The organism is Streptomyces mauvecolor, assembly GCF_039532965.1.
Lineage (GTDB): Bacteria > Actinomycetota > Actinomycetes > Streptomycetales > Streptomycetaceae > Streptomyces > Streptomyces violascens.
The window spans coordinates 1-57,069 of the sequence record NZ_BAAASQ010000048.1; the positions used below are offsets into that span (position 1 = coordinate 1).

46 protein-coding genes are annotated in these 57,069 nt (G+C 71.2%); 31 read left to right on the forward strand and 15 right to left on the reverse strand.

The window, feature by feature from the left end; translation table 11 throughout:
* The first annotated feature begins 441 nt into the window (after window positions 1-441).
* From ABD346_RS36100 to ABD346_RS36110, 3 genes are all read left to right on the forward strand, one after another.
* The gene (locus tag ABD346_RS36100) at window positions 442-1,287 is read left to right on the forward strand and encodes a GNAT family N-acetyltransferase (protein ID WP_344380546.1); all 846 of its coding nucleotides are present in this window, start codon (window positions 442-444) and stop codon (window positions 1,285-1,287) included.
* Between the two features lie 29 nt (window positions 1,288-1,316).
* A complete protein-coding gene (locus ABD346_RS36105; RefSeq protein WP_344380547.1) occupies window positions 1,317-1,880 on the forward strand; it encodes a GNAT family N-acetyltransferase in 564 nt (187 codons plus the stop codon).
* Window positions 1,881-1,953: 73 nt separating this feature from the next.
* Window positions 1,954-3,654, forward strand: coding sequence for a proline--tRNA ligase (locus tag ABD346_RS36110; protein ID WP_344380548.1), 1,701 nt, complete (start codon window positions 1,954-1,956; stop codon window positions 3,652-3,654).
* Window positions 3,655-4,135: 481 nt separating this feature from the next.
* On the opposite strand, the gene ABD346_RS36115 is transcribed toward ABD346_RS36110, so the two are convergent.
* From ABD346_RS36115 to ABD346_RS36125, 3 genes are read right to left on the reverse strand one after another with little or no spacing between them, the layout of a single operon-like run.
* On the reverse strand, window positions 4,136-5,035 hold the full coding sequence (locus ABD346_RS36115; RefSeq protein WP_344380549.1) for an aminoglycoside phosphotransferase family protein: 900 nt from the start codon (window positions 5,033-5,035) through the stop codon (window positions 4,136-4,138).
* Window positions 5,036-5,074: 39 nt separating this feature from the next.
* Entirely contained in the window at window positions 5,075-5,521 is a 447-nt protein-coding gene (locus ABD346_RS36120) for a ferritin-like domain-containing protein (protein WP_344380550.1), read from the reverse strand.
* Window positions 5,521-6,018, reverse strand: coding sequence for a hypothetical protein (locus ABD346_RS36125; protein ID WP_344380551.1), 498 nt, complete (start codon window positions 6,016-6,018; stop codon window positions 5,521-5,523). Before ABD346_RS36125 ends, ABD346_RS36120 begins: the two co-directional genes overlap by 1 nt.
* Before the next feature lie 235 nt (window positions 6,019-6,253).
* Here ABD346_RS36125 and rimP point away from each other — a divergent pair, with 235 nt between their 5' ends.
* The 13 genes from rimP to ABD346_RS36190 all read left to right on the forward strand — a co-directional run bounded on the left by rimP (window position 6,254) and on the right by ABD346_RS36190 (window position 20,793).
* Entirely contained in the window at window positions 6,254-6,802 is a 549-nt protein-coding gene (rimP, locus tag ABD346_RS36130; protein WP_344380552.1) for a ribosome maturation factor RimP, read from the forward strand.
* A gap of 2 nt (window positions 6,803-6,804) precedes the next feature.
* Window positions 6,805-7,794: a transcription termination factor NusA gene (gene nusA, locus ABD346_RS36135; protein WP_114041267.1), complete on the forward strand. Its 990-nt coding sequence runs from the start codon at window positions 6,805-6,807 to the stop codon at window positions 7,792-7,794.
* Window positions 7,795-7,919: 125 nt separating this feature from the next.
* Window positions 7,920-8,198, forward strand: coding sequence for a YlxR family protein (locus tag ABD346_RS36140; RefSeq protein WP_344380553.1), 279 nt, complete (start codon window positions 7,920-7,922; stop codon window positions 8,196-8,198).
* Between the two features lie 148 nt (window positions 8,199-8,346).
* Complete coding sequence (gene infB / locus ABD346_RS36145) at window positions 8,347-11,472, forward strand: translation initiation factor IF-2 (RefSeq protein WP_344380554.1); 3,126 nt, start codon at window positions 8,347-8,349, stop codon at window positions 11,470-11,472.
* 179 nt (window positions 11,473-11,651) lie between these two features.
* On the forward strand, window positions 11,652-11,945 hold the full coding sequence (locus tag ABD346_RS36150) for a DUF503 domain-containing protein (protein ID WP_114041264.1): 294 nt from the start codon (window positions 11,652-11,654) through the stop codon (window positions 11,943-11,945).
* Window positions 11,946-11,978: 33 nt separating this feature from the next.
* On the forward strand, window positions 11,979-12,422 hold the full coding sequence (gene rbfA, locus ABD346_RS36155) for a 30S ribosome-binding factor RbfA (RefSeq protein ID WP_344380555.1): 444 nt from the start codon (window positions 11,979-11,981) through the stop codon (window positions 12,420-12,422).
* The gene (gene truB / locus ABD346_RS36160) at window positions 12,419-13,324 is read left to right on the forward strand and encodes a tRNA pseudouridine(55) synthase TruB (protein ID WP_344380556.1); all 906 of its coding nucleotides are present in this window, start codon (window positions 12,419-12,421) and stop codon (window positions 13,322-13,324) included. Before rbfA ends, truB begins: the two co-directional genes overlap by 4 nt.
* A gap of 195 nt (window positions 13,325-13,519) precedes the next feature.
* A complete protein-coding gene (locus ABD346_RS36165) occupies window positions 13,520-17,092 on the forward strand; it encodes a trypsin-like peptidase domain-containing protein (RefSeq protein ID WP_344380557.1) in 3,573 nt (1,190 codons plus the stop codon).
* 44 nt (window positions 17,093-17,136) lie between these two features.
* Window positions 17,137-18,096, forward strand: a complete 960-nt coding sequence (locus tag ABD346_RS36170; RefSeq protein ID WP_344380558.1) for a bifunctional riboflavin kinase/FAD synthetase — start codon at window positions 17,137-17,139, stop codon at window positions 18,094-18,096.
* A 184-nt stretch (window positions 18,097-18,280) separates the two neighbouring features.
* Window positions 18,281-18,676 carry an SAV_915 family protein gene (locus ABD346_RS36175; protein WP_344380559.1) on the forward strand — a complete coding sequence of 132 codons (396 nt, stop codon included), beginning with the start codon at window positions 18,281-18,283 and terminating at the stop codon, window positions 18,674-18,676.
* The gene (locus tag ABD346_RS36180; protein ID WP_344380560.1) at window positions 18,673-18,975 is read left to right on the forward strand and encodes a DUF6317 family protein; all 303 of its coding nucleotides are present in this window, start codon (window positions 18,673-18,675) and stop codon (window positions 18,973-18,975) included. The genes ABD346_RS36175 and ABD346_RS36180 overlap by 4 nt, the downstream gene beginning before the upstream one ends.
* Complete coding sequence (locus ABD346_RS36185) at window positions 18,972-20,300, forward strand: WXG100 family type VII secretion target (RefSeq protein WP_344380561.1); 1,329 nt, start codon at window positions 18,972-18,974, stop codon at window positions 20,298-20,300. The genes ABD346_RS36180 and ABD346_RS36185 overlap by 4 nt, the downstream gene beginning before the upstream one ends.
* Window positions 20,278-20,793: a hypothetical protein gene (locus ABD346_RS36190; RefSeq protein ID WP_344380562.1), complete on the forward strand. Its 516-nt coding sequence runs from the start codon at window positions 20,278-20,280 to the stop codon at window positions 20,791-20,793. Before ABD346_RS36185 ends, ABD346_RS36190 begins: the two co-directional genes overlap by 23 nt.
* Here ABD346_RS36190 and ABD346_RS36195 read toward each other — a convergent pair.
* The 8 genes from ABD346_RS36195 to eccE all read right to left on the reverse strand — a co-directional run bounded on the left by ABD346_RS36195 (window position 20,780) and on the right by eccE (window position 32,501).
* A complete protein-coding gene (locus ABD346_RS36195; protein WP_344380563.1) occupies window positions 20,780-21,772 on the reverse strand; it encodes an oligopeptide/dipeptide ABC transporter ATP-binding protein in 993 nt (330 codons plus the stop codon). The genes ABD346_RS36190 and ABD346_RS36195 overlap by 14 nt on opposite strands.
* Window positions 21,769-22,737 (reverse strand): ABC transporter ATP-binding protein, encoded by a 969-nt coding sequence (locus ABD346_RS36200; protein WP_344380564.1) that lies wholly within the window; start codon window positions 22,735-22,737, stop codon window positions 21,769-21,771. The genes ABD346_RS36195 and ABD346_RS36200 overlap by 4 nt, the downstream gene beginning before the upstream one ends.
* A complete protein-coding gene (locus ABD346_RS36205) occupies window positions 22,734-23,642 on the reverse strand; it encodes an ABC transporter permease (RefSeq protein ID WP_344380565.1) in 909 nt (302 codons plus the stop codon). Before ABD346_RS36205 ends, ABD346_RS36200 begins: the two co-directional genes overlap by 4 nt.
* A gap of 64 nt (window positions 23,643-23,706) precedes the next feature.
* Complete coding sequence (locus tag ABD346_RS36210; RefSeq protein ID WP_344380566.1) at window positions 23,707-24,774, reverse strand: ABC transporter permease; 1,068 nt, start codon at window positions 24,772-24,774, stop codon at window positions 23,707-23,709.
* 3 nt (window positions 24,775-24,777) lie between these two features.
* The gene (locus tag ABD346_RS36215) at window positions 24,778-26,625 is read right to left on the reverse strand and encodes an ABC transporter substrate-binding protein (RefSeq protein ID WP_344380567.1); all 1,848 of its coding nucleotides are present in this window, start codon (window positions 26,623-26,625) and stop codon (window positions 24,778-24,780) included.
* 219 nt (window positions 26,626-26,844) lie between these two features.
* The gene (locus ABD346_RS36220) at window positions 26,845-30,051 is read right to left on the reverse strand and encodes an SCO5717 family growth-regulating ATPase (RefSeq protein ID WP_344380568.1); all 3,207 of its coding nucleotides are present in this window, start codon (window positions 30,049-30,051) and stop codon (window positions 26,845-26,847) included.
* Window positions 30,052-30,411: 360 nt separating this feature from the next.
* On the reverse strand, window positions 30,412-31,140 hold the full coding sequence (locus ABD346_RS36225; RefSeq protein WP_344380569.1) for a hypothetical protein: 729 nt from the start codon (window positions 31,138-31,140) through the stop codon (window positions 30,412-30,414).
* The gene (gene eccE / locus ABD346_RS36230; RefSeq protein WP_344380570.1) at window positions 31,140-32,501 is read right to left on the reverse strand and encodes a type VII secretion protein EccE; all 1,362 of its coding nucleotides are present in this window, start codon (window positions 32,499-32,501) and stop codon (window positions 31,140-31,142) included. The genes ABD346_RS36225 and eccE overlap by 1 nt, the downstream gene beginning before the upstream one ends.
* Before the next feature lie 183 nt (window positions 32,502-32,684).
* Here eccE and eccB point away from each other — a divergent pair, with 183 nt between their 5' ends.
* The 6 genes from eccB (at window position 32,685) to ABD346_RS36260 (ending at window position 40,079) form a co-directional block, all read left to right on the forward strand.
* Window positions 32,685-34,211, forward strand: a complete 1,527-nt coding sequence (gene eccB, locus ABD346_RS36235; RefSeq protein ID WP_344380571.1) for a type VII secretion protein EccB — start codon at window positions 32,685-32,687, stop codon at window positions 34,209-34,211.
* Between the two features lie 14 nt (window positions 34,212-34,225).
* Window positions 34,226-35,467, forward strand: a complete 1,242-nt coding sequence (gene mycP, locus ABD346_RS36240) for a type VII secretion-associated serine protease mycosin (RefSeq protein ID WP_344380572.1) — start codon at window positions 34,226-34,228, stop codon at window positions 35,465-35,467.
* A 321-nt stretch (window positions 35,468-35,788) separates the two neighbouring features.
* Entirely contained in the window at window positions 35,789-36,217 is a 429-nt protein-coding gene (locus ABD346_RS36245) for a hypothetical protein (RefSeq protein WP_344380573.1), read from the forward strand.
* Window positions 36,218-38,000: 1,783 nt separating this feature from the next.
* Window positions 38,001-39,224: a S8 family serine peptidase gene (locus ABD346_RS36250; RefSeq protein WP_344380574.1), complete on the forward strand. Its 1,224-nt coding sequence runs from the start codon at window positions 38,001-38,003 to the stop codon at window positions 39,222-39,224.
* A gap of 114 nt (window positions 39,225-39,338) precedes the next feature.
* Window positions 39,339-39,704 carry a WXG100 family type VII secretion target gene (locus tag ABD346_RS36255; RefSeq protein WP_344380575.1) on the forward strand — a complete coding sequence of 122 codons (366 nt, stop codon included), beginning with the start codon at window positions 39,339-39,341 and terminating at the stop codon, window positions 39,702-39,704.
* A 72-nt stretch (window positions 39,705-39,776) separates the two neighbouring features.
* Window positions 39,777-40,079, forward strand: a complete 303-nt coding sequence (locus ABD346_RS36260; RefSeq protein ID WP_344380576.1) for a WXG100 family type VII secretion target — start codon at window positions 39,777-39,779, stop codon at window positions 40,077-40,079.
* A 75-nt stretch (window positions 40,080-40,154) separates the two neighbouring features.
* Here the strand turns inward: ABD346_RS36260 and ABD346_RS36265 are convergent, their stop codons facing one another.
* Window positions 40,155-40,451, reverse strand: coding sequence for a DUF397 domain-containing protein (locus ABD346_RS36265; RefSeq protein WP_344380577.1), 297 nt, complete (start codon window positions 40,449-40,451; stop codon window positions 40,155-40,157).
* A gap of 183 nt (window positions 40,452-40,634) precedes the next feature.
* Complete coding sequence (eccCa, locus tag ABD346_RS36270) at window positions 40,635-44,600, reverse strand: type VII secretion protein EccCa (RefSeq protein ID WP_344380578.1); 3,966 nt, start codon at window positions 44,598-44,600, stop codon at window positions 40,635-40,637.
* 248 nt (window positions 44,601-44,848) lie between these two features.
* Between eccCa and eccD the strand changes: the two genes are divergently transcribed.
* The 6 genes from eccD (at window position 44,849) to ABD346_RS36300 (ending at window position 51,986) form a co-directional block, all read left to right on the forward strand.
* Entirely contained in the window at window positions 44,849-46,348 is a 1,500-nt protein-coding gene (gene eccD, locus ABD346_RS36275; protein ID WP_344380579.1) for a type VII secretion integral membrane protein EccD, read from the forward strand.
* Between the two features lie 192 nt (window positions 46,349-46,540).
* Entirely contained in the window at window positions 46,541-46,831 is a 291-nt protein-coding gene (gene rpsO / locus ABD346_RS36280) for a 30S ribosomal protein S15 (protein WP_053728973.1), read from the forward strand.
* A gap of 317 nt (window positions 46,832-47,148) precedes the next feature.
* On the forward strand, window positions 47,149-49,368 hold the full coding sequence (locus ABD346_RS36285; protein WP_344380586.1) for a polyribonucleotide nucleotidyltransferase: 2,220 nt from the start codon (window positions 47,149-47,151) through the stop codon (window positions 49,366-49,368).
* A complete protein-coding gene (locus tag ABD346_RS36290) occupies window positions 49,365-50,744 on the forward strand; it encodes a M16 family metallopeptidase (RefSeq protein WP_344380580.1) in 1,380 nt (459 codons plus the stop codon). Before ABD346_RS36285 ends, ABD346_RS36290 begins: the two co-directional genes overlap by 4 nt.
* 19 nt (window positions 50,745-50,763) lie before the next feature.
* A complete protein-coding gene (gene dapB, locus ABD346_RS36295) occupies window positions 50,764-51,516 on the forward strand; it encodes a 4-hydroxy-tetrahydrodipicolinate reductase (protein WP_344380581.1) in 753 nt (250 codons plus the stop codon).
* 17 nt (window positions 51,517-51,533) lie between these two features.
* Window positions 51,534-51,986, forward strand: a complete 453-nt coding sequence (locus ABD346_RS36300) for a tetratricopeptide repeat protein (RefSeq protein ID WP_344380582.1) — start codon at window positions 51,534-51,536, stop codon at window positions 51,984-51,986.
* 34 nt (window positions 51,987-52,020) lie between these two features.
* Here the strand turns inward: ABD346_RS36300 and ABD346_RS36305 are convergent, their stop codons facing one another.
* Window positions 52,021-52,581: a hypothetical protein gene (locus ABD346_RS36305; RefSeq protein ID WP_344380583.1), complete on the reverse strand. Its 561-nt coding sequence runs from the start codon at window positions 52,579-52,581 to the stop codon at window positions 52,021-52,023.
* Between the two features lie 116 nt (window positions 52,582-52,697).
* Window positions 52,698-52,937, reverse strand: a complete 240-nt coding sequence (locus ABD346_RS36310) for a hypothetical protein (RefSeq protein ID WP_053728979.1) — start codon at window positions 52,935-52,937, stop codon at window positions 52,698-52,700.
* A gap of 200 nt (window positions 52,938-53,137) precedes the next feature.
* Here ABD346_RS36310 and thyX point away from each other — a divergent pair, with 200 nt between their 5' ends.
* From thyX to ABD346_RS36325, 3 genes are all read left to right on the forward strand, one after another.
* Window positions 53,138-53,878 (forward strand): FAD-dependent thymidylate synthase, encoded by a 741-nt coding sequence (gene thyX, locus ABD346_RS36315; RefSeq protein WP_189970729.1) that lies wholly within the window; start codon window positions 53,138-53,140, stop codon window positions 53,876-53,878.
* Between the two features lie 212 nt (window positions 53,879-54,090).
* Window positions 54,091-54,990 carry a 4-hydroxy-tetrahydrodipicolinate synthase gene (dapA, locus tag ABD346_RS36320; protein WP_344380584.1) on the forward strand — a complete coding sequence of 300 codons (900 nt, stop codon included), beginning with the start codon at window positions 54,091-54,093 and terminating at the stop codon, window positions 54,988-54,990.
* Between the two features lie 127 nt (window positions 54,991-55,117).
* Window positions 55,118-56,803, forward strand: coding sequence for a ribonuclease J (locus tag ABD346_RS36325; protein ID WP_344380585.1), 1,686 nt, complete (start codon window positions 55,118-55,120; stop codon window positions 56,801-56,803).
* The last annotated feature ends 266 nt before the right edge of the window (window positions 56,804-57,069 follow it).

Consider the following 57,069-nt stretch of genomic DNA (forward strand, 5'->3'; position numbering starts at 1 on the left):
GATCGTGGAGACGCTGATCGACGAGGCGATGAAGATCGCGGAGCAGATGGAGAAGGACGGCATCGCCTCGGGCGAGCCGCAGGTCTCGGTGGCCGGCTGATTTTCCCCACCCCGCCCCTTCCCGAGACCCTCCGGGGGATACGGGGAGGGGCGGTTTTGCCGTTCAGCGCGGGCCGCGGTCGCTCCTCGCGCAGTTCCCCCCGCCCCTGACAGCACCGGGGCCCGGCGGCACCCCATGGTTCTGGCGCATGCCGGCATCCTCAGCCTGTCATGGGGGTCCCCTGGCCTTTGAGGCCTTGGGGCAGTTTGAGGACGAGCGCCCTTCAGGCGCGAACGGGGGTGCAGGGCCCCGGCCCCGGGCGGAACCAGGGTGTACGGGCGCGGGGCGCAGGGTGCCAGGTACAGTGCGGAGATCAGCAGACCGTACCGTGAGGCCCCCTCGTGTTGATGCAGACCACCACCCGGGTCCTCGAACCCGGCGACCTCGGCGCGGCGCTCGCCATCCTGGAGAGCGACCCGGTCGCCAACGCGTTCGTGACCTCACGCGTGCAGATCGCCGGCCTCGACCCCTGGCGCCTCGGCGGCGAGATGTGGGGCTGGTACGCCGACGGCCACCTGCGCTCCCTCTGCTACTCCGGCGCCAACCTCGTACCGATCTGCGCGACGCCCGAGGCGGTACGTTCCTTCGCCGACCGGGCCCGCCGCACCGGCCGCCGCTGCTCCTCGATCGTCGGCCCCGCCGAACCCACCGCCCAGCTCTGGCGCCTCCTCGAACCGCACTGGGGCCCCGCCCGCGACGTACGCCCGCACCAGCCGCTGATGGTCGCCGAGAAGATGCCCGAGGACATCCCCCCGGATCCGTACGTCCGCCGGATCCGCAAGGACGAGATGGACGTGATCATGCCGGCCTGCGTCGCCATGTTCACCGAGGAGGTCGGCGTCTCCCCGCTCGCGGGCGACGGCGGACTGCTCTACCAGGCCCGCGTCGCCGAACTCGTGGGTTCTGGGCGCTCGTTCGCGCGCATCGAGGACGGCAAGGTCGTCTTCAAGGCCGAGATCGGCGCCGCCACCAGCCAGGCCTGCCAGATCCAGGGCGTCTGGGTCGCCCCCGAACACCGGGGCAAGGGCCTGTCGGCCACCGGCATGGCCGCCGTCCTGCGCTACGCGCTCGCGGACGTCGCCCCTGTCGTGAGCCTGTACGTGAACGACTTCAACGCCCCCGCCCGCGCCTGCTACCGCCGGGTCGGCTTCCGTGAGACCGGGGCGTTCATGAGCGTCCTGTTCTGAGAGCCCGGGTCTGAGGTTAGGGTGCGCCCATGCCTGCTGACTCTGACGTACTGGTCGGACCGCTCGACCTCGCGGCCCGCGTGGACGAGGCCCTCGCCGTACAGGCGGTCGCCTTCGGGCTCAGTGCCGAAGAGGTCGGGGTACGCCGCCACATCGTGCTGCGGCACCTGTCCTACCCAGGAGCCAGGGCGCTCGGCGCCACGACCGCCGACGGGCGCCTCGCGGGCTTCGTGTACGGGATGCCCAACGACCGGGCCCACTGGTGGTCGACCGTCGTCGAACCGTATCTGCGCAACAACGGCGCCGAGTGGTGGCTCGACGACTCCTTCGTGATCACCGAGCTGCACGTCCACCCCGCCTTCCAGGGCCGGGGCCTGGGCCGCGCGCTCATCACCACCATCACCGACACCGCCACCGAGCCCCGCTCGATCCTCTCCGCGATCGACACGGAGAGCCCCGCCCGCGCCCTGTACCGAGGGCTCGGTTACGTCGATCTGGCCGGCCAGGTGCACTTCCCGAGCGCGGCCCGGCCGTACGCCGTGATGGGCGCGCCTCTCCCCCTGCTGAGGCACGGCCAAACGGAATTCCGCTAAACGGATTTCCGCGCACTCGGGCCGCCCGGCTAACCTCCAGGCATCACCCCGTGCACGTACAGGAGAGAAATCCATGGCAGCCGCCCAGGTTCAGCGCATGTCCCGTCTGATGGCCAAGACATTGCGCGACGACCCGGCGGACGCCGAGACGCTCAGCCACAAGCTCCTGGTCCGCGCCGGATACGTGCGCCGCAACGCCGCCGGCATCTGGACCTGGCTGCCGCTCGGCAAGAAGGTCCTGGACAACATCACCACCGTCGTACGCGAGGAAATGGACGCCATCGGCGCGCAGGAGGTCCTGCTGCCCGCGCTGCTGCCCAAGGACGCGTACGAGGCGAGCGGCCGCTGGGAGGAGTACGGCGACCTGCTGTTCCGCCTCAAGGACCGCAAGGGCGGCGAGTACCTGCTCGGCCCGACGCACGAAGAGATCTTCACGCAGACGGTCAAGGACCAGTGCACGTCCTACAAGGACCTGCCGGTGATGCTCTACCAGATCCAGACCAAGTACCGCGACGAGGCCCGCCCGCGCTCCGGCGTGCTGCGCGGCCGCGAGTTCCAGATGAAGGACTCGTACTCCTTCGACACCACCGACGAGGGCCTCGCCGAGTCGTACGCGCTGCACCGCGCCGCCTACCAGAAGATCTTCGCGCGCCTGGGCCTGGACTACCGCATCGTGTCCGCCGTCTCCGGCGCCATGGGCGGCTCCGCGTCCGAGGAGTTCCTGGCCCCGGCCGCCGCGGGCGAGGACACCTTCGTGGACTGCCCGGCCTGCGACTACGCGGCCAACACCGAGGCCGTGACGTTCGTGGCAGCCCCGGTCGACGGCTCCGCGCACGGGCCCGTCGAGGAGCTCGACACCCCCGACACCCCCACCATCGAGACCCTCGCCGCACACCTGGGCGTCCCGGCCTCGGCCACCCTGAAGAACCTCCTGGTCAAGGTGGACGGCGAGATCGTCGCCGTCGGCGTGCCCGGCGACCGCGAGGTGGACCTCGGCAAGCTCGGTGAGCACCTGGCGCCCGCCGTGGTGGAACTCGTGACCGCCGAGGACTTCGCGGACCGCCCCGACCTGGTACGCGGCTACGTCGGCCCGCAGGGCCTGGAGAAGGTCCGCTACATCGCCGACCCGCGCGTCGCGCACGGCACCGCCTGGGTCACCGGCGCCAACAAGGCCGACACCCACGCCCGCAACGTGGTCTGCGGCCGTGACTTCGACGTCGACGACTACCTCGACGTCGTCGTGGTCGAGGAGGGCGACCCCTGCCCGTCCTGCGGCGCCGGCCTGAAGCTCGACCGCGCGATCGAGATCGGCCACATCTTCCAGCTCGGCCGCAAGTACGCCGACACCTTCCAGCTCGACGTCCTCGGCAAGGAGGGCAAGCCGGTCCGGGTCACCATGGGCTCGTACGGCATCGGCGTCTCGCGCGCGGTCGCGGCCCTCGCCGAGCAGAGCGCCGACGACAAGGGTCTTTGCTGGCCGGCCGAGATCGCCCCGGCCGACGTGCACGTCGTCGCGGCGGGCAAGGCCGTCCAGACCGAGGCGGCCCTGGACGCGGCCGAGCAGCTGCGTGCCGCCGGGCTGCGGGTTCTGGTCGACGACCGGGCCGGGGTTTCGCCGGGCGTGAAGTTCACGGACGCGGAGCTGATCGGGGTACCGAAGATTCTGGTGGCCGGGCGCCGGGTCGCCGAGGGCGTCTTCGAGCTGAAGGACCGCCGGACGGGGGAGCGCGAGGAACTCCCCCTGGCCGAGGCGATCACCCGCCTGACCGCGTGACGGCCTGACCTTCCCCCACCCGGCCCCTTCCCGCTGTGCCCCTCCGCGGCTCCGCCGCGTGGCCTCCGGGGGGGGGGGGCGGGGTGCGTCTCGGGCGGGGTGCGCTGGGGCTCCGCCCCAGACCCCGTTGGCCCCTCCCCGCCCCTTCCCGAAACCCGCCGGGGGTTGAATGGGGTGGGGCTGGGTTTCCTGGGGCTCCGCCCCAGACCCCCGTTCGCGCCTGAAGGGCGCTCGTCCTCAATCGCCGGACGGGCTGGGGTGGGCTGATGTCCGTGTGTGCCGGGTGGGCTGAGGTGCTTGGGTGCGGGTCGGCGCTGATGCTGCTGGGGGCGCGGGGAACTGCGCGCCCGGCCACCCACGGTCCGCACTTGACCGACGGCACACCCACGCCCCCCTCCCCATCCGCCGGGGGCTTTCGGGAAGGGGTGGGGCGGGGCGCCTCCGGGGTCCGGGGCGGAGCCCCGGGGCAAGGGCGGGGCTGTTACAGCCAGCCCGCGAATTCCAGGAGGAGTTCCGCGTCCCGGTCGCGGCCCGCCGCACGGGCGCGAAGCCCCGATTCCACCGCCCGGAACAGCGTCCAGCCGTGCAGCCGCGCAGGGTCGACGTCCAGCGAGTCGGCGAGCCTGTTGACGCGGCGGCGGGCCGAGGACGCACCGCTCGGCGCCGCGATCAGGTCCTCGACGCGGTCGCGCACCAACCGGGCCAGGTCATAGGCCCGTTCACCCACCAGTGGCTCGGGCCCCACCGTCAGCCACGGCGCCCGCTCGCCCGAAAGCACCTTGCTCTGGCGGAAGTTGCCGTGCAACAACACCAACTCCGGTGCAGATGCGGTCAGTTCGGCGCGGGCGGTCAGGGCGGCCGATACGAGCGGGGCGAGGTCGGCGTCCTGCTGGGCCCGCATCGGGACGCTCTGGCGCTCGGTGCGGTCGGCCACCGTCTCGAAGGCGTGGCCGGCCGGCGGCTCGACCCACAGGCGCCGCACCGTCCCGGCCGCTTCGAGCAGAGCCTTCGCCTCGGGCAGCGAGCGCAGCGACACCTCGGGGTGCAGCCGCTCAACAAGCAGGGCGTCGTCGGAGGCCTCGTCCTCCAGCAACTGGGCCGCGCCCCAGCCGTTCCAGTGCGACAGGGCCGCGCGCTCCAGGTCCGGCCGGGCGAAGGCGGGGGCGACCTTGAGGGCGGCCGGGGAGCCGTCCGGACGGCGTACGAGGGCGACCAGACTGGAGCGGCCTCCCGGTGCCTGCACCCGGTCGACGGTGAGCCCGCGCCGGGCGGCCGAGTCCTCGGCCAGCTCCGGCAACCGGTCGAGCCAGGGCCCGGCCAGCGTGTCCCCGTACGTCTCGCCGAGCGCGCGTACCAGCCGCTCAGGCGGTTCGAAAGCCATGCGTGTATTGCCCCTTGCTCAGGTACTAGCCGGTGGAACTCAGGTACTGGCCGGTGGAACCGGTGCGCTCGGGCGTTCCGCGAGCCCAGGAAAGGCTACGCTGCCGCCCCGCCAGCGAACGGCCCGCACCGCTGCCTCCCGCAGGGCACCGGCCGCCTCCTGGCGCAGCGGGCCCGCTGCTGCCCGGACGAGGTCCGAGTAGACACCGGCGACCCGGTCCTCCAGGTCCGCCGCGAGCCGCAGTGCCGAGGCGGCATCCGGTACGGCGAACGGCAGGGCGTATGCCGCGGCCGCCGCCACCGGCGATCCGCCCAGGTCACGCACCGTACGGGCAAGGGAGTCGCGGCGGGAGCGGTGCGCGGTGTAGGCCTCGTGGGCCTCGGCGGCGCGGGCATCGGAGAGCCGGCCGCCGAGCACCCCGTACCCGTACACCGCCGCGTGTTCGGCGGCCAGCGCGGCCTGCGCCGCCTCCAGGGGCCCGGCCATCACGCACCCCCGCCGAGGAGGAAGGCGTGTCCCGCGTTGGACGCCGCGACCGAGGCGAGCAGCCGGGCGAGCTCGGGCGGCGCGGTCGCGAGGGCCGCCAACTGGGCGTCGGAGGTGCGCCGTTCGGCGTCCGCGAGCTGCTTGACGGCCTCGTCGGCGTCGGTGGCGACCGCCGAGACCCCGGCCGGGGCGGCGGGGGAGGAGGTGGCCGAGGGGCTGGGGGAAGGGGTGGTGGCCGAAGCCGGTGCGAGGGCCGTCGTGTGCTGGGCGGCCTGGTCGCGCAGCGGCGCGAGCCGGGGCCGCAGCGCCGGATGCATCGCGAGGACCTCGTCGTACTCGGTGACGAGCGCCCGGCTCGTGGCGGAGGTGCGGGAGCGCAGCGCCGCCTCCGCGCGGGCGGCCGCCTCGCGCGCCCCGGTCTCGGAAGCGCGCGGACCGGCGCCGGAGCTGTCGCCCGAGCAGCCGGTCAGCAGGCCGGTGGCCGCCGCTCCCGTCACGGCCAGCACACGCCTTCGCGTGGTCCCCGGGTGCCCCACGTGTCTCTCCCCTGCGTGCCGGTTCCGCCGGTGACCGAGTGATCACCGCAGGCGAGCGTACCCGCGGGCCCCGGGCCGTGGACGGCAACACCCTCCAGGACCGGATACCCTTTGATCTGACGGCGGCGGTCCGATGACGGCCGCCGTGCGCGACGACGATCCCCACAACAGCAGACGCGGCCGAGGAGTCACCCGGATGAGCACGACCCAGAGCGACAGGCTGCGCGGTCTCCTTGAACCGCTCGTCAGCGCGAAGGATCTGGACCTCGAAGAGATCGAGGTGTCCCGGGCGGGCCGCCGGCGCGTGCTGCGGATCGTGGTCGACTCCGACGAGGGCGTGGAGCTGGACGCCTGTGCCGAGCTGAGCCGGGCCGTCTCCGAGCTGCTCGACGAGAGCGACGTGATGGGCGAGGAGGAGTACGTCCTCGAAGTGACGTCTCCGGGTGCCGAGCGCCCGCTCACCGAGCTCCGCCACTACCTGCGCGCCACCGGCCGGCTCGCCCGGCTCCAGCTGCACGACGGCGGCGAGCTGGTCGCGCGGATCCTCAAGGCCGACGAAGAAGGCATCGACGCCGAGATCCCGGGCGTGAAGGGGCGCAAGCCCACCGCCCGCCGGATCGCGTTCACCGAGATCGCCAAGGCGCGGGTCGAGATCGAGTTCAGCCGCAAGGACGGAAAGAACGAGATCACCGAAGACAGCAAGAACGACATTCTGAACGACATTCGACACGAAGAGGAGGCGTAGCCGTGGACATCGACATGAGTGCCCTGCGGGGTCTGGTCCGGGAGAAGGAGATCTCCTTCGACCTGCTGGTCGAGGCGATCGAGTCGGCGCTCCTCATCGCCTACCACCGCACCGAGGGCAGCTTCCGGCGTGCGCGCGTGAAGCTCGACCGTGAGAACGGTCATGTCACGGTGTGGGCGAAGGAAGACCCGGCCGATCTCGAAGAGGGCCAGGAGGCCAAGGAGTTCGACGACACCCCGTCGGACTTCGGCCGCATCGCGGCGAGCACCGCCAAGCAGGTCATCCTGCAGCGGCTGCGCGATGCCGAGGACGACATCACCTTCGGCGAGTTCGCCGGCCGTGAGGGCGACGTCATCACCGGCGTCGTCCAGCAGGGCAAGGACCCGAAGAACGTGCTGGTCGACATCGGCAAGATGGAGGCCATGCTGCCGGTGCAGGAGCAGGTGCCGGGCGAGGAGTACACGCACGGACTGCGCCTTCGTACGTACGTCGTACGGGTGGCGAAGGGTGTGCGCGGCCCCTCGGTGACCCTGTCGCGCACGCATCCGAACCTCGTCAAGAAGCTGTTCGCGCTCGAGGTCCCGGAGATCGCCGACGGTTCCGTGGAGATCTCGGCGATCGCCCGTGAGGCCGGTCACCGTACGAAGATCGCGGTGCGCTCGACGCGCAGCGGCCTCAACGCCAAGGGTGCCTGCATCGGCCCGATGGGCGGCCGGGTGCGCAACGTCATGGCCGAGCTGCACGGCGAGAAGATCGACATCGTGGACTGGTCGGACGACCCGGCCGAGATGGTGGCCAACGCGCTGTCCCCGGCCCGGGTCTCCAAGGTCGAGGTCGTGGACCTCGCGGCCCGCTCCGCCCGGGTGACCGTGCCGGACTACCAGCTCTCGCTCGCCATCGGCAAGGAGGGGCAGAACGCCCGCCTTGCCGCCCGCCTCACCGGCTGGCGCATCGACATCCGCCCGGACACCGAGCAGCCGGCCGAGGACTGACCGGCCCGACGGGAATAAGAAGTGGCCCTGCCCCCGTTCTGGGGGGCAGGGTGAGCTTTCTGGACAACAACCGTTCGATTTTTGCCCCAAAGGGGTGAGGTCGGTGCGGGGAGGTAGACTTAAACGTGTCTGGCCGGACGCACGCCCGCGCCTGCCCTGAGCGAACCTGCGTGGGATGCCGGGAGCGAGCGGCCAAGAACGATCTGCTGCGCATCGTGGCGGTCGAGGGTGCTTGCGCCCCTGATCCTCGCGGTACGCTGCCCGGCCGGGGTGCATATGTACACCCCGCCTCGGTCTGTCTCGACCAGGCGGTCCGCCGCCGGGCGTTCTCCAGGGCCTTCAAGGTCAAGGAAGCGCTCGACACCGCGGCACTGCGGGATTACGTCGAGCAGGCAGCAACGTAAGAAGAAGTACGGCACGGAATCCCGTGCGGTCAGGTACCTCGCGAGTTGGAAGTAGGTCGAGATTGCGATGAGCACTCGATGAGTACGCGATGAGTACGCCCATGAAGTAGCGACGGTCCGGCGGTAACCCGGACCTAAAAGGAGCGAAGTGGCTAAGGTCCGGGTATACGAACTCGCCAAGGAGTTCGGGGTTGAGAGCAAGGTCGTCATGGCCAAGCTCCAAGAACTCGGTGAATTCGTCCGTTCGGCGTCCTCGACGATCGAGGCGCCGGTTGTACGCAAGTTGACTGACGCACTGCAGGGGCCCGGCGGCAACGCCGGCAAGTCCGCTGCCAAGCCCGGCGCGCCCCGCAAGGCCGCGCCCGCCAAGCCCGCGGCGCCCTCCCCGGCCGCTGCGGCACGTCCCGCTGCCCCGAAGCCCGGCGCCCCGGCCCCCAAGCCGGCCCCCGCCGCGCCTGCGGCCCCGGTCACCCCGGCCGCCCCGGTGAGCAGCACCCCCTCGCAGGCTCCGGCCGCCTCGGGCCCGCGCCCGGGTCCGAAGCCCGCCCCGGCCAAGCCGGCCCCGGTCACCCCGGTGCCCGCCGCCGAGTTCTCGGCTCCGGCTCCGGCCCAGCCCGCGGCGCCCCAGGCCCCGCGTCCCGCCGGCGCCACCCCCGGGCCCCGTCCCGCCCGTCCGGCCCCGGCCGGTCAGCAGCGTGACGGTGGCCAGCGCGACGGCGGCCAGCGCGGCGGCGACCGCCCGGCCCGCCCCGCGGGTCAGGGTGCCCCCCGTCCGGGCGGTGCCCGTCCGGCCGGTCCGCGCCCCGGCAACAACCCCTTCACCTCGGGTGGCTCCACCGGCATGGCGCGCCCGCAGTCGCCCCGTCCCGGTGGCGGCGCCCCGCGTCCGGGTGGTGCCGGTGCCCCCGGTGGTGCCCCGCGTCCGCAGGGCGGCCCCGGCGGCGCTCCGCGTCCGCAGGGTCAGGGCGGCGCCCGTCCGAGCCCGGGCGGCATGCCCCGTCCGCAGGGCGGCGCCCCGCGTCCGGGTGGTGCTCCGGGCGGCAACCGTCCGAACCCCGGCATGATGCCGCAGCGTCCGGCCGCGTCCCCGCGTCCCGGCGGCGGCCCCGGTGGCCGTGGTCCCGGTGGCCCCGGCGGCCGTCCGGGTGGCGGCGGCGGTGCCGGTCGTCCCGGTGGCGGCGGCGGCTTCGCCGGCCGTCCGGCGGGTCCCGGTGGCGGCGGTCGTCCCGGTGGCGGCGGCGGCTTCGGCGGCCCCCGTCCGGGTGGCGGCGCTCCCGGTGGTGGCGGCGGCTTCGGCGGTCGTCCCGGCTTCCAGGGCCGTCCCGGTGGCCCGGGTGGCCGCGGTGGCACGCAGGGTGCCTTCGGCCGTCCCGGCGGGCCCGCCCGTCGTGGTCGCAAGTCGAAGCGCCAGAGGCGCCAGGAGTACGAGGCCATGCAGGCCCCGTCGGTGGGCGGCGTCATGCTGCCCCGCGGCAACGGACAGTCCGTCCGCCTGTCGCGCGGTGCCTCGCTGACCGACTTCGCGGAGAAGATCAACGCCAACCCGGCGTCGCTCGTCGCCGTGATGATGAACCTCGGCGAGATGGTCACCGCCACGCAGTCGGTCTCCGACGAGACGCTGAAGCTGCTCGCGGACGAGATGAACTACATCCTCGAGATCGTCAGCCCCGAGGAGGAGGACCGCGAGCTGCTCGAGTCCTTCGACATCGAGTTCGGCGAGGACGAGGGTGGCGAGGAGTTCCTCGTCGCGCGTCCGCCGGTCGTGACCGTCATGGGTCACGTCGACCACGGTAAGACCCGCCTTCTGGACGCGATCCGCAAGACGAACGTCGTTGCGGGCGAGGCCGGTGGCATTACGCAGCACATCGGTGCGTACCAGGTCACGACCGAGGTCAACGAGGAAGAGCGCAAGATCACCTTCATCGACACCCCGGGTCACGAGGCGTTCACCGCCATGCGTGCCCGTGGTGCGAAGTCGACCGACATCGCGATCCTCGTGGTGGCGGCGAACGACGGTGTGATGCCCCAGACGATCGAGGCGCTGAACCACGCCAAGGCGGCCGACGTGCCGATCGTGGTCGCGGTCAACAAGATCGACGTCGAGGGTGCCGACCCGACCAAGGTGCGCGGTCAGCTCACCGAGTTCGGTCTGGTGGCCGAGGAGTACGGCGGCGACACGATGTTCGTCGACATCTCCGCCAAGCAGGGCCTCAACATCGAGTCCCTCCTGGAGGCCGTCGTCCTCACCGCCGACGCCTCGCTCGACCTGCGGGCCAACCCGGAGCAGGACGCGCAGGGCATCGCGATCGAGTCGCACCTCGACCGCGGCCGCGGCGCCGTCGCGACCGTCCTGGTCCAGCGAGGCACCCTGCGGGTCGGCGACACGATGGTGGTCGGCGACGCGTACGGCCGAGTCCGCGCGATGCTCGACGACAAGGGCGAGAACGTGGAAGAGGCGGGTCCCTCGACTCCGGTCCTCGTCCTCGGTCTCACCAACGTCCCGGGCGCCGGCGACAACTTCCTGGTCGTCGACGAGGACCGTACGGCCCGTCAGATCGCCGAGAAGCGTGCCGCCCGTGAGCGCAACGTCCGCTTCGCCCGCAAGGGTGTGCGGTTCTCCCTGGAGAACCTGGACGAGGCCCTCAAGGCCGGTCTGGTGCAGGAACTCAACCTCATCATCAAGGGCGACGCGTCCGGTTCGGTGGAGGCCCTCGAGTCCTCGCTGCTCCAGCTCGACGTCGGCGAAGAGGTCGACATCCGCGTCCTGCACCGCGGCGTGGGTGCGGTCACCGAGTCGGACATCGACCTGGCGACCGGCTCCGACGCGATCGTCATCGGCTTCAACGTCCGCGCTGCCGGGCGTGCCCAGCAGATGGCGGAGCGCGAAGGCGTCGACGTCCGGTACTACTCGGTCATCTACCAGGCGATCGAAGAGATCGAAGCGGCCCTCAAGGGCATGCTCAAGCCGGAGTACGAAGAGGTCGAGCTCGGCACGGCGGAGATCCGCGAGATCTTCCGCTCGTCCAAGCTGGGCAACATCGCCGGTGTCCTGGTCCGGTCGGGCGAGGTCAAGCGCAACACCAAGGCGCGCCTGCTGCGCGATGGCAAGGTCATCGCGGAGAACCTCACCATCTCCGGTCTGCGCCGCTTCAAGGACGACGTCACCGAGATCCGCGAAGGCTTCGAGGGCGGTATCAACCTCGGAAACTTCAACGACATCAAGATCGACGACGTCATCGCGACGTACGAGATGCGCGAGAAGCCGCGCGGCTAGTCCGTGCAGCCGATCCGTACCCCCGGAGGCGGAGCCTCCTGAGGAACGCAGTGTCGGGGCCGATCGGCGGGAAGATATTTCCGTCGATCGGCCCCGGCCGTTCCGGTACGGTTCTTGATGTCCCTGCCAAGGCTTTGGCGGGGTCCTCTAACCCGTACCGGCGGGACATCCGGACATACATGTATGTGGGGACGCTGTCCTTCGACCTGCTCCTCGGCGACGTACGGTCGCTGAAGGAGAAACGCTCCGTCGTCCGGCCGATCGTCGCCGAACTCCAGCGCAAGTACGCGGTGAGTGCGGCCGAGGTCGGCGACCAGGATCTGCACCGCAGGGCCGAGATCGGCCTGGCGGTGGTGTCCGGGGACACGGGGCACCTCACAGACGTACTCGACCGGTGCGAGCGGCTCGTCGCCGGCCGGCCCGAGGTGGAGCTGCTCTCGGTGAGACGCAGGCTCCACAGCGACGAAGACTGAACACTGAGCAAGGCTTGAGAAGGAGAAGGACCAGTGGCCGACAACGCGCGGGCGAAGAAGCTGGCGGACCTCATCCGGGAGGTGGTGGCCGAGAAGCTGCTGCGTGGCGTCAAGGACCCGCGCCTCGGAACGCACGTCACCATCACGGACACCCGGGTCACCGGCGACCTGCGGGAGGCCACGGTCTTCTACACGGTGTACGGGGACGACGAGGAGCGGGCCGCCGCCGCGGCGGGCCTGGAGAGCGCCAAGGGCATCCTGCGCTCCGCGGTCGGCTCCGCAGCCGGCACCAAGTTCACGCCCACCCTGACGTTCATCGCGGATGCGCTCCCCGAGAACGCCAAGACCATCGAGGACCTCCTCGACAAGGCACGGGCCTCGGACGCCGCGGTGCGCGAGGTGTCCTCGGGCGCCCAGTTCGCCGGTGACGCCGACCCGTACAAGAAGCCCGGCGACGAGGACGACGCCACCGCATGAGCACCGCAGCAAAGACGCCCGACGGACTTGTCATTGTCGACAAGCCGTCGGGCTTCACTTCGCACGACGTCGTGGCCAAGATGCGCGGCATCGCCAGGACCCGCCGGGTCGGCCACGCCGGCACCCTCGACCCGATGGCGACCGGCGTGCTCGTCCTCGGCGTCGAGCGGGCCACCAAGCTCCTCGGCCACCTCGCCCTGACCGAGAAGGAGTACCTCGGTACCATCCGGCTCGGCCAGGACACCATCACCGACGACGCCGAGGGCGAGATCATCTCGTCGACCGACGCGTCCAAGGTGACCCGCGAGGGCATCGACGCGGGGGTCGCGGAGCTGACCGGCGCCATCATGCAGGTGCCGTCCAAGGTCTCCGCCATCAAGATCGACGGCAAGCGCTCGTACGCGCGGGTGCGCGGCGGCGAGGAGTTCGACATCCCGGCCCGCCCGGTGACCGTCTCCTCGTTCCGCGTCTACGACGTCCGCGAGGCCGTCGCCGAGGACGGCACCCCGGTCATCGACCTGGTCGTCTCCGTCGTCTGCTCGTCGGGCACCTACATCCGGGCGCTCGCCCGTGACCTCGGGGCCGGGCTCGGCGTCGGCGGCCACCTCACCGCGCTCCGCCGCACCCGCGTCGGTCCATACGGCCTGGATGCGGCCCGCACCCTGGACCAGCTCCAGGAGTCGCTCACCGTGATGCCGGTGGCCGAGGCCGCAGCCGCGGCGTTCGCCCGCTGGGACGTCGATGCCCGGCGCGGCTCGCTGCTGCTCAACGGCGTTCGCCTGGACATGCCGGACGAGTACGAGACCGGGAAGGCGGTCGGCGTTTTCGGGCCCGACGGCACGTTCCTCGCGCTGGTCGAGAGCCAGAAGGGCAAGGCCAAGAGCCTCGCCGTGTTCGGCTGAGACACCGGCTCCGGCGCCCACCGTGGAGCGGGCGGGACGGCCCGCTCCACGATCCCCCTCGCAAGGGGTCTATCCGTCGCGCCTGGGGGATTCACCCCTACGAGCAGGCGCTCGGAGTGAACCACGGGAGCGCAGGGGGGCGCTTTCCCTCGACATTCTTCTCGGGCGGATCATCCCAGAACTACCGTTTCGGACATGGGACGCGGGGCTGGGGGAGAGGCCGGGGAGACGCTCGTACGGATCTGTGATCTGGCCGGGCGGACCCGGGGGACGGGGTTCGTCGCGGACGACCGGGGGACCGTCGTCACCAGTCACGAAGCCGTCGACGGGCTGGCCAGAGTGGTGCTGCACGCACCCGGCGAGCGCACCTGGCTCGCCGAGGCCGAGGACCTCACCTTCCTGCCCGAGGCGGGCCTCGCCCTGGTGCGCACCGACGGGCTCGGGGCGCGCCCGCTGCCCATCTCCGCACGCACCGACATCCGTACGGGCACCTATGTGCGGGTCGCCGCGCACGGTTGGCGCGAGGCACGCGTCCTCGGCACCTCTCCCGTCACCTACACCGCCACCGACCGCTTCCATCTCCTGGGCGGCGTACTGGAGTTGGCGATCGGGACGGCCGGCAGCGAGGCCATGCGGCTGGGCGGCGAGGCCAGCGGCGGGCCCGTGGTGGACACCGTCACCGGGGCCGTCCTCGGCGTGGTCGGGACCGCGCTGCACGCCGCCCACCAGGCCTCCGGCTTCGCGGTGCCGCTGCACGCCGCGCACGGTCCGCTCGCCGAGCTGCTGCGGCGCAACGCGGCCACCGTGCCCGCCTACGGCCGCGATCTGAACCTGGCCGGGGCGCTCCAGCTCACCGCGCTCTCCGTCGGCTCCGTCGGCGGCCCCGGCATGGGGCAGGAGCCCATTGAACGGCTTTCCACGCTCAGGGAGTTCGGGGCCTTCGCCACCGGCGGCGCCCTCGTACTCGGGCTCGTAGGAGACCCCGGGACCGGGCGCACCACCGAGCTCGCCGCGTTCGCCGGACGCCGCGCGCGCGGCGACGAGCCCGCACCCACGCTCTGGCTGCGCGGCGCCGACCTGTGGGCCGACGACGCCTCGGTCGCCGACGCGGTCGCCCGCGCGCTGGCCCAGGCGGCCCGGATCGTCGCCGCCTGCCCGCAGGGGGGCCAGGAGGCGGCCACCCCCGACCGTGTGGCACGGCTCGCCCGCGAGGCCGGGCGGCCCCTGCTCGTCCTGCTCGACGGGCCGGAGGAGATGCCGCCCGTCCTCGCCCACCGGCTGGCCGAATGGACCGCCGGGACCGTGGACTGGCTCGGGGCGGCCGGGGTGCGCATGGTCGTCGCCTGCCGGCCCGAACACTGGGAGCAGGCCGGGGCGCACTACCCCGAGGGCGTCCTGCACCCGGCCCCGCTGCCCCGCCTGCCGGACGCCGTGCGCATCGGCGACCTCGGACGCAAGGAGGCCGCGCGGGCCCGCGAGCGCCACGGCATCCCCGAGGGCGCGCTCGCCGAGCGCGACGCCCGCCACCCGCTCACGCTGCGGCTGCTAGCCGAGGTGCGGGCGGCCCTGCCCGGCGAGGTCGAGGGAAGGCCGGACCGCGAGGAGGTCTTCTCCGCGCACCTGGACCTGATGTGCCTGCGGATCGCGGTGCGCGTCGCCGCCTCGGCCCGCCCGCCGGTGCGCGGCAGCGAGGTGCGCAGGCTCACGGCGCGCGTCGCCGGGCAGGTGCACGAGGCGGCCCGGCGCTGTCTCGGCCCCGGCCAGGGCGAGCTGGACCGGGAGTCGTTCGAGGAGATCTTCCCGTGGCGTACCGGATCGGCCTCCGCGGTGCTCACCGAAGGCCTGCTCGTGCCGGCCGGAGCCGGCTACCGCTTCGCGCACGAGGAGCTCGCCGACTGGGTGCAGGCGGCCCACCTCGACCTCGACGCGGCCCTCTACGCGCTGGTGCACCGCTGGTACGACGAGAGCGATCCGCAGACCGTCGTACGGCTGCCCTCGCGCCCCGCCATCAGCGCCGTGCCGGGCGGCCATGTGCCGCCCCCGCCGGGCTCGGGGCCCACGCCCGACGGGCGCCCCCTGCCGGTGCCCCGGCACCGCATCGGGCCCGTCCTGGAGGCCATGCTGCTGCTCGGCAGCCAGCAGGGATCCACTCAACTCGCCCTGAAACTCAAGGGGTTGGTGGACGCCCTGGACCGCACCCCGGCGGCCGGCGCAGGCCATGCCCGGTTCGCGGACGCCCAGTGGTGGGCGGTCCGCCTCCTCACCGAGACGCTGCTGAGGGTTCCGGACGTACGCCCCTACCAGGAGGTGCTGCGCCTGCTCGCGGACCGGATCAGCCGCCGCTCCGTACGCGAAGGGGGACCCGCGCACCTGGGCGCGCTCGGGGAGTTCGGGCCCTGGTTCTGGATGCGGCTGCGGCTCAGCGACGACCGGCGGCTCGAACTGCTTCGCCGCCTGGTGCCCGCCGACGGGGTGCCGGGGGCCTCGCCCGGGTGGGAGCGCTACTTGGACGCGGTCGACCGGAGGCTCGCCGTCGAGCCCAGGACCGTACAGCCGCTGCTCTGCCGCTGGTTCACCGACGAACGGCCGCTGCCCGTGGCGCCCGGGACCGAGGTGCGGCCCACCGTCGCGCGGGCGGCACAGGCCCTGCTGTACGCGCGGCGGGCGCTGGCCGTCGACGACCTCACCGAGGCGCTCGTGGCGACCGTCCATGCCCGCGCCGGTGAACTCCTCAACCAGCTCGCCGAGGACGAGCCGTCCGCGCTCTGCCGGGCCGTGGACCGCTGGGCCCACGACGACCGGCCGGAGCGGCGCGCCGCGGCCGCCACCTACGGGCCGCGCGTCGCCCTCGGCATCCGTACCGCCGCCGACCGCGAGCTGCTCCGCTACGCGGCCCTCGCCCTGCTCGCGCGCCCGGCGGACACCGCGCTGCACGGCGCCGCCCTCGCCCTCCTGGTCCGCGATCCGCTGACCCGCGGGCGCTACCTCGACGAGGCGCTCGCCGTGTACACCGCGGGCGACCCCAGGTTCCCCGCCTCCGCGCTCGCCGCCGCCCTCACCACCCACCCCGAGCCCGTCCTCGCCGCCTTCCAGACGCGGCTGCACGAGCCCGGGGCCGGGGCGGCCGACGTCCTCGACGCGCTCGCGGAGATCAACACCCCGGCCCTCGCCCGGCGCGCCGCGGCCCTGGTCCAGGACCACGTCGAGCGTCACCCCGAGGCGGCCGGGCACGCGGCGGACTTCGTGGACCGGCGCCTCGAATACGGCCCCGCCGCCCGCGCGGTGCTCTTCCCCATGGTCACCAGCCTGCTGCGCGGCTGCGCCCACCCCGTCCGGCGCGCGCTCGCCCCCGTCCTGGCGGCCCCCGGCACCCGGTCCTCACGCCCGCTGCGCTCCGAGCTGCTCGACGCGCTCCTCGAATTCGAGCGGTACGAATCCCGGGACCTGACCGTCCTGGACGCGCTGCTCGGCGCCGCGGCGACGGGTTCGGCGCAGCGGGCCGAGGCGCGCACCCGCGACCTCGTGCACCGCACCGGACTCCTTTTCGTCCGTACGCCCGAGGGTGCGGCCTGCTTCGACCGGCGCCTGGTCGAGCTGTGCCAGGAGGTCCCGGGCTTCGCCGCGCAGGTCGCCGGATGGCTCCTGCAGGCGCCGCACGAGTGGGCCGCGGTGGTCGGCCCGAGCGCCCGCCGGGCAGTGGAGACGCTGGGCTCTCCCATGCCGATGCGATCCCGGGCGGCCGGGCATGGCAGTCTTAGACCTGCATAACGCGTAAGGGTCAACGACGTACACGGGTTCGAGGAGCGGTCACAGTGCAGCGCTGGCGTGGCTTGGAGGACATCCCCCAGGACTGGGGACGCAGCGTCGTCACCATCGGCTCCTACGACGGGGTGCACCGCGGACACCAGCTGATCATCGGGCGGGCCGTGGAGCGCGCCCGCGAACTGGGCGTGCCGTCCGTCGTCGTCACCTTCGATCCGCACCCCAGCGAGGTCGTGCGCCCCGGCAGCCACCCGCCGCTGCTCGCCCCGCACCACCGGCGCGCCGAACTGATGGCGCACCTGGGTGTGGACGCGGTCCTCATCCTCCCCTTCACCAGCGAGTTCTCGAAGCTCTCGGCCGCCGACTTCGTGGTGAAGGTCCTGGTCGACAAGCTGCACGCCAAGCTCGTCGTCGAAGGCCCGAACTTCCGCTTCGGCCACAAGGCCGCGGGCAACGTCGAGGTCCTGGCCGAGCTCGGCCGCACCTACGACTACGAGGTCGAGGTCATCGACCTGCGCGTGCGCGGCGAGGCGGGCGGCGGCGAGCCGTTCTCCTCCACGCTCACCCGCCGCCTGGTCACCGAGGGCGACATCGAGGGCGCCGCCGAGATCCTCGGCCGCCCGCACCGCGTCGAGGGCGTCGTCGTGCGCGGCGCCCAGCGCGGCCGCGAGCTCGGCTACCCGACCGCGAACGTCGAGACGCTGCCGCACACCGCGATCCCCGCGGACGGCGTGTACGCGGGCTGGCTCACGGCCGACGGGGAGCGGATGCCCGCGGCGATCTCGGTCGGCACCAACCCGCAGTTCGACGGCACCGAGCGCACGGTGGAGGCGTACGCCATCGACCGCGTCGGGCTCGACCTGTACGGGCTTCACGTCGCCGTGGACTTCCTCGCCTATGTGCGGGGCATGGCCAAGTTCGACTCCATCGAGGACCTGCTCGAAGCGATCGGCAACGACGTGAAGCGGTCCACCGAGCTGATCGAGGCGTACGAGTCCCGGCGGGACTGACCCCCTTTCGGCCGAGGCCACTTGATCCGGTCAAGCACCGGTCAAGCAGTGGCCTGAAACCGTCCAAGTCCTTGCATCGACTGCGTATCGAGCACGGGGTATGGGCGGTTTTTGGCGTACAGGGGGCGCTGCGCTGCGCGTAGGTTGAACGGCGATTCAGCCATATCCCGCAAGGGGGAAACACGTGGGCGAGCAGCCCGTGTCCCGCCTCCTCGGCCTGGTCGGCGACGTGCCGGCGCAGGGCGCGCAGCAAGGCGTACCGCCGTACCACACCCCGGTGTTCATCCCGGCCCATCCGCGCTATCCCGGCGGTGGAGCCGCGCCCCACGTCGACTACGAGCTCTTCAAAGGTCCCTCGGGACCGCCCGTCCCGGTCGCGTTCACCAGCCTGCGCGGACTCGTCGAGGCGCTGGGCCCGGCCCAGCCCTGGGTCGCGGTCTCGCTCGGCCCGTTCGCCGAGGCGATGCAGCGGGCCCGTCTGCCCAAGGTGCGGCTCGACCCGGTGGTCGACCCCGGCGGGCGCAGATGGCGGGCCGAGGATCTGGAACGGGCGTACGGCGGCGAGGAGGACACCCGATGAGCGTGGACCTGAAGCTGGTCCTGGCGGACCTGAACACGATGGCGGGCACCTTTCACAAGGAGGCCGACAACTACCGCAAGATGCACCAGAACGTGAAGCCGGCGATCGTCGGCTCCGGGGACGCAGGGTGCGACGCGGCGATCAAGGCGGTGGCCGACCTGATCGCGGGCCTGCACGACAAACTGTCGGACCGCCTCGACGATCGCAGCGACAAGCTGAAGTACGCGCACGACTCGATGGCACGCCACGACATCGATGTGCACGGCCTGTTCGACGACCTGATGAAGGACCGCACATGACGGACAGCTGGGTCGGCGGCGACATCGGCGGCCTTCGCACGATGGGGGAGGCCTACAAGAAGGCCAAGACCGACCTCGAATCCATCGTGAAGCCGCTGAGCACGTGCGTCGACGCGCTCGCGAAGGACACCGGCTGGCAGGGCGAGTCGGCGGAGTCGTTCCGGGCCAAGTGGACCGAGGACTCCATGACGGCGGGCGCCTTCGCCGAACTGGTCCAGGCGGCGGGCCAGGTCCTCACCGACCTCGCCGACCACCTCGGCAAGGCGGAGGCCGCACTCCAGAACGCCGAGGACGTCGCCGTGCGCGCCGGGGTGCCGATGCACCCCATGGGCGTACCGGGCGAGTTGATGACCAACACCCCCGACAACCAGAGCGACGCCGAGAAGAAGGCCGTCAAGGCTCTCAGCGACTACGGCACCGTACGCAACGAGATCCTGCACACCGCCCAGCAGGCCCGCCTGGAAGCGGCGGAGGCCCTGCAGAAGCTCTACGCGGACGACACCGGCGCGGCGGTCTCGCCCGGCGACAAGATCACCGTCGCGGACTATCTGCGCGGCCTGTACGCCTATGACTCCGAGCGGACGCGGGTCAAGGGCCACGACGCCGCCGACGCGCTCGACGACGCGAAAAAGCAGGCCGACGACGCGAAGAAGGATCTGCGCGCCGAACGCAAGGCGTGGCAGAAGGAGGGCAAGACCCTCCCCAAGGACGCCGAGGCCCGCGTCGCGTACAAGGACGCGCTGAGCAAGCTCGACAGCCTGGAGACGGACATCGCCCGTGGCGAGGCCGGCAGTTCGAAGCTCCCCTACGACCACGTCCTCAACACCAAGATCGCGGACGTGGCGGACACCCTGCGGGTCGGCAAGAGCCTGGAGAGCCTTCCGGAGTTCCTGAAGGAGATCCCGGTGGTGGACGTCGCGGCGGCCGCCGCCTGCGGGCTCCTCGAAGCCAAGGACGACCACGAGAAGGGGTGGTCCTGGACGCACTCCGTGGTGGTCGACGGGGGCGCGGCGCTCGGCGGACTCGCCGTCGGTGCGGCCGCCACGGCGGGCGGCGTGGCGCTGGCCGCGAGCGCGGAGATCACGGTGCCGGTGGCCGTGGTCGCCGGGGTCGGCGGCGCGGTGGTCATCGGGGCGACCGACCTGCTCGACGAGAGCTTCCACGAGCACTGGAGCGAGGACATCCACGACCACGGCGTCCTGGGCGGCATCTGGCACGGCAGCGGCAACGTGCTCTCCAACACCGGAGACGACCTGAAGCGGCTCGGCGACGACGCGGCGGGTCTGGGGAAGAAGGCGTGGAATGGGTTCAAGGGTCTCTTCTGAGAGCGCGGGCCCCGCGAAACTCCCGCTCCTGGGCACCTCCTGGTACCGGCGGGGCGTGGGCTACTGGCTCCGCCGCGTCCGGCTGGTGGTGTTCCAGCTCGTCTTCGGCGGCCTGTTCGCGCTGCTCTCGGTGGCGATCTGGCAGGGCATCGAATCGGGCCTGCCGACCGGCTGGCACCGGGCCGTCGACGTGGTCATGGGTGTGCTGGGCCTCATCGGGTTCGTACGCGGATGGATCTGGGGGCGGCGGACCATCCGCACCAAGCTCGCCGATCCGCCCACGCCCGAGCAGGCCTGGATCCGGCACCGCCAGGCGCGGCGCGGGCGCGGCAGCGCGAACCCGGACTTCGGCAGGCGCGGCGGGGCGCTGCTCTTCTTCACCCCGTTCCTGCCGCCCTGCGTCGCCTGGTGGATCGGCATGACCTGCGCCGTCCAGTTCATTCGCGAGCTCCCCTCCGAAGTCGGCGCCCGCAAAGCCCTCAACCAGCCCTGACCTCCGCCGCCCAGTGGCAGGCGACCTGTGCCGCCGTGCCGCCCGCCAGGACCGGGAGGTCCTCGGTGCGGCAGCGGTCCGCCACGCCCGCCCGGTCCGCCTCGCCCGAGGCGAGCACCTGGCAGCGGGCGTGGAAGCGGCAGCCGGGCGGGATGCGGGACGGGTCCGGGGGCTCGCCGGTGAGGACCACCGGGTCGCCGGGGGACTCCTGCAGAACCGACAACAGAGCCTGGGTATAAGGGTGTTGAGGGTTCGTCAGGACATCCTCGACCGGCCCCGTCTCCACGATGCGGCCCAGGTACATCACCGCCACCCGGTCCGCGATGTTCCAGGCGAGGCCCAGGTCGTGGGTCACGACGAGCGCGGACAGGCCGAGCTCGTCCCGCAGGCGAAGAAGCAGCGCCAGGATCTCGCCGCGTACCGAGGCGTCCAGGGAGGCCACCGGCTCGTCGGCGACGATCAGCTCGGGGTCCAGGACGAGCGCGCCCGCGATCACCACGCGCTGGCGCTGGCCGCCCGACAGCTCGTGCGGGTAGCGCAGGAAGAACCGCTCGGGCGGGCGCAGCCCCGCCCGGGACAGCGCCCGGGCGACCAACTCCCGCTCGTCGTGCGGGGAGCCGTGGATGCGCAGGCCCTCGGCGACCGCGTCGTACACCGTGTGCCGGGGGTTGAGCGAGCCGCTCGGGTCCTGGAGGACCAACTGCACCCGCTTGCGGTACGCCTTCAGGGCGCGGGCGTGGTGGTCGAGCGGGCTGCCGTCGAAGGCGACCGTGCCGCCGGTCGGGGTGACCAGGCCGAGCAGGGTGCGGGCGAGCGTCGTCTTGCCGCAGCCCGACTCGCCGACCAGGGCGACGATCTCGCCCGCGCCGACGGTGAGTTCCACGCCGTCGACCGCGTGGGCGGCCGGGGCGCCGCGCCGCCCGGGGAAGGTGACGCGCAGGCCGGCGGCGCTGAGGAGGGGGGCCGTGGTGGTGGTCATGCGGTGCTCCTCGACAGGGTCCCGGCGTGCACGCAGGCCGCCCGGTGGTCCGGGCCCGCGTCGCGCAGCGGCTGGTCGTCCGATGCGCAGACGCCGATCGCGACCGGGCAGCGCGGATGGAAGGTGCAGCCCGCCGGCAGCGCGGACGGGTCGGGCGGATCGCCCGGCAGACCCCGGGGCGCCCGGCGCGAAGCGGGGTCGCCGATGCGGGGGAAGGCGGCCGAGAGCGCCTGGCCGTACGGGTGCCGGGCCGCCGCGTAGACCGCGCGCGCCGGGCCTTCCTCGACGATGCGGCCCGCGTACATCACCGCGAGCCGGTCGCAGGTGTCGGCGAGGACCGCCAGGTCGTGGCTGATCATCAGCAGGCTGATGCCCTGGTCGGCGACGAGCCGTTCGATCAGCCGCAGGATCTGGGCCTGGATCATCACGTCGAGGGCGGTCGTCGGCTCGTCCGCGACGATCAGGTCCGGGGCGCAGGCCAGGGCCATCGCGATCATCACGCGCTGGCGCTGGCCGCCGGACAGTTCGTGCGGGTGGGCGTCCGCGCGGGCGGCGGGCAGCCCGACCTGTTCGAGGAGTTCGCCGACGCGGGTGCGGGCCCCGGCCGGGGTGGCGAGGCCGTGCAGCAGGATCGGCTCGGCGATCTGGTCGCCGATGCGGTGCACCGCGTTGAGCGAGTGCATCGCGCCCTGGAACACGATGGACGCGCCCGCCCAGCGCACCGCCCGCAGCCGCCCCCACTTCATGGTGAGGACGTCCTCGCCGTCGAGCAGCACCGACCCCGTCAGCCTGGCCGACGAGGGAAGCAGCCGCAGCAGCGCCATCGCCAGGGTCGACTTCCCGCAGCCCGACTCGCCCGCGATGCCGAGCTTCTGGCCGGGCGCGATGGTCAGGTCGACGCCGCGCACGGCGGCCGCGCCGGTCCCGTACGTGACGTGCAGGTCCCTGATCTCAAGGAGGCTCATCGGGCTCCCAGCTTCGGGTTCAGGACGGCCTCGACGGCGCGGCCGCACAGCGTGAAGGAGAGGGCGACCAGGGCGATCGCGATGCCGGGCGGGGCCAGATACCACCAGTGCCCGGAGGAGACCGCGCCCGCCTCGCGGGCATCCTGGAGCATGCCGCCCCAGGACACCACGGTCGGATCACCGAGGCCGAGGAACGCGAGGGTGGCCTCGGTGAGGATGGCGTTGGAGATGCCCAGGGTGGTCTGCGCGAGCACCAGCGGCAACACGTTCGGCAGCACGTGCCGGGACATGATGTGGCCGTGGCCGCCACCGAGCGCGCGGGCCCGTTCGATGTACGGGCGCGACTCGACCGCGATGGTCTGCGCCCGCACGAGCCGGGCCGTCGTCGGCCAGGACGTCACGCCGATGGCCAGGATCACCGTCCAGAGGCTGTGCGACATGACGGTGGCGAGGACGATCGCGAGCACCAGCGTCGGCATCACCAGGAACCAGTCGGTGATCCGCATCAGGGCCGTGGAGAGCCAGCCGCCGTAGTGCCCGGCGAGGATCCCGACCAGCGTGCCGATCGCCACGCTCAGCGCGGCGGCGAGCAGCCCGACCGCGAGCGAGATCCGGGCGCCCCAGATCAGCAGGCCGAGCAGCGAGCGGCCGAACTGGTCGGTGCCGAGCGGGAACTGGCCGCTCGGGGACTCCAGGGCGGTGCCGGGCGCGCTGGTCACGCTCTGGACGTCCTCGCCGACGGTGAGCGGCGCGGTGAGCGCGATCAGCGCGATGACGGCGAGGCCCGCGAGTCCGTACAGGCCGGCCCGGTGCGTGCGGTAGGAGCGCCAGAAGCGGGCGAGCGAGTCACGGCGGCGGGCCCAGGCGAGCGAGCCCGCCTTGTCGGGGGCGGTGGTCGTCGTCATCGGACCGCCCCGCTCGCGTACGCGGTCGTCGGCATCGGGCGGCCGGGCCCGTACGTGGTCGTCGTCATCGCCCCACCCTGGGATCGAGAAGCGGATAGAGCAGGTCGGCAAGGAGGTTCATCAGGATCATCGCGCCCGCGAAGACCACGAACAGGCCCTGCACCAGCGGGAGGTCGGGCACGCTCAGCGCCTGGTAGAAGAGCCCGCCCAGGCCCGGCCACGAGAACACCGTCTCCACCAGGATCGAACCGGCCGCCACATGGCCCAGGTTGATGAACAGCATCGTGACCGTGGGCAGCAGCGCGTTCGGCACCGCGTGGTGGCGGCGCACCGCGTCGTCGCGCAGGCCCTTGGCGCGCGCCGTCGTCAGATAGTCGCCGCCCATCTCGTCGATCAGCGAGGACCGCATGACGAGCAGGGTCTGCGCGTACTGCACCGCGACCAGGGTCAGCACCGGCAGCACCATGTGGTGCGCCACGTCCAGGACGTAACCGAAGCCCGTCGTGTCGCCCGACTCCATGCCGCCGGTCGGGAACAGGCCCGGGACCGGGCCCGCGCCCACCGAGAACGTGATGATGAGCAGCAGCCCCAGCCAGAACGAGGGCACCGACCACAGGGTCAGCGCGAGCCCCGTGTTGAACCGGTCGCCGAGCCCGCCGCGGCGCCAGGCCGAGCGGGTGCCCAGCCAGATGCCGAGCGCCGAGTAGATCACGACGGCCGTCCCGGTCAGGAGCAGCGTCGCCGGGAGCTTCTCGGCGATGAGCGAGCCGACCGGCGCGTGGAACTGGTACGAGGTGCCCAGGTCCCCGGTCAGCGCCTTGCCGCAGTAGTCCGTGAACTGCTGCCACATCGGCAGGTCGAGCCCGAACTGGCTGCGCAGTGCGGCGAGCTGCTCGGCGGAGACCTGGCGGCCGTGGGTCATGGTGCGGACCGGGTCGCCGGGGATGATCCGGAACAGGAAGAAGCTGGTGACGAGGACGGCGAACAGCGAGACCACCGCCCCCGCCAGCTTGCCGCCCACATAGCGCAGATAGGTGAGTACCGGGCCCGCGGCCGCGAAGCGGCGGCCGCGCTGCCGGGTGCGCGCCTCGGCGACCACCGCGGGGGTGTCGGCCGAACTCGCTGTCGTCATGGCCTACTCGCGGTCGTCGGCGCCGGCACGGCGGCGAAGGACGAGGAAGGAGCCGATCCCGGCCAGCACGATCGCGCCCGCGACGATGCCGAGGACGACGACCGCCGAGGAGCCGCTGCCCGACTTCGCGGACGAGCCGGCCGCGGGGACCGCCGACCACCAGCTCCAGTAGCCGTCCTGGCCGTAGATGTTGCCCGCGGCCTCGGGCATCGTCGTGATCGACTCGATCTGGTCGGTGCGGTACGCCTCGACCGCGTTGGGGTACGCCATGACGTTGATGTACCCGGTGTCGTACAGCCGCGACTCCATCTGTTTGATCAGGTCCGCCCGCTTGGCGGTGTCGTACTCGGCCAACTGCTTCGCGTACAGCTCGTCGAACTGCTTGTCGCAGACGAAGTTGTCGGTCTGGCCGGTCGCCTTGGGGGTCGCGGGCAGCGCGGCGCAGGTGTGGATGGACAGGACGTAGTCCGGGTCGGGGCTGACCGAGTAGCCGTCCAGGGCCAGGTCGTACTCGCCGGCCGTCCACGGGTCGGTGACGTTGTCGACGCAGTCCACGGTCAGGCCGATGCCGAGCTTGCCCCACCACTCCTGGAGGTACTTGCTGACCGCCTTGTCGTTGGGGTCGATGGCGTGGCAGAGCAGCCGCAGGCCGAGCGGCTTGCCGTCCTTGCCGAGCCGCTTGCCGTCGGCGCCGGTCCGGTAGCCCGCCTCGTCGAGCAGCGAGGCCGCCTTCGCCGGGTCGTACGCGATCTTCTGGTCCGGGGCCGGCTTCCAGAAGTAGTCGGCGAACCGGGGCGGGATGTAGCCCTCGCCCTCGACGGCGTGGCCCTGGAAGACCTTGTCGACGAGCGTCTTACGGTCGACGGCAGCGAACAGCGCCCGGCGCACCTTCGGGTCGAGCACCGCCGGGTTGCCATTGCCGAACTTCTGGCCGTCCTTGGACTGCGCGCCGGGGTTGGTGGCGAGCGCGAAGAAGCGCCGCCCGGGGGCGTCGTTGACCTTGATGTCCGGCGTCGAACCCAGTGAACTCGCCTGTGCGGGCGTCAGGTTGGAGACGAAGGACACCTCGCCCTTGCGCAGCGCCGCGACCGCCGCGTCATTGTCCTTGTAGTACTTGAAGACCAGCTCGTCGAACTTGGGCGCACCCCGCCAGAAGCTCTTGTTCGGCTTCAGCTTGATGTACTGGTCGACCTTGTAGTCGGTCAGCACGAACGGCCCGTTGCCGACGACGGGGAACTCCTTGTCGTTGTTGAACTTGGTGAAGTCGCCGACCTTCTCCCACACGTGCTGCGGCACGATCGGCACGTCCAGGGCCGTCATGGTCGCCTGGGGCTGCTTCAGTTCGACGACGAGCGTCGCCGCGTCGGGGGCGCTGACCTTCTTGAAGTTCGCTACGTAGCTGCCGTTGGCGGTCGCCGCGCCCTTGTCGGTCATCATCTTGTTGAACGTCCAGGCCGCGTCGCCCGCCGTGACCTGCTGCCCGTCCGACCACTTCGAGTCCTTGCGGATCGTGTACGTCCACGTCAGCTTGTCCGGCGACGTCTTCCAGGCGGTGGCCAGGCCCGGAATGGCGTGACCGTCCTTGGCGTCGTAGTTCGTCAGGTACTCGTACATCAGGCGGTGCACGCTGGTGCTGATCAGCCGCTGGGCGAGGAAGGGACTCAGGGAGTCGACGCTCTGGGACACGGCGACGGTGAGCACCTTCTCGCCGCCCTTGGCGTCATCGGCCGCCGCGCCCTGGGCGGGGAGCACGGCCGAGGCCGTCAGTGCCAGGGCGGCGGCTCCTATGGCCAGCGGGCGGCCGGGCCCGGTCGGTCGCAGGGTCTTGCGCGATGGAACTGTTCTTGCCATGGGACGGTGACCTCGCGTCATCACTCGCACGGAAAAGCAGGGCTGATCGCAGGGAGAGCGCCGGTTGAACAGGAGGTGGCGGCCGGTGTGGGCGCAGGTCTATCAGCGGTGGTCTAGACGTGTCAACGGCGCATCGCAGGCCATTTGGTCTGCGAAAACGCCGAAGGGCCCGAACCGTTCGAACGGTGCGGGCCCTCATTGGTCCAGTCCTCTGACGCCCTACTGCTGAGGGGCTGACGGCGGCTGCGGAGCGTGTCCGCCACCCTCCTGGCCGGGCCACTGGGCGGGCGGCCCGGGCTGGGCCGGAGGGAGCTGACCCGGCTGGCCGGGCTGGGCCCCGTACGGCTGACCCGGGAAGGGCTGGGCCTGGTTCGGGAACGGCTGGCCGGGCTGCGGCTGGGCCTGGGGTTGCGCCTGGTTCGGGTAGGGCTGCCCGGGGGCGGGCCGGCCCTGCGCCGGGTAGGGCTGGCCCGGGTGCGGCTGCGGCTGACCGGGGTAGGGCTGACCTGGCTGGGCCTGGCCGGGGAACGGCTGGGCGGGGGCGCCCTGCTGACCCGGCATCGGCGGGGCCTGGACGGGCGGCGGGTTGAGACCGTCGCCCGTCCACAGCCCTTGCTGCTGCTGCGCCCGTACGAAGTCCTCGGCCACCAGCGCCGAAAGGTTGAAGTACGCCTCCCGGGTCTTGGGCCGCATCATGTCGAGGTCCACCTCGGCGCCCGCCGACAGGTGCTCGTCGAACGGCACCACGACCACCCCGCGGCAGCGGGTCTGGAAGTGCTGCACGATGTCGTCCACCTTGATCATCTTGCCGGTCTCGCGGACGCCGGAGATGACGGTGATCGAGCGCTGCACGAGCTCGGCGTAACCGTGCGCCGAGAGCCAGTCGAGCGTGGTCGAGGCGCTGGACGCACCGTCGACGGACGGCGTCGAGATGATGATCAACTGGTCGGCGAGGTCGAGCACGCCGCGCATCGCGGAGTACAGCAGGCCCGTACCCGAGTCGGTCAGGATGATCGGGTACTGCTTGCCCAGCACGTCGATCGCGCGCCGGTAGTCCTCGTCGTTGAACGTCGTGGACACGGCCGGGTCGACGTCGTTCGCGATGATTTCGAGCCCGGACGGCGCCTGCGAGGTGAACCGGCGGATGTCCATGTACGAGTTGAGGTACGGGATCGCCTGGACGAGGTCACGGATGGTGGCCCCGGTCTCGCGGCGCACCCGGCGGCCGAGCGTGCCGGCGTCCGGGTTGGCGTCGATCGCCAGGATCTTGTCCTGCCGCTCGGTGGCCAGGGTCGCGCCGAGCGCGGTCGTCGTGGTCGTCTTGCCGACGCCGCCCTTGAGGGAGATGACCGCGATCCGGTAGCACGACAGGACCGGCGTGCGGATCAGGTTGAGCTTGTGCTGCCGCGCGGCCTCTTCCTTCTTGGCGCCGGGCTTGAAGCGCGAGGCCCCGCCGGCCGGGCCCCGGCTGCTCTTCGCCTTCGGCTTGTTGTTGCGAAGGAGCCGGTCGGAGGAGAGCTCGACGGCGGCGGTGTACCCGAGGGGAGCCCCGGGCATGGACCGCTCCCGCTGGTCGTGCGTCACCGGCGAGGGCCAGGCGGCGCCGGCCCGCGGGTCGGCGGGGGGTGCGGGCTGGGCCTGCGGGTTGGCCGGGTCCTGCGCGAAGGGCTGCGCCTGCGGGGGCTGCTGACCGTGCTGGGGGAAGCCGCCTTGGGCGGGGTTCGGCAGGGGCTGCGGCAGGGGCTGGGCCTGCGGTGCGGCCGGAGGGTTGGCGGCGGGGTGCGGGAACCCGTAACCGCCTTGCTGGTCGGGGGAGTTGGGCGCACCGAAGGGTGCGGGGGCCTGCGGGGCGGGCAGGTTCGGCGCGGCCGGCGGGTTGGCTCCCTGGTGGGGGAAGCCGTAGCCGCCCTGCTGGGCCGGGGGCCCGCTCGGCGCGGCTCCCTGGTGCGGGAAGCCGTAACCGGCTTGCGGTGCCGGGGAGTTGGGGGCGGGCGGGGTGGGGCCCTGCGGAGGCTGCTGACCCTGCTGGGGGAAGCCGTAGCCGTTCTGCGGCTGCTGGGGCCACGCGGGTGCCGGGGCGGACTGGGCGGCCGGATCCGGGAACGGGCCCGGCATCGGCTGCGGCTGGACCGGCCACTGGGGCGCCGCGGTGGGCGCGGCGGGCTGGAACGCGGGCGGCAGCGGAGGCAGCCCGGGCTGCGCACCGGCGGACGCGGCCCAGGGCTGGTCGGCGGGGGGCGCGTCCTGGGGCTCCGGGGCGGAGCCGTCCGACGGTACGGCGTCCACGATCGGCTCGGCATCCGCGACGGGCACGGCGTCCGCGATCGGTGCGGCATCCGGCACGGGTACGGCGTCCGCGACCGGAGTGGCGTCTGCGAAGGGCGAGGGGTGCGCGACCGGAGCCGGGGGCGCGGTGCCGAGAGCTGATTCGGCGTCGGGGACGGCGTCGGTCGGCGCGGCATCGAACGGCGTGGGTGCGGGAGCGGATGCCGACGCGGTACCGGTCGACTCGGCGTTCTGGGACGGGGAGGCGGCCTCCTCGCCGGCCGAGGTCCCGGGTGCCTCGGCGGCCTCGGGAGCTTCCTCGGCACTGGCCGACGTCACGGACGCACCGTCGAAGTGCTCGTCGGCGGAGCCGGAGTCGGCGTCGCCGTCGGAGCCGGCGTCGGAGGCATCCGCGGAGACGCTGGATTCGCCGGAGCCGGTCGAGTTCGCGGAGGCCACCGGGTCCGCGGAGTCCAGAGCCTCCGGGGCGTCAGGGGTGGTATCGGCGGCCTCGGGGGCCGTCTCGATCTCGGCGCCCTCCGTCGAGGGGGACGCTTCCGCGTCGGTGCTCGGGGCCGCGACTGACGGTGCGTCAGAAGCTGCGCCCTGTGCCGCATCCGGCGCCGCGGACTCGCCGCGCGCCGCGGCAGCCGCCGCTTCGAGCTGCTCGAACTCCCGCTTCAGCGCGGAGGGCGAGAACCGCATCGTCGCGCCGCTCTCGATGTCGCCGCCGCCGAAGGCCTGGCCCTCGTCGGTGGGGCGGGCGGGCTCGGGCGTGGGCGCCGGGGGCGCGGGCGGAGGGAAGGCGGGCGGAGGTGTGGCCGATGCGCTGGGTGCCGGGGTCGGCGCCGGGCCCGGAGGCGGCGGCGCGGGGCTCCAGTTCGGCTGGAAGCCGCCGGACTGCGGCAGCCCGGGCATGTTGAGGGGCTGGCCGTGCGGCGGCGGGGGCGGCGGCAGCGCAACCCCGGGGCCGCCGCTCTGCTCACCGGCCGCGGGCGGGGCCGGCACCGGGGCGGCCGGGGTGTCCTGCGCGCCCTGGGTGTACCAGGCGGGCGGGGTGTAGTCGATGGTGAACTCACCCGTGGTCTCGGGATCGGCGTCGGACCGATTCTCGTCGCGCGCGTTCCCGCCGGTGCGGAACTGGTCCTGGTCGCTGTTCACCGGTTTCCTTTCGTTCGCCTGTGACCGGGTGTAGGCCGTGGGGTTCATTGGCATGTACGGGCCGGGGTGAGGCAGCCCCCGTGCGGTGGGCGCGCGGTCGTGCGCGGTCGCCCGCCCCTGTCCGCTGCGAGAGCCGCGGCATCCGGAACGTACGGACGACGCAACCTCGCCGTGGAGTCCCTGCCCCCGGTCCGTCCCACCCTAATCGTCGTCAATACCGCCGGGGCAGGCCCGGTCGCCCCGATCGCCTGTCCCTTTCGTCACCCTCGCCTCACGAGTGACGTCGAAGTGACCGGCCGGGGGCGGAGTGTGCAGGGCGAATCGGTCAGATCAGGTCAACTTTCGCCAGTGCCCCGCTGTTCAGTCGACGCGTCGGGCGCTCCCCAACAATCCGGTCTCGGTGTCCGTCGCCTGCGTCATCGCGAAGGAGCGGTCGCGCTCGTTGCACCAGAGCGTGACTCCGTCGGCAAGCGTCGAGAGACCTTCCTGTTCCGTCCGCGGCAGGTTCATGATGCGGCCCATCTGCGCGGCCTCGTCCGGCGAGACCCGCTGCACGCCGACGAGCCGTGCCTGCCGGATCAGCCGCGGTGCGACCGGGCTGACATAGGGGAGCAGCGTGAGCACCGCCTGCCAGGGCGCCGACACCACCCGGCCGCGCGGCGGGCGCATCCCGCAGTCCCGCACCACGAGCACCGGTTCACCGGCCGAGGCGCCCAGCGGCGGCACCCGGCCCACGTCGTGCACGGTCATGCCGCTCTGGCTGGCGATCGCGTGCACCAGCTGCGCCCAGGCCTGCGGCCGGCCGGTCTCCACCGCGACCCGTATGCCCGTCGCGGCCGCCCGCAGCGCGAGCACCTGCGCCGTCCACAACCCGCCGATGAGCACGATGTCGTACGCGGTCGGCCTGCTCACCCCGAGCACCGCGGGCCGGCCCCCGGCGTCCACCCCGACGACCACGCCGTCGTCCCCGATGGGCAGCGCCAGGGTGTCCAACTGCCCGGCGGACAGGGTGTGACGGCGGTGCCGGGGGCCGATGAGGCCGAAGCCGGTGCGCGGCTCGTGGCGCGGGCCGGAAGTCGTCGTGGCCATCAGCGGGCGCCTCCGAACGGCAGGGTGGCGAGCATGCCGGGCAGCTGCTCGTGGTCCAGCGGCACGATCTGGGCCTTCGCCTCGCGCGCGGAGCGCTCCAACGCCTGGCGGGCCGTGGTCAGTTCGGCCTCACTGCGGCCCGTCACCCGGAGGTGGCCGCTGATGCTGCTCTCCTGGGCGCCGGCAGGGGCGATGGTGAGGCTGAAGGTGGTCGCGAGCGCGGGAACCGCGGTGAGCAGCGCCACGAGCTGCGGCAGACCGCCGGTCCCGGACCCCGCGTCGATCCTCGGCCAGCGCCGCACCCAGTACGTGGTGTGGCGGCGGTTGTCGCAGCGCCAGGAACGGGCCGACTCCTCGGTGCGCCGCTGGGGCGTCTCCGTGCGGCCCGCCTGCGCGGTCACCAGCGGGTTGGCGCAGGCCGAGGTGGCCACGGCGTCCGCCAGCTCCTCCTCGGTCAGGACCGTGGTGTTCAGGCCCGACCCGGTCAGCCGGCTCGCCAGGTGCAGCGCGGTGCGCGCCGCGCACTTCTGGGCGCCCTCCAGGCCGCCGCCGCGCGCGGCCACTGCCTCCGGGCACAGCTCCGGGTTCAGCTTCAGGGCGATCCAGGTGATGCGGACCGCGGGCGAGGTGGTCTGGGCGTGCAGCGGCGCGTAGTTGGTGACGGCCACCGACTGCTGGGGCAGCCGCAGCGCGGGCGCCGGCTGGGTGTGCAGCAGGATCTGCGCGGATTCGAGCCGGATGTCGTCGACCTCCAGCGCGTCGCGTACCAGCCCGAGGGGGAGCGGGCGTTGGCCCCGCTCGGCCCGCAGCGCCGTCGCGTCCGACTCCACCTGGAGGACGACCGTGAGGAAGCCGCCGTCGCCGATCATCCCGATCGGCCGCTGGTCCCGCTCGCCATGGCTGTAGGTGCGCAGCGTGGGATCGCACTCCACGGCCGGAGCCAGGCCGGGCAGCGTGCCCGGCGGCACAACGGCGTTGCTCGCACGCTTCAGGCGCGCCCGCAGCGCCCAGGCGGTGCCCAGCCATTCGGGCAGCGAGCGTCCCCGGCGGCGTACCACCGCGAGCAGCACGAGGGCCACCGCGACGACACCCGCGGGCACCAGCGCCATCGTGTCGACGACCCACGCGGCGAGCAGCAGGGCGGCGGCCGACTCGACCAGGATTAGCTGTTGCAGACGAAACGAACCAAAGCGTCCGGAACGGGACTTGAGATGGGGCGTCACCGGCCCGACGGCCGCGGGCGCCGCCGCCCGGCGGACCGGAGGGGACGGCTCCGTACGCACTCCGGGACGGGAGCCCGCACCACTCGGCGCGCCGGAGCGTTCACGGGAGCGCGACCGCGTCCCAGTCGACGAAACCATCCCCGAACCCCCCGAACTCCTCGAAAACCCCTGGCCAGTAGGGCCCTTGAGGACCCGTCCACCCTACCCGCCCCAGGCGTACGATCACGTAACAGGCATAGTAGGGGGCCGGTCTGACAACGGCGGGCGGGGGACGGGCTCCCTGGGGCTCCGCACGGGGACAACGGAGAAACACGGACACTCATGGCATCACGCCGGGACGAGCTCAACGCGTACACCTTCGCGAAGCGTCGCACGCTCGCGTCGTTCATCCAGCCCTCTCCGACGGGCTCGGAAGAGGGGGCGCCGCGCCCGCTGAGGGCCGTGCTGCCGGGCGGCATCATGGCGGTCGTGCTGCTCGCCGCGTTCGGGGCGTGGGGCATGTTCAAACCCACCGCGCCGCCCGGCTGGGGCACCCCGGGCGAGAAGGTGATCATCGCCAGCAAGTCCACGACCCGCTACGTCGTGCTGACCACCGACGGCAAGAAGGAACTGCACCCGGTCCTCAACATGGCGTCCGCCAAGCTCCTGCTCGACCCGGACAAGGGCCAGGTCGTCAACGTGGACGAGTCCGTCCTGGACAAGGGCTCCCTGCCGCACGGCGCCACCCTCGGCATCCCGTACGCGCCCGACCGGCTGCCCTCCCCCGAGGAGGCCGGGTCAGCCAAGCGCTGGGCGGTGTGCGAGCGTCCGGGCGACGGCGGCCGCGCCATCCAGAAGGCCGCGTTCGTCTTCGCCGACCGGGACAAGAAGCGCACGGACGGCTCGGAGCGGCTGACCGGCGGCGAGCTGATGTATGTCGTGGGGCCCGACAACAAGACCCGCTACGTCGTGGACGCGCAGGGCACCAAGTACCAGGTCGGCTCCGACGAACTGCTGCTGCGCGCCCTGGTCGGCTCGGGCCGTGAGCCCGAGCGGGTGTCCAAGGAGTGGCTGGAGACCCTTCGTTCGGGTGATCCGGTCGCCTTCCCCAAGGTGGGCGGGAAGATCGGCACCCCCGCCTCGGTGCCCGGCACCCTGGCCCCCGAGGCCAACCGGATCGGCATGGTCCTCAAGGCGCCCAACGGCGCGGGCACCCAGTACTACCTGGTCCAGCAGGGCAAGGTCGCCCCGGTCTCCGACTTCACCGCGAAGCTGCTCCTCAACAGCCATGAGCTCGGCACGCTCATGAAGACCGGCCATGCGACGGAGACCAACGCGGCCGCGTTCACACCCGAGGCCACCGAGTTCGAGGGCAAGAAGAACTGGCCGCACCAGATGCCGGTGGCCGTCAACGACGCGGGCACCGCGAACGGCAGCCGCAACACGGTGTGCAACGTGCTGCGCGACGTCAACAAGGACAACGGCGAGACCACCATGAGCACATGGGCCGGCACCGACTTCCCGGCGTCGCTGCCCACCGGTTCGAGCAGCGCGTACGTGACGCCCGGCTCCGGCCAGCTCTTCCGCCAGATCCAGGGCTCCGAAACCAAGGCGGGCGGAGTCTTCCTGGTGACCGACACCGGGCTGCGCTACGCGATGCAGTCCAACAGCGACAGCGCCGACGGGGACGCGGCCACGGGCCTGACGGCCGATCAGCGCAAGCAGGCCGACCAGGAGGCCCAGCAGGCCCAGACCCGGCTCGGCTACGCCAAGTCCGAGCCGGCCCCGATCCCGATCAGCTGGTCCACGTTCCTGCCGACCGGCCCCCGCCTGTCCACCGGGGCGGCCCGCCAGCCCCAGGGTTCCTGAGAGGCGGCACCACCATGGCGTACGCACTCAAGGCGCTGGCCCTGTCGGCCGCGGCGACCCTCACGGTGCTCGCGACCCCGGCGGCCGCGGCCCCCTCCGACGACGGAGGCAGCGGCCAGTGCACGTTCCCGTCCAAGCCGTACGCGGGCCGCCCCTGGGCGCTCCAGCGCGTGCTCCTGGACGAACTGTGGCGCCAGTCGACCGGCAAGGGCATGAAGGTCGCCGTGATCGACACAGGCGTCGACATCAAGAATCCCCAGCTCAAGGGTGCGGTGGACGCGTCCAAGGGCAAGAACCTCCTTCAGAAGGATCTCAAGGATACGAGCGGCCAGCCGCTTCCGCGCGGCGCGGAGAACGGCACGACGGACACCGTCGGCCACGGCACGAAGGTCGCCGGCATCATCGCGGCCCGCCCCGCCAAGGGAACGGGCTTCGTGGGCCTCGCCCCCGACGCCACGATCATCCCCGTCGAGCAGAACGACGCCGACGGCCACGGCACCGCGCAGACCCTGGCCGACGCCATCCGCTACGCGATCGGCGTGGGCGCCGATGTCATCAACATCTCCCAGGACACGGCGAACGCGGTCGAGCCGGCGGCCACCCTGAAGCAGGCGATCGACACGGCCCTCGCCCAGAACATCGTGGTCGTCGCCTCGGCCGGCAACGACGGCCTGGGCGGCAACGTCAAGCAGACCTACCCGGCTTCGTACCCCGGCGTCCTCGCGGTCGCGGCCTCGGACCGCAACAACGAGCGGGCGGCGTTCTCGCAGTCCGGCGAATTCGTGGGCGTGGCCGCGCCCGGCGTCGACATGGTCTCCACGGTGCCCGGCGGCGGCCACTGCGCCGACAGCGGTACGAGCTTCTCGGCCCCGTACGTCGCGGGAGTGGCGGCCCTCATCAAGGCCAAGCACCCCAAGTGGACCCAGCGCGAGGTCGTCGCCCAGATCGAACAGACCGCGGAACGCTCGGTGTCCGGCCACGACCGCCTGGTCGGCTGGGGCGTGATCGACCCGGTCCGCGCCCTCACGGAGGACGACCACCCGATCGAAACCCCGGTGGCCCACGAGGGCGTCACCCCGGCCAAGGCCCCGACCCCCGCGGCCCTGCACCTGGGCGAGACGGACGAGCAACGCACGCAACGCCTTGCCACGTACGTGGCGGTCGGGGTGGCGGTCCTGGCGGCGGTGCTGGGCGGGGCGGCAGTGACGATCCGGGATGCACGGCGGCGGCGCCGGAGGGTGGCCGGGTCGGGATGAATGCGAGGGGTTCGTGCAGAACGGGTCAAGAGCGTTCCAGATCTGTTCTGTGCGAGCCAGAAGGTGACAGATGCTGATGAGAGTTGAGTGGAACTGAGTAGACGTACTCATGTGGCGTGAGGTGAACCCTCGTAGTGTCGGGGCTGCGGGGGCAACTCGGCCCCGCCGATAGTCCGTTGGGCGGGCGACTGGTGTTGGCTAGAGTGACTGCGGTGCGATAAGCGGTGTCAATAGGGCGGATCGCGGCGCGGATGAACGGCAATTGGTTTACGGGGAGGGGCGTCATGGGGCGTCCTGCCTCCATGGGTGAAGGCGGCGGCTATGAGTGATGACCTCAGGAAGGGCATGGAGGCGCTGACGTCCTTCAAGAAGAAGGTGGACGCGGTACTCACCACCCTTGAGGGCTCGCACGCCAGCCCCACGAAACTGGCGGCCCAGCAGATCTCCCGCACATCCTTCAGTGCCGGGAGCACCGCGTTCCCCGAGGCCGATGGCCTGTTCACCCAGTACCACCGCGTGCACGAGCGTTTGACGTCGCTGTCGAAGTCGCTGGCCCATCAGATCGAGGCGATGGGGATCGCCGTGCATGGGGCGGACATCGGGTTCGACAACCTGGATGAGGAGATGCGGCTGCGTTTCAAACAGATCCAGGACGCGACTGGTTACGAAGCCGAGCAGGCGCAGCGGGAGAAGGACGGCAAGCAGAAGCCGCAGCGCACCGACGACAAGTCCTCCGGGACGGCGTGGTAGCGATGACCGACAAGAAGCCTCAGCCACCTCAGCCGCAGCCGCCGCAGTTGACGGACAAGCAGCGCGTCGGTCAGCAGGTGTCCGCTACCGACATGACGGTCACCATGTCGGAGGCCCTGTCGGCCATGTCCCCCTTCGGGGGAACCATCCGCCTCTTCGGGAAGACCGACTTCGAGGGCCACCAGCTCAACCAAATGATCGACCTCGTAGAGAACGCGAACCCCCAGCATCTGACAAGCGCTGGGGAAGCGCTCTTCGCGGCGCACGATGCGATCAGCGAGGCGGCATCCGAACTCGACGGGCACATCGCCAATGTTGACTGGGAGGGTAAGTCTGGCGAGGCCTTCCGTACGTGGGGGAAGAAACTCGTAGGCCATGCCCAGGACCTGGCCAAGTTTGCCGATACAGCCGGTGTTCAGATCAGCGCGGCAGGCGAGGGCCTCACGTTCGTGCGCCATGCCATGCCTCCGCGCGACCATCGCGCAGAGCCGATGAAGGTCGCTGACATCCCGTCGGCGAAGAGGGTTGCGGGGAACGCGGAGTACGAAGCCGCGGTGAAGGTGGAGAAGGACCGCCAGGAGGCGATCAACCAGATGAATCGCCTGTCGTCCTTCTACTCGGTCTCGGAACAGACCCTGGCCGCGCAGCAGCCGCCCGTGTTTGAGCCCATGCCCAATGTGGGGGTGCCTCAGCCCAGCAAGGTAGCCATTGGGGAGGATCCGAAGCAGCCTCCGGCAGGGGGAATGAGCCATCGTTTGCCAGAAGGCGCGGCACCAGTACGTCACACCAATGACGCTCCGGCGGACCACGGGCGCACAGAAATCACTGGGAGCCCTGCCGGAACGACAGGGCATCCCACTTCCTCGGTGAGCCTCCCGCCCAGCAATCCGGTGGGTACGGAGATCAATAGCGTTTTGCCAGTGCCCGCTCCGGTGCAGAGCCAGCCTGTCGTTGCGCCGACGCTGCCGGTAACGCATGCGGCTCCAGGAGTGACTACCGCATTCCCGCCCGATGGCGGATTCTTCAACCCGACCGGGAGTGGTTCTGCGCGAGCTTTCGGTGGCGGACGTGGGCTCGGTATTGGCGAGCCCACAGGAGGACCTGCCAGTGCCACGGGGCGAGGGACCACCAACCCCGTGGGACGTGCGGGAACTTCAGCCTCCGAAGCCGCCAGGGGCGGAAGCTCTTCCACGGTCGGCCAGTCGCCGATGGGCAGGGGCGTCTCGGGAGGGACTCCACGTGCTGGGGGCGCAGCGTCTTCTCGCGCAGGCACTGGAGGGACTGGCGGCAATGGACGCAACGGAATTGTCGGTGGAAGGCCGAGCGCTCAAACTACGGGCCCCACTGGATCGCGCACGTCGAAGCCGACGGTTGTCGGTGCCAAGGGAGTACCTGGCCAAGCCAGTTCGAAGAACGGTCCCGGTCAGAGGGGGGTAGTTGGAGCTGCCAAGTCCTCTGTGACTGGCAAAGCGCGGACGGGCGGGCGTGCAAAGGGCAATGCGGACGGTGTGGTCGGAGTGCCTCAGGGCCGCTCGACTGGTGCGCGTGGTAACCGCAGCGGGTTCACGAGCGGCGGGTCAGGTCTCGCCAGAGAATCGAGGGATGAGCAGGCCTTGGACAGTGAGGAAGTCGAGACCACGCTGCTCCCCGGCCGCTCGGGCGCAGGCCAGGAGAGGGACCTGCCCAGTCGGTAGGGACTCGTACCACCAGTGATCGACTAGCGCAGGCGAGGATGCAAGAACGCATGAGGCCAGGAATCAGCCGACCCGGCAGGAGCAACACGATGGCGAGGGCAGCCAGTCGGAGACGTGTGGTCACGGCGGGCGCAGCGCTTGGTGCTTGGGTTGTCGCGGCTAGTGGACTGGCTCCTCATGCGCTCGCCGATGACGCTGTTTCGCCGAATCAGTGGTACCTGGCGGCGATGCAGGCACCTGAGATGTGGAAGGTAAGCACGGGCAAAGGCATCAAGGTTGCCGTTGTGGACACCGGGGTTAATCCCGACACTCCTTCATTGAAGGGGCAGGTGCTCACTCAGGACGTTCCGCAGTCCGCCGCATACGGTGCGACCAAGGACTACCAGGGGCATGGGACAACGATGGCCGAGTTGATTGCTGGCACCGGAAAGGGTGGCGGGCTCAAGGGCCTGGCTCCAGATGCAAAGATCATTCCCCTGCGCATTTCTCTTGGCTCCCTCAAAGACCCAGCAGAGAAGAAGCTCACGCAATCGTCAGCTGCGGGCATTCGTGCTGCTGCGGATTCGGATGCAAAGATCGTCAACCTTTCGTACTCTGGGGGCTCGGAGCCAGCGGAAGCGGACGCAGTCAAGTACGCGCTTTCTAAAGGTAAGTTGTTGTTTGCCGGTACCGGCAATGAAGGGGCAACCAACGATTTCTACCGGGACTACCCTGCTGCCTACCCTGGCGTCGTCGGCGTCAGCGCAGCGGATGAAAAAGGCACCGTCACCCACTTCTCCCAGTCGGGCGACTATGTCGACCTGGCGTCACCCGGTCTGAATGTGCCCGTCTGGTGCGACACCAGCTTCCAGAAGTACTGCGACAGTCGGGGCACCAGCCAAGCCTCCGCAATCGCCTCCGCCTCAGCCGCCCTGATCTGGTCCGCCCACCCCTCATGGACCGCCGATCAGGTGCTGCGCACCATGATTGACACTGCCGGGCGGTCCTGGGACAAGAACACGCCCAGCAAATACCTCGGCTACGGCCTGATCCGGCCCCGGCTCGTGCTGGAGAAGGCCGACATCAATCCCGGTCCCGCCGACGTCGACCCGCTTGCGAAGGAGAATGGGGGGAGCAGCGCGGCCCCGGCGGCCCCGGCCGTGCCCAGCTCCTCGCCGCCCGCGAAGGGCGAGGCTGTCGCCAAGGGCGAAGGTACGGGCGGGACCAAGGACGGCGGAAGCACTCCCTGGATCGTCGGCGGGGTCCTCGCCGGGCTCGTTTTGATCGGGGGCGGCGTGTTCGCCGTGTTCAGGACGAGGCGCCGCGGCGCCTGAGCGGGGACGCGGGCACCGGCACACCGCGGCGGTCGGCCGGCGTACAGCCAGCTGCACCCAGCCGTCCGCACCACCACTATCACCAGCATCACCACCACGAAGGGAAGGCCTGGCATGACGCAGGACCAGCGGGTATCAGACAGCGAAATGGCCAAGCTGGAGGGGCAGATCCTCGACCGGTTCGAATCGGTGAAGGGCCAGGTCAACCATCTCCAGAACGTGATCAACAGCCTCGAAGGGGCCTGGGAGGGCATCGGCGCCCACGCCTTCGACAAGAAGCAGACCCACATCAACAACCAGATGGTCCACATGGGGCGGCTGCTCCTGGACTTCCTTGAGGCGATGAAGGCGACCCGCACCCTCAAGGGCGACACCGACGATGAGGTCCGCAAGGCCCTCATGGGCATCGACGTCGTGGACGGTTACAGCGGCGACGCGGGGGCCACGACCGCTATCACCTCGAACCTCAGCACGTACTAGTCGCGCCGGGTTCGCCCCGCCCCGCGGCGTCAGCCCACAACCACCTTATTCACCAAAGAGATTGGGGAAGTCATGCCTGACAACAGCGGCGATGTCCTCGGAGTCCACTACGGCAGCCTGACCGAAGCCGCCGAGACCATCCGGAACCAGGCCGGCAAGCTCCAGCAGGACCTCGAGGACATCGGCAAGCTGGTCGACAGGGCCGCCGCCAACTGGCACGGCCAGGCCCACGAGGTGTACGCAACCAAGCAGCGGGACTGGACCAACACCGCCCAGAGCGTTCAGACCTCGCTGATGCAGATCGCCAACGCCGTAGCCGAAGCCGGCCCGACCTACCGGGCCGGGGACCACAAGGCGGCCGGATACTTCCACTAGGGAGTGCCGGGACACGGCGAACGGGGTGGGCGCGCGCGGGAGGCGCCCACCCCGTTCTGCGTCCGCGCGCGGTGACTACGGCGCCTCGAGGCCCCCGTTGCGCACCGACGGCTCCAGGTCGAACTCCCCGTCCCGCGCGCCCAGTACGAACGCCTGCCACTCCGCCTCGGTGTACCGCAGCACGGTGTCGGGGTCCACGGAGGACCGCATGGCCACCGCGCCGGCCGGCAGATAGGCGATCTCGACGCGCTCCTCGTCCTCGGACGTGCCCGGGGCGCTGTGCCACTCGACCCCCGAGATGTCGAGGGCGTACAGCTCGTTCTTCTCGCGCTCCTTGCGCTCCTGGAGTTCCCTGTCCTGTTCCTCAGCCATGACGGAGCGATTCCTTCCAGACGTGCCGACCCGGACGTGCCAAGCGCAGCCATGCGTACACCAACCGGCTGCCGGCTCAGCCTACTTGGCACCGCCCGGCGTCCAGGGTGACCGGGGAGGATTCACGGGTACGGGGGAGGGGCGCCCGATTTCCTCACGGACGCCCCCTCCCCTCACGCGGCCCTACTCCATCAGCCCCGTCTGCACCAGCGGCTTCCCCCGCTTGCGGGAGACGAACGTGCCGCGGCCCGTCGGCATCGGGCGGGGGCGGACGCCGGCCAGGATGTCGCCCTCGCCGGGGTCGCCGGCCAGGACCACGCCCTGGGCGCCCAGTTCCTTCATGCGCTGGATGAAGGGCTCGTACGAGGCGCGGCCCGCGCCCGCCGTCGAGCGGGCGATGATGAAGCGCACGCCCACGTCCCGGGCGAACGGCAGGAGTTCCGTGAGCTTGCCCAGCGGGTTGCCGCTCGATGTCGACACCAGGTCGTAGTCGTCGACCACCACGTACACCGTGGGCCCGCGCCACCAGCTGCGGTCGCGCAGCTGCTGCGCGGTCACGTCCGCGCTGGGTGCGCGGCGCTGCATCAGGTCGGCCAGGGCGTCCATGTGGTGGTCCATGGCGTTGGACATGGGGATGTACTCGGCCAGGTGGGACGGCGGGGTCACATCCAGCAGGGCGCGCCTGTTGTCCACCACGAACAGCTTGCAGGCATCCCCCTCGTACCGCTGCGTGAGCTGGGTGATCAGGAGGCGCAGCAGGTTCGACTTGCCGGACTCGCCCTCGCCGAAGATGAGGAAGAACGGGTCCTGCTCGAAGTCGACGAACACCGGCTCCAGGTTGTTCTCGTCCAGCGCGAAGGCGATGCCGCGGTCGGGTGAGGCGTAGCCCGGCGGGAGCTGGGATGCCGGGAGTTCGCGGGGGAGGAGACGGACCGCGGGCGCGCCCGGGGCCGTCCAGTGGCGGGCGACCTCCGTGGCCAGGGCGGCCGTCGCCTCGGCGAGGTCGGTGTCGGACTGGAGGCCGTCGATGCGCGGCACGGCCGCCATGAAGTGCATCTTCTGCGGCGACTGGCCGCGGCCGGGCACGCCGACGGGCACGTTGGCGGCGACCTTGCGGTCGAACTCCGAGTCCATGGTGTCGCCGAGCCGCAGCTCCAGGCGGTTCATGAGGTGGTCCTTGAGGTTGGCCCGGACCTCCATGGAGCGTGACGCGGTCAGCACCAGGTGGATGCCGTAGCCGAGGCCGCGCGCCGCGATGTCCAGGACGGCCGGCTCCAGACCCTCGTACTCGGTACGGAAGTTGCCCCAGCCGTCGATGACGAGGAACACGTCGCCCCACGGCTGGTCGGCGACCGAGATGGTGCCGCGGGCCCGGCGGGCCCGGAAGTCGGCGATCGAGGCGATGCCGGCCGACCGGAAGTACTCCTCGCGGCGGGTCAGCACGCCGTACACCTCGGCGACCGTACGGCGCACGCGCTCCGGATCCAGACGCGAGGCGACGCCGCCGACGTGCGGCAGACCGGCGACCGCGGCCATGCCGCCACCGCCGAAGTCGAGCCCGTAGAACTGGACTTCCTGCGGGGTGTGCGTGAGCGCGAACGACGCGATCAGCGTGCGCAGGAGCGTCGACTTGCCGGACTGCGGGCCGCCCAGGATCTGCAGATGGCCGCCCGCGCCGGAGAAGTCGCACCACAGCGGATCACGGCGCTGCTCGTACGGCTTGTCGACGAGACCGAGCGGCACGACAAGCCGCCCCGCGCCCTCGTAGTCGGGCTGGGTGAGCCCGCGGCCCTGCACCGGCGCGAGGCCGGGCAGCAGCGAGTCGAGCGCCGGCGGGCTGTCGAGCGGCGGCAGCCACACCTGGTGGGCGGCCGGGCCGCGCGCTTCGAGGCGGCGCACGATGACGTCGAGCACCGTGTCGGCGAGCGCGTCGTCGGTGCGCGGCCCGGGCTCGGCGCGCGGGCCCGGCACGGTCTGCGGGGCGTACGTCACCGGCACTTCGGCCGCGGTGAACAGCACCGGTCGGCGGTCGACGGGCACCGGGCCGCCGAGCGCGGCCGACCGGTCGGCGCCCGTGCGGTACACGCCGGAGACGTACGCCGCCTTGAAGCGGGTCATCTCGTCGGTGCCGAACTTGAGGTAGCCGGAGCCCGGGATGCTCGGCAGGTGATAGGCGTCGGGGACGCCGAGGGCCGCGCGCGATTCGGCGGCGGAGAAGGTGCGCAGACCGATCCGGTAGGAGAGATAGGTCTCCAGACCGCGCAGCCGGCCCTCCTCCAGGCGCTGCGAGGCGAGCAGCAGATGCACGCCGAGGGACCGGCCGATGCGGCCGATCTGCACGAACATCTCGATGAAGTCCGGCTTGGCGGTGAGCAGTTCGCTGAACTCGTCGATGACCAGGACGAGCGAGGGCACGGGCTGCAGCGGGGCGCCGGCGAGCCGGGCCCGCTCGTAGTCGTGGATGTTGGCGTAGTTGCCCGCGTCGCGCAGCATCTCCTGGCGGCGGTTGAGCTCGCCGCGGATCGAGTCGCCCATGCGGTCGACCAGAGTGAGATCGTCGGCCAGGTTGGTGATGACCGCCGCGACGTGCGGCATCTGCGCCATGCCGGCGAAGGTCGCGCCACCCTTGAAGTCGGCGAGGACGAAGTTCAAGGTCTCGGAGGAGTGGGTCACGGCGAGGCCGAGGACCAGGGTGCGAAGGAGCTCCGACTTGCCGGAGCCGGTCGCACCGACGCACAGGCCGTGCGGGCCCATGCCGTCCTGCGCGGCTTCCTTCAGGTCGAGCATGACGGGCCGGCCGTCCTCACCCACACCGATCGGCACCCGAAGGCGCTCGGAGGCGGAGCGGGGCCGCCAGGTGCGGGCGGTGTCCACCGAGTCCGCGTCGCCGAGGCTCAGCAGGTCGGTGAACTCCAGGTTGGCGAGCAGCGGTTCGTCGTCGTCGCCACCGGAGGCCATGCGCAGCGGGGCGAGCTGACGGGCCAGCGCGTCGGCGGACTCGTAGGAGAGGAGGTCGGGCGTGCCCTCGTACACGAGGCCGTGACCCGACTCCAGGCGAAGCGTCCGCGGATGCACGACGACCGCCAAGTCGCCCCGCGCGCCGGTCAGTTCACCCGGGACGACCTCGACGACCGTGACACCCTGGAGGCCCTCGGCGGAGGCGAGCACCGACATCGGGGGCGGCGAAACCCCGTCGAGCACGATGACGATGTGCGGTTCCTCCGGCAGTGGCGCGCCCTCCGGGTGGAAGCGGGGGCGGCCGGTGAGGCGGGTGGCGAGCAGCTCTTCGAGTTCGGCCGCGCTGCGGCTGATCAGGCGCCGGCTGCCCGCGCCGTCACTGAGGCCGGGAGCCTGGGTGTGCGGCAGCCACTTCGTCCACTCCCAGTGCGCCGAGGCGGACGGGGACGCGGCGACCGCGATCACCAGGTCCTCGGGGGAGTGCAGGGAGGCGAGCGAGGCGGTCAGGGCGCGGGCCGAGGCGCGTACCGTCTGCGGCTCCCCACTGACCGTCATGTGGTAGAAGGCGCGCAGCGAGACCGCCATCGGCAGGTCCTCCACCGTCTGGTGGGTGGCCAGAAAACGCTGCATGGCGCCCGCGGTCAGGGGCTCCAGCTGGTCGACCGGCGCGGTCTGCGGAGGTACCAGCGGGGTGGCGAGGGCCTGGGGGCCGAGCCCGATGCGCACCTGCCCGAAGTCCTCGTCGCCCGCCCGCCGTTCCCACACCCGGCTGCCCTCGGCGACCAGCGCCCACAGCTGCTCGGGGGAGGGGTGCAGGTAGTACTGGGCGTCGCGCTGCTTGCGCGCGGCCTCGGCGGCCGAACGCCGGGTCTGGCCGAGATAGCGCAGGTAGTCACGGCGCAGGTCCGCCAACTGCCCCTGGGAACCCTTGCGGTAACGCACGATCATCGCCACCGACATGGCCACCGTGGAGGCAACCATCACCATGCCCATGACCTTCATGAACGGCTGCGAATTCGGCATGAAGAAGAACACCACGGAGCCGCCCATGCCCAGCATGGGCAGGAGTTGCATCAGCGCACCCTCCTGCTGTCCGCGTGGCAGCTCCGGCGGTGGCTGGAGAACGACCTCCTCCGTGGGCACCTCGGACGGCAGGGCCCGTGGTGGGCGCTTGACAATGATTTGGCTCACAACGCACCAATTCTCTTGACGGTCGAAGAAGTTCAGCCCGCCGCCCCGTGTCCGGCGAACGCCGACCGCGGTGGGATCCTACTGACATCCGATGTGATCGGCTGGCGATAGGGTGCCGTCTGTTCGCGTAAGCACCCGCGAACAGAGCGAAGAAAACCGGGCAATTGACGCGACGGGCGGACGGCCCGGCACCGGGCGACCGGACACCGCGAGCGCAACCAGTGAAGCCAGCGAAGGGGGAGCCGAGGGTGAGCACGACGACCACCGCGACGACGGCCGCCGAGCCGAACCGGCCCGGCCAGACAAGCGGGGCGGGCCTCGGCTTCTGCCGGGTGACGATCGTCGCGCCGGACGGCCGCATCGACGTGGCGCTGCCCGACGACATCCCGGTCGCCGACATCTACCCCGAGATCCTGCGGCTCTCCCAGCAGAGCCCCGAAGAGGGCGCCCCGGTCGGCTACTCGCTGGTGCGCCGCGACGGCACCGTCCTCGACAGCGCCCGCTCGTTCGCCGCCCAGTCGATCCTCGACGGCGAGCTGCTCACCCTGCGCCCCTTCTCCGAGTCGCTGCCCCCCGCCGTCTTCGACGACGTGTCCGAGGCCGTCGCCTCCGCGGTCACCCAGGACCGCACCCTGTGGAACACGGAGCTGACCCGCGCCGCCGGCCTCATCGGCGGCGGCGTGCTGCCCGCGCTGCTCGCCTTCGCGGCCTGGACCGGCGACCCGCGCCACGACATGCACGGCCTGCCCGGCATCCTCGCCGCCGTCGCCGGTGTGCTCCTGCTCACCCTCGCGGCCGTACGCGCCCGGATCTACGACGACCAGCTCTCCGCCGTCGCCCTCGGCCTCGGCTCGCTGCCCAACATCGCGGTGGCCGGCTCCGGGCTGCTCCCGCTCGCCGCCCACCACGGCACCGGCCGGCTCCAGATGCTGCTCGCCTGCGCGGCCGTCCTGATCGCCTCCCTCGTGCTCACCCTGCTCTCGCCCCGCGGCGACGGCCCCTTCGTCGCCTTCGTGCTCGCCTCCGCGGTCGGCGCGCTCGTCGTGTTCGTCTCGATCCTGACCGGCATGACGCCCACCGAGACCGCCGCGGTCTGCACCCAGCTCGCCGTCGGCGCGCTCGCCTTCCTGCCCGGCCTTTCCATGCGCTTCGCCCGGCTGCCCATCGGCTTCGACGCGCCGCACTCCTCCCAGCGCGACCTCGGCGAGGACGTGGACCCGCAGCCCGTCGACGCCGAGCGCATCGCCGCCCAGGCCCGGCGCGGCCACGAACTGCTCGTCGGCCTCGTCGGCGGCTGCGCCCTGCTGGCCGTCGCGGGCTCCGCGGTGCTCGGCTTCGGCGACAACCACTGGGGCCGCCTGCTCGCCCTGGCCACCGGCGTCGCCCTGCTGATGCGCGCCCACCTCTTCCGCTACACCGCCCAGGTCGCCGCCACCCTGACCGCCGGCCTCGGCTCACTCGTCCTGCTCGGCCTCGGCCTGTGCATCAACGCGCCGCGCGGCCTGATGGCCGACGCCCTCAAGGGCGACACCGCGGCCCTGGACATCCGCACCCTGTGGCTGGTCGCCGCGATCGCCGCCGCCGGCGCGCTGGTCACCGCGATCGCGCTGATCGTGCCGAACCGGGGCGTCACCCCGTTCTGGGGCCGCTTCCTGGAGATCGCCGAGGGATTCGTCCTGCTCACGCTGCTGCCGCTGACCCTGGCCGTCTTCGACGTGTACGCCCGGGCCCGCGCCCTGACCAGCTGAGCCCGCCCCCGCTCACCGCGGGTCAACCGCCACCCGGGGTACTGGTACGCTGTGTGACGGCCGTTTGTGTACGCGTTTCCGGATCATCTGGAAGCTGCGCTCATCGGACCTTCGCCTCCGAGTCACGGAAGCTCCTCTGAGATCAAGACCAGGGGCACTCGTGGGCGCTTCGAACAATACTGAGGAGTAAGCGTGCCGCTCGACGCCGCTACGAAGAAGCAGATCATGTCCGAGTTCGGTCAGAAGGAGGGCGACACCGGCTCCCCCGAGGTCCAGGTCGCCATGCTCTCGCGCCGTATCTCGGACCTGACGGAGCACCTCAAGACGCACAAGCACGACCACCACTCCCGTCGTGGCCTGCTGATCCTCGTCGGCCAGCGCCGCCGCCTTCTGCAGTACCTGGCCAAGAAGGACATCCAGCGCTTCCGTACGCTGGTCGACCGCCTGGGCATCCGCCGCGGTGCGGCCGGCGGCGCCAAGTAAGCATGCTGTCGAGGGAGCGGTTCCCACCTATTAGGGGGCCGCTCCCTTTGCTGTACATGCGAGACGTACCGAACGCTCAGTAGTCTGGTACGCACAACAGAACAAGCTTCACCGAAGACGCTTCACCGCGACGAGCGAGCAGAAGCCCTCCTCCCCGCCGCCGGTCCTCGGTAGTGGCCCCCGGAACGCAAGGAAGACCGGGTGCTTCGATCGAAGACCGGCCCGCCCTCAGGAGCGCTTCTCCGCCGTCACCCCACCGTCCCCGCGCCACACGGGCCCGGGGGCGAAAAGACGACAAGCAAATGGAGAAAACGCTAGTGGAGAACGAGACCCACTACGCCGAGGCCGTCATCGACAACGGCTCCTTCGGCACCCGCACCATCCGCTTCGAGACGGGCCGCCTGGCCAAGCAGGCCGCCGGCTCCGCCGTGGCGTACCTGGACGACGACACGATGGTCCTCTCGGCCACGTCCGCGTCCAAGAACCCCAAGGACCAGCTCGACTTCTTCCCCCTCACGGTGGACGTCGAGGAGCGGATGTACGCGGCCGGCAAGATCCCCGGCTCCTTCTTCCGCCGCGAGGGCCGGCCCTCCGAGGACGCGATCCTCACCTGCCGCCTCATCGACCGCCCGCTGCGCCCGTCCTTCAAGAAGGGCCTGCGCAACGAGATCCAGGTCGTCGCCACGATCATGGCGCTCAACCCCGACCACCTGTACGACGTCGTCGCGATCAACGCCGCGTCCGCGTCCACCCAGCTGGCCGGCCTGCCCTTCTCCGGCCCGATCGGCGGCGTCCGCGTCGCGCTGATCAACGGCCAGTGGGTCGCGTTCCCGACGCACACCGAGCTCGAGGACGCCGTCTTCGACATGGTGGTCGCCGGCCGCGTCCTGGAGGACGGCGACGTCGCGATCATGATGGTCGAGGCCGAGGCCACCGAGAAGACCATCCAGCTGGTCAAGGGCGGCGCCGAGGCGCCGACCGAGGAGGTCGTCGCCTCCGGTCTGGACGCCGCGAAGCCCTTCATCAAGGTGCTCTGCAAGGCCCAGTCCGACCTGGCCGCCAAGGCTGCCAAGCCGACCGGCGAGTTCCCGATCTTCCTCGACTACCAGGACGACGTCCTGGAGGCGCTCACCGCCGCCGTCAAGGGCGAGCTCGCCCAGGCGCTGACGATCGCCGGCAAGCAGGACCGCGAGGCCGAGCTGGACCGCGTCAAGGGTCTGGCCGCCGAGAAGCTCCTCCCGCAGTTCGAGGGCCGCGAGAAGGAGATCTCCGCCGCGTACCGCGCGCTGACCAAGAAGCTGGTCCGCGAGCGCGTCATCACGGACAAGGTCCGCATCGACGGCCGTGGCATCACGGACATCCGTACGCTGGCCGCCGAGGTCGAGGCCATCCCGCGCGTGCACGGCTCGGCGCTGTTCGAGCGTGGCGAGACCCAGATCCTGGGCGTCACCACCCTCAACATGCTCCGTATGGAGCAGCAGCTGGACACCCTTTCCCCGGTGACCCGCAAGCGCTACATGCACAACTACAACTTCCCGCCGTACTCGGTCGGCGAGACCGGCCGCGTGGGCTCGCCCAAGCGCCGCGAGATCGGCCACGGCGCGCTCGCCGAGCGCGCCATCGTGCCGGTCCTGCCGACGCGCGAGGAGTTCCCCTACGCGATCCGTCAGGTGTCCGAGGCCCTCGGCTCCAACGGCTCGACGTCCATGGGTTCGGTCTGCGCCTCCACCATGTCGCTCCTGAACGCCGGTGTGCCGCTCAAGGCCCCCGTCGCCGGTATCGCCATGGGCCTGATCTCCCAGGAGATCGACGGCAAGACGCACTACGTCGCCCTCACCGACATCCTCGGTGCCGAGGACGCGTTCGGCGACATGGACTTCAAGGTCGCCGGTACGAAGGAGTTCGTCACCGCGCTCCAGCTCGACACCAAGCTCGACGGCATCCCGGCCTCCGTCCTGGCCGCCGCCCTCAAGCAGGCCCGCGACGCCCGCCTCCACATCCTCGACGTGATGATGGAAGCGATCGACACGCCGGACGAGATGTCCCCCAACGCCCCGCGGATCATCACCGTCAAGATCCCCGTGGACAAGATCGGTGAGGTCATCGGCCCCAAGGGCAAGATGATCAACCAGATCCAGGAGGACACCGGCGCCGAGATCACGATCGAGGACGACGGCACCATCTACATCGGTGCCGCCGACGGCCCGGCCGCCGAGGCCGCCCGCGCCACGATCAACGGCATCGCCAACCCGACCATGCCGGAGGTCGGCGAGCGCTACCTGGGTACGGTCGTCAAGACCACCACCTTCGGTGCCTTCGTCTCCCTGCTCCCGGGCAAGGACGGTCTGCTGCACATCTCGCAGATCCGCAAGCTCGCCGGTGGCAAGCGGGTGGAGAACGTCGAGGACGTCCTGGCCGTGGGCTCCAAGGTCCAGGTCGAGATCGCCGAGATCGACTCCCGCGGCAAGCTCTCCCTGATCCCCGTGATCGAGGGCGAAGAGGCCGCCGAGGCTGACAAGGACGACGCTGCCAAGTGACGTCCCGTAGTTCCGCGACGACGGGCCGCCCCTCTTCGGAGGGGCGGGCCGTCGCCCGTACCCAAACGCTTCTGAAGGGTCAGAACGGCATCGGCACCGTCCGCCGTACGACCCTCCCCGGCGGCCTCAGGGTCGTCACCGAAACCCTTCCCTCCGTACGGTCCGCGACCTTCGGCATCTGGGTCCAGGTGGGTTCGCGCGACGAGACGCCGACGCTGAACGGCGCGACGCACTACCTGGAGCACCTCCTCTTCAAGGGCACCAAGAAGCGCAGTGCCCTCGACATCTCCTCCGCGCTCGACGCGGTCGGCGGGGAGATGAACGCCTTCACGGCGAAGGAGTACACCTGCTACTACGCGCGGGTGCTCGACACCGATCTGCCGCTGGCGATCGACGTCGTGTGCGACATGCTGACGGACTCGCTGATCCTCGCCGAGGACGTCGACGCCGAGCGCGGCGTGATCCTCGAAGAGATCGCGATGACCGAGGACGACCCGGGCGACTGCGTGCACGACCTGTTCGCGCACACCATGCTCGGCGACACTCCCCTCGGCCGCCCGGTCCTGGGCACCGTGGACACGATCAACGCCCTGACCCAGCCGCAGATCTCGCGCTTCTACAAGAAGCACTACGACCCGCGCCACCTGGTCGTCGCGGCCGCCGGCAACGTGGATCACGCCACCGTCGTACGCCAGGTCCGCAAGGCCTTCGAGAAGGCCGGCGCGCTGTCCCGCACGGACGCCGTCCCCCTCACCCCGCGCAGCGGATCCCGCACCCTGAAGGCCGCCGGCCGGATGGAACTGCTGAACCGCCGCACGGAACAGGCCCACGTGGTCCTCGGCATGCCGGGCCTGGCCCGCACCGACGAGCGCCGCTGGGCGCTGGGCGTCCTGAACACGGCACTGGGGGGCGGCATGTCCTCCCGGCTGTTCCAGGAAGTCCGCGAGAAGCGCGGCCTGGCCTACAGCGTGTACTCGTACACCTCGGGCTTCGCCGACTGCGGCCTGTTCGGCGTGTACGCGGGCTGCCGCCCGAGCCAGGTCCACGACGTCCTCAAGATCTGCCGGGACGAACTGGACCGGGTCGCGAACGAGGGCCTCTCGGACGACGAGATCGGCCGCGCGGTGGGCCAGCTCTCCGGCTCCACGGTCCTGGGCCTGGAGGACACCGGCGCGCTGATGAACCGCATCGGCAAGAGCGAGCTGTGCTGGGGCGAGCAGATGTCGGTCGACGACATGCTGACCCGGATAGCCGAGGTCACCCCGGACGACGTCCGCGAGGTGGCACGTGATGTCCTGGGGCAGCGTCCCTCGCTGTCCGTCATCGGCCCGCTGAAGGACAAGCAGGCCGACCGCCTCCACGAAGCGGTCTCGTAACCCCTAAGGAATCAAGCGAATGAGCAAGCTGCGCGTGGCGGTCCTCGGTGCCAGGGGCCGGATCGGCTCCGAAGCGGTACGAGCCGTGGAAGCCGCCGAGGACATGGAACTGGTCGCGGCCCTGGGCCGCGGCGACCAGCTGGAGACGCTCGTTGAGACGGGCGCCCAGGTCGCGGTCGAACTGACCACCCCCGCCTCGGTGATGGACAACCTGGAGTTCTGTGTACGCCACGGAATCCACGCCGTCGTCGGCACCACGGGCTGGACCGAGGACCGTCTCGCGCAGCTGAACGGCTGGCTCTCCGCATCCCCGGAGACCGGCGTGCTCATCGCCCCGAACTTCTCCATCGGCGCCGTCCTGACCATGAAGTTCGCGCAGCTCGCGGCCCCGTACTTCGAGTCGGTCGAGGTCGTCGAGCTGCACCACCCCAACAAGGTCGACGCCCCCTCCGGCACCGCGACCCGCACCGCCCAGCTGATCGCGGCGGCCCGCGCCGAGGCCGGGGTCGGCCCCGCGCCGGACGCCACGACCACGGCCCTCGACGGCGCCCGCGGCGCCGACGTGGACGGCATCCCGGTGCACGCCGTCCGGCTGCGCGGCCTCCTGGCCCACCAGGAAGTGCTGCTCGGCGCGGAGGGCGAGACCCTGACCGTGCGCCACGACTCCCTGCACCACAGCAGCTTCATGCCGGGCATCCTGCTCGGCGCCCGCCGCGTGGTGACCACTCCGGGCCTCACCTTCGGCCTGGAACACTTCCTCGACCTCAACTGAGCGGCACCGTCGGCCTCATGCGCGCAAAAATCACCTATCTCGTCACGGCCGCCGTCCTGGTCTTCTACTTCGTCCTGGCCGGCAGCCGCGGCGTGCTCCTCCTCGAACAGGGCACCTGGATCACCGTCACCATGGGCGTGGCCGTGCTGATCCTGCCGTTGATCGGCATCTGGTTCCTGTGGGCGAACACCCGCTTCGTCACCAAGGCCAACAAGCTGGCGGCCGAGCTGGACGCCGAAGGCGGCCTGCCCGTCGACGAGTTGGTCCGCGGCGCGGGCGGCCGCATCGACCGCGACTCGGCGGACGCCGTCTTCGCCCGCCGCAAGGAGGAGACGGAGGACGCGCCGGACGACTGGCGCTGCTGGTTCCGCCTCGCCATCGCCTACCAGGACGCGCGTGACACCCCGCGGGCCCGCAAGGCGATGCAGCGCGCGATCGCCCTGCACGAGAACAAGCCCGCCGGGGTCTAGCGCGACGGATCCCGCTCGACGGCGGCGCCGCGGGTCAGCCGCGGCGGTACTCGTCGCCCCAGGCCTCCACCAGGTCGGCGGCCCGGCCGAAGGCCTCGCCGCGCCCCAGGAAGTCCGCGTTGTGGTCGGTGAGCAGCGCGGGCAGTGCCTGGCCGCCCTGCGATTCGGCGATCAGCGCCTGTCCCTGCACGGTCCGCGGCAGCCCGAGCCAGCGCACCGGCTGCTGCACCGTCCGTACGCCCCGGATCCGCGGCCACGCCACGGTGGTGGTGGTGAAGAACGCGACCCGGCGCAGCCCGGCCCGGCTGACCCAGACGCCGACCCGCAGCAGCCGCAGCGACGAGGCGATCACGAGTACGGCGATGAACAGGACGACGAGCGCGCCCGTCGGCTCCCCGGCGGCCGCGATGATCACGGCGGCAAGCAGCACGAACGAGGCGAGAAGCAGCAGCACGGCCGCAGCCCCGACCCGCCACGGGCCCGGCCGGTAGGGCCGCCGCCAGCGGTCGTGGTCGTCGAAGGGCAGCGCGACCTCGTCGGAGAACTCACCGGATGCGTCGATGGCGCGGTCGGCCGTCAGGAAGGGCAGGGGCACGACTGATCCTCACTCACAAGCACGCTCGATTGGGCTGTGCGGGGTGAGGCTACCCAGGAGGTCACCGCGCGGCCACATCCGGGGGTCCGGGCGCGCGTCGCCGCGTTCGGCGCGGGTCAGCGGCCGTTGGAGGCCTCGGACTGCTGGCTGTGCGCGGGGGACTGGGGGCTCTCCATGGCGGGCAGCCCGAAGAGCAGCGCACCGGTGAGCCCGGCTATGACGGTGAGCCCGACCAGCGTCCGCCCGACGAGCTGACCTGCGCTCGCGCGTTCGCGAGGCGGCGGCTCGACATTGCTGCGGTAGCGGTCGGCCTCGGCGACGAAGGCGAACGGAACGGGCTCACGCCGGCGGAACATGGGGGCACATCTCCTGGGAAACTCGAGGGGCTGTCGAACTGATTGCTGCTTACTGGTACAGACGCACAGCCGTGCCGATTGGTGCCCGAATTCCCCGAATTGGCCGAAGAATATGGTGACGATCCGTCAGAGACGGAGTTGTCAGTGCCGGGCCGTAGAGTGGGCGCCGCCCGAGCGACGCAATTTGGAAGGACCCGCCGGTGACCGACACCCCCGCCCCAGACCTCAAGCCCAGCTTCCGCAGCGACGTCACCGTCGAGCTCGTGAAGCACTCGGCGTCCGACTCGGACGTGCTGTGGGCAGCCCGCGTCTCCACGGCGGGCGAGCAGTCCCTCGAGGAGCTCCAGAAGGACCCCGAGCGCTCCAAGGGCCTGATCAACTACCTGATGCGGGACCGGCACGGCAGCCCCTTCGAGCACAACTCGATGACCTTCTTCATCAGCGCCCCGATCTTCGTCTTCCGCGAGTTCATGCGGCACCGCGTGGGCTGGTCGTACAACGAGGAGTCGGGCCGGTACAGGGAGCTCCAGCCGGTCTTCTACGTCCCGGGCGCCGAGCGCAAGCTGGTCCAGCAGGGCCGCCCCGGCAAGTACGAGTTCGTCGACGGCTCGGCGGAGCAGCAGGAGCTGACCTCCCGCGTCATGGAGGACTCCTACCGCCGCTCCTACGAGGCGTACCAGGAGATGCTGGCGGCCGGCGTGGCCCGCGAAGTCGCCCGTGCCACGCTCCCGGTCGGCCTGTTCTCCTCGATGTACGCGACGTGCAACGCACGGTCGCTGATGCACTTCCTCGGCCTGCGCACCCAGCACGAGCTGGCGAAGGTCCCGTCCTTCCCGCAGCGGGAGATCGAGATGGTCGGCGAGAAGATGGAAGAGGAGTGGGCCCGCCTGATGCCGCTCACCTACGCGGCCTTCAACACCAACGGCAGGGTGGCCCCGTAACCGCACCGACCGGCCGGGCTTCGCGCCCATACCGGCACAGATGTGCGGATAGGCCGCGCAAAGTGTCCGTATTGCGGCGTTTCGTGAAGTTCATCTAGGCTGATCAAACGGACCCGGCACTGCTTGAACCCCCGAGCAGGCAGTGCCGGGCTCCCTCAGCCACCGGCCCCCGAGGGGGCACCCGGCGCTGAGCAGCGAGTAGCGTGTTACCCATGGCTCCGATCTCCACTCCGCAGACCCCCTTCGGGCGGGTCCTCACCGCCATGATCACGCCCTTCACGGCGGACGGCGCACTCGACCTCGACGGCGCCCAGCGACTGGCGGCCCATCTGGTCGACGCAGGCAACGACGGACTGATCGTCAACGGCACCACCGGCGAGTCCCCGACCACCAGCGACGCGGAGAAAGACCAGCTCGTACGGGCCGTACTGGAGGCCGTCGGAGACCGGGCCCACGTCGTGGCCGGAATCGGCACCAACGACACGCGGCACACCCTCGAACTCGCCCGTACGGCCGAACGCTCCGGCGCACACGGCCTGCTCGCCGTGACGCCGTACTACAACAAGCCCCCACAAGAGGGCCTGTTCCGGCACTTCTCGGCCATCGCCGACGCCACCGAGCTTCCCGTGATGCTGTACGACATCCCCGGCCGCAGCGGCGTCCCGATCGACACCGAGACCCTCGTCCGGCTCGCCGAGCACCCCCGGATCGTCGCCAACAAGGACGCCAAGGGCGACCTCGGCCGCGCCAGCTGGGCCATCGCCCGCTCCGGCCTCGCCTGGTACTCCGGCGACGACATGCTCAACCTGCCGCTGCTCTCCGTCGGCGCCTGCGGCTTCGTCTCCGTGGTCGGCCACCTCGTCACCCCCGAGCTGCGCGCCCTGCTCGAGGCCTACCTCGCCGGTGACGTACGCAAGGCCACCGAGATCCACCAGCGGCTGCTCCCCGTCTACACGGGCATGTTCCGCACCCAGGGCGTCATCACCACCAAGGCGGCCCTCGCCCTCCAGGGCCTCCCCGCGGGGCCGCTGCGCCTGCCCCTGGTCGAGCTCACGCCGGAAGAATCCAGCCAGCTGGCGCTCGATCTGGCAGCCGGTGGGGTACAGCTCTAACCACAGACTTCACAACTGAATACGCGCCGGACAAACGCGCGAAAACCCATACACAACAGCAAGTGCACGAATGACATACGCGCCACGTGCCCTACAGGTACGTGGCGCGTGTGGTGAGGAGAGTCTTTTGAGTCATCCGCATCCTGAACTCGGCACCCCGCCGAAGCTTCCCAAGAACGGCCTGCGCGTCACACCGCTCGGCGGTCTCGGCGAGATCGGCCGGAACATGACCGTCTTCGAGTTCGGCGGCCGCCTGCTCATCGTCGACTGCGGCGTCCTCTTCCCCGAGGAGGAGCAGCCCGGCGTCGACCTGATCCTGCCGGACTTCAGCTCGATCCGGGACCGCCTCGACGACATCGAGGGCATCGTCCTGACGCACGGCCACGAGGACCACATCGGCGGCGTGCCCTACCTGCTTCGCGAGAAGCCGGACATCCCGCTGATCGGCTCCAAGCTGACCCTCGCCCTGATCGAGGCCAAGCTCCAGGAGCACCGCATCCGCCCGTACACGCTGGAGGTCGCCGAGGGCGACCGCGAGCGTCTGGGCCCCTTCGACTGCGAGTTCGTCGCGGTCAACCACTCCATCCCGGACGCCCTCGCGGTCGCCATCCGCACCCCCGCGGGCATGGCCGTCGCCACCGGCGACTTCAAGATGGACCAGCTCCCGCTGGACGGCCGCCTCACCGACCTGCACGCCTTCGCCCGGCTGAGCGAGGAGGGTATCGACCTCCTCCTGTCCGACTCGACGAACGCCGAGGTCCCCGGGTTCGTGCCGCCGGAGCGGGACATCTCCAACGTCCTGCGCAACGTTTTCGCGAACGCCGACAAGCGCATCATCGTGGCCAGCTTCGCCAGCCATGTGCACCGCATCCAGCAGATCCTGGACGCGGCCCACGAATACGGCCGCCGGGTCGCCTTCGTCGGCCGCTCCATGGTCCGCAACATGGGCATCGCGCGCGACCTCGGCTACCTGAAGGTCCCGGCCGGCCTCGTCGTCGACGTCAAGACGCTGGACGACCTGCCGGACGACGAGGTCGTCCTGGTCTGCACGGGCTCGCAGGGCGAGCCGATGGCCGCGCTGTCCCGCATGGCCAACCGCGACCACCAGATCCGGATCGTCCAGGGCGACACCGTGATCCTCGCGTCGTCGCTCATCCCGGGCAACGAGAACGCGGTCTACCGCGTCATCAACGGCCTGACCCGCTGGGGCGCCAACGTCGTCCACAAGGGCAATGCCAAGGTGCACGTCTCGGGCCACGCCTCGGCCGGCGAGCTGTTGTACTTCTACAACATCTGCAAGCCGAAGAACCTGATGCCGGTCCACGGCGAATGGCGCCACCTGCGGGCGAACGCGGAGCTCGGAGCGCTCACGGGCGTGCCGAAGAACCACATCGTCATCGCCGAGGACGGCGTGGTCGTCGACCTGGTCGACGGCACCGCGCGCATCGTCGGCAAGGTCCAGGCGGGCTACGTCTACGTGGACGGCCTCTCGGTCGGCGACGTGACGGAGTCCTCCCTGAAGGACCGCCGCATCCTCGGCGACGAGGGCATCATCTCGGTGTACGTGGTGGTGGACTCCAGCAGCGGCAAGATCACCAGCGGCCCGCACATCCAGGCGCGCGGTTCCGGTATCGACGACTCGGCGTTCACTCCGGTGGTCTCGAAGATCGAGGAAGCGCTGAACCGGTCCGCCCAGGACGGCGTCGTCGAGCCCCACCAGCTTCAGCAGCTGATCCGCCGCTCGGTCGGCAAGTGGGTCTCGGACACCTACCGCAGGCGTCCGATGATCCTCCCCGTGGTCGTCGAGGTCTGACGACCCCAGGACGTACACCCGGAGCGGGGCGCCTCGATTTGCATCGGGGCGCCCCGCTCCAGTAGGTTTACGGCTCCGCCTGAGGGGAACCCGGCACACTCGTGTGCCACACGGGAGACCCGATCGGGGCGGGAATCCGGCTTCAGAATCTCTGATAAAGTCGGGTCACGCCGAAAGGGAAACGCGAAAGCGAAAACCTCAAAGCAACCCCAATTCCGACGGGGAATCGGACACGAAAGAGTCTGATAGAGTCGGGAACACGAAAT

Coding starts and splice junctions, on each gene's coding strand:
- ABD346_RS36115 (WP_344380549.1), bottom strand. CDS start 5,035: ATGGCTTTCGAACCGCCTGAGCGGCTGGTACGCGCGCTCGGCGAGACG.
- ABD346_RS36265 (WP_344380577.1), bottom strand. CDS start 40,451: ATGGCTGAGGAACAGGACAGGGAACTCCAGGAGCGCAAGGAGCGCGAG.
- ABD346_RS36210 (WP_344380566.1), bottom strand. CDS start 24,774: ATGACGACAGCGAGTTCGGCCGACACCCCCGCGGTGGTCGCCGAGGCG.
- ABD346_RS36195 (WP_344380563.1), bottom strand. CDS start 21,772: ATGACCACCACCACGGCCCCCCTCCTCAGCGCCGCCGGCCTGCGCGTC.
- ABD346_RS36185 (WP_344380561.1), top strand. CDS start 18,972: ATGACGGACAGCTGGGTCGGCGGCGACATCGGCGGCCTTCGCACGATG.
- ABD346_RS36165 (WP_344380557.1), top strand. CDS start 13,520: ATGGGACGCGGGGCTGGGGGAGAGGCCGGGGAGACGCTCGTACGGATC.
- eccB (WP_344380571.1), top strand. CDS start 32,685: ATGGCATCACGCCGGGACGAGCTCAACGCGTACACCTTCGCGAAGCGT.
- ABD346_RS36150 (WP_114041264.1), top strand. CDS start 11,652: ATGTATGTGGGGACGCTGTCCTTCGACCTGCTCCTCGGCGACGTACGG.
- ABD346_RS36300 (WP_344380582.1), top strand. CDS start 51,534: ATGCGCGCAAAAATCACCTATCTCGTCACGGCCGCCGTCCTGGTCTTC.
- truB (WP_344380556.1), top strand. CDS start 12,419: ATGAGCACCGCAGCAAAGACGCCCGACGGACTTGTCATTGTCGACAAG.
- ABD346_RS36255 (WP_344380575.1), top strand. CDS start 39,339: ATGACGCAGGACCAGCGGGTATCAGACAGCGAAATGGCCAAGCTGGAG.
- eccE (WP_344380570.1), bottom strand. CDS start 32,501: ATGGTTTCGTCGACTGGGACGCGGTCGCGCTCCCGTGAACGCTCCGGC.
- ABD346_RS36190 (WP_344380562.1), top strand. CDS start 20,278: ATGGGTTCAAGGGTCTCTTCTGAGAGCGCGGGCCCCGCGAAACTCCCG.
- dapA (WP_344380584.1), top strand. CDS start 54,091: ATGGCTCCGATCTCCACTCCGCAGACCCCCTTCGGGCGGGTCCTCACC.
- rimP (WP_344380552.1), top strand. CDS start 6,254: ATGAGCACGACCCAGAGCGACAGGCTGCGCGGTCTCCTTGAACCGCTC.
- dapB (WP_344380581.1), top strand. CDS start 50,764: ATGAGCAAGCTGCGCGTGGCGGTCCTCGGTGCCAGGGGCCGGATCGGC.
- ABD346_RS36180 (WP_344380560.1), top strand. CDS start 18,673: ATGAGCGTGGACCTGAAGCTGGTCCTGGCGGACCTGAACACGATGGCG.
- ABD346_RS36200 (WP_344380564.1), bottom strand. CDS start 22,737: ATGAGCCTCCTTGAGATCAGGGACCTGCACGTCACGTACGGGACCGGC.
- ABD346_RS36225 (WP_344380569.1), bottom strand. CDS start 31,140: ATGGCCACGACGACTTCCGGCCCGCGCCACGAGCCGCGCACCGGCTTC.
- ABD346_RS36105 (WP_344380547.1), top strand. CDS start 1,317: ATGCCTGCTGACTCTGACGTACTGGTCGGACCGCTCGACCTCGCGGCC.
- ABD346_RS36245 (WP_344380573.1), top strand. CDS start 35,789: ATGAGTGATGACCTCAGGAAGGGCATGGAGGCGCTGACGTCCTTCAAG.
- ABD346_RS36260 (WP_344380576.1), top strand. CDS start 39,777: ATGCCTGACAACAGCGGCGATGTCCTCGGAGTCCACTACGGCAGCCTG.
- ABD346_RS36205 (WP_344380565.1), bottom strand. CDS start 23,642: ATGACGACGACCACCGCCCCCGACAAGGCGGGCTCGCTCGCCTGGGCC.
- ABD346_RS36310 (WP_053728979.1), bottom strand. CDS start 52,937: ATGTTCCGCCGGCGTGAGCCCGTTCCGTTCGCCTTCGTCGCCGAGGCC.
- ABD346_RS36215 (WP_344380567.1), bottom strand. CDS start 26,625: ATGGCAAGAACAGTTCCATCGCGCAAGACCCTGCGACCGACCGGGCCC.
- ABD346_RS36120 (WP_344380550.1), bottom strand. CDS start 5,521: ATGGCCGGGCCCCTGGAGGCGGCGCAGGCCGCGCTGGCCGCCGAACAC.
- ABD346_RS36250 (WP_344380574.1), top strand. CDS start 38,001: ATGGCGAGGGCAGCCAGTCGGAGACGTGTGGTCACGGCGGGCGCAGCG.
- mycP (WP_344380572.1), top strand. CDS start 34,226: ATGGCGTACGCACTCAAGGCGCTGGCCCTGTCGGCCGCGGCGACCCTC.
- ABD346_RS36110 (WP_344380548.1), top strand. CDS start 1,954: ATGGCAGCCGCCCAGGTTCAGCGCATGTCCCGTCTGATGGCCAAGACA.